Origin of the sequence: Vibrio sp. IB15 (genome assembly GCF_016406055.1) — a bacterium.
GTDB classification, from domain to species: Bacteria; Pseudomonadota; Gammaproteobacteria; order Enterobacterales; family Vibrionaceae; genus Vibrio; species Vibrio chagasii.
In genome coordinates this window covers 1-56,756 of record NZ_JAEFCE010000031.1, presented here as the reverse complement: position 1 = coordinate 56,756, position 56,756 = coordinate 1, and the positions used below count along the sequence as shown (strand labels likewise).

48 protein-coding genes and 1 pseudogene are annotated in these 56,756 nt (G+C 43.6%); 30 read left to right on the top strand and 19 right to left on the bottom strand.

Going from position 1 to position 56,756, the window contains the following annotated elements; genetic code table 11:
• Window positions 1-161 precede the first annotated feature (161 nt).
• Window positions 162-908, bottom strand: coding sequence for a TetR/AcrR family transcriptional regulator (locus JC606_RS13040; RefSeq protein ID WP_137408007.1), 747 nt, complete (start codon window positions 906-908; stop codon window positions 162-164).
• Window positions 909-1,058: 150 nt separating this feature from the next.
• Here JC606_RS13040 and JC606_RS13035 point away from each other — a divergent pair, with 150 nt between their 5' ends.
• The 3 genes and pseudogenes from JC606_RS13035 (at window position 1,059) to JC606_RS13025 (ending at window position 5,780) form a co-directional block, all read left to right on the top strand.
• A complete protein-coding gene (locus JC606_RS13035) occupies window positions 1,059-2,147 on the top strand; it encodes an efflux RND transporter periplasmic adaptor subunit (RefSeq protein ID WP_198778715.1) in 1,089 nt (362 codons plus the stop codon).
• Window positions 2,147-3,195 (top strand): annotated as a pseudogene (locus tag JC606_RS13030) (efflux RND transporter periplasmic adaptor subunit). The gene JC606_RS13035 and the pseudogene JC606_RS13030 overlap by 1 nt, the downstream one beginning before the upstream one ends.
• Window positions 3,192-5,780 carry an efflux RND transporter permease subunit gene (locus JC606_RS13025; protein ID WP_198778714.1) on the top strand — a complete coding sequence of 863 codons (2,589 nt, stop codon included), beginning with the start codon at window positions 3,192-3,194 and terminating at the stop codon, window positions 5,778-5,780. The pseudogene JC606_RS13030 and the gene JC606_RS13025 overlap by 4 nt, the downstream one beginning before the upstream one ends.
• Before the next feature lie 175 nt (window positions 5,781-5,955).
• Here JC606_RS13025 and JC606_RS13020 read toward each other — a convergent pair whose 3' ends face one another.
• Both JC606_RS13020 and JC606_RS13015 read right to left on the bottom strand, forming a co-directional pair.
• Window positions 5,956-6,693: an EAL domain-containing protein gene (locus JC606_RS13020; RefSeq protein ID WP_198778713.1), complete on the bottom strand. Its 738-nt coding sequence runs from the start codon at window positions 6,691-6,693 to the stop codon at window positions 5,956-5,958.
• Window positions 6,694-7,267: 574 nt separating this feature from the next.
• A complete protein-coding gene (locus JC606_RS13015; protein ID WP_102424105.1) occupies window positions 7,268-7,903 on the bottom strand; it encodes a hypothetical protein in 636 nt (211 codons plus the stop codon).
• Between the two features lie 285 nt (window positions 7,904-8,188).
• On the opposite strand from JC606_RS13015, the gene JC606_RS13010 reads away from it, so the two are divergent.
• The 3 genes from JC606_RS13010 (at window position 8,189) to JC606_RS13000 (ending at window position 9,693) form a co-directional block, all read left to right on the top strand.
• Entirely contained in the window at window positions 8,189-8,434 is a 246-nt protein-coding gene (locus JC606_RS13010) for a DUF2164 domain-containing protein (protein WP_032498192.1), read from the top strand.
• A 153-nt stretch (window positions 8,435-8,587) separates the two neighbouring features.
• Complete coding sequence (locus JC606_RS13005; protein WP_198778712.1) at window positions 8,588-9,127, top strand: cytochrome b; 540 nt, start codon at window positions 8,588-8,590, stop codon at window positions 9,125-9,127.
• Window positions 9,124-9,693, top strand: coding sequence for a YceI family protein (locus JC606_RS13000; RefSeq protein ID WP_198778711.1), 570 nt, complete (start codon window positions 9,124-9,126; stop codon window positions 9,691-9,693). Before JC606_RS13005 ends, JC606_RS13000 begins: the two co-directional genes overlap by 4 nt.
• A gap of 342 nt (window positions 9,694-10,035) precedes the next feature.
• Here the strand turns inward: JC606_RS13000 and focA are convergent, their stop codons facing one another.
• Complete coding sequence (gene focA / locus JC606_RS12995; protein ID WP_198778710.1) at window positions 10,036-11,487, bottom strand: formate transporter FocA; 1,452 nt, start codon at window positions 11,485-11,487, stop codon at window positions 10,036-10,038.
• Between the two features lie 273 nt (window positions 11,488-11,760).
• Between focA and JC606_RS12990 the strand changes: the two genes are divergently transcribed.
• Complete coding sequence (locus tag JC606_RS12990) at window positions 11,761-12,666, top strand: LysR substrate-binding domain-containing protein (RefSeq protein ID WP_198778709.1); 906 nt, start codon at window positions 11,761-11,763, stop codon at window positions 12,664-12,666.
• A 204-nt stretch (window positions 12,667-12,870) separates the two neighbouring features.
• Window positions 12,871-13,365: a DUF1097 domain-containing protein gene (locus JC606_RS12985; protein WP_004738068.1), complete on the top strand. Its 495-nt coding sequence runs from the start codon at window positions 12,871-12,873 to the stop codon at window positions 13,363-13,365.
• A gap of 183 nt (window positions 13,366-13,548) precedes the next feature.
• Here the strand turns inward: JC606_RS12985 and JC606_RS12980 are convergent, their stop codons facing one another.
• A complete protein-coding gene (locus tag JC606_RS12980) occupies window positions 13,549-15,243 on the bottom strand; it encodes an ATP-dependent endonuclease (protein ID WP_198778708.1) in 1,695 nt (564 codons plus the stop codon).
• 238 nt (window positions 15,244-15,481) lie between these two features.
• Here JC606_RS12980 and JC606_RS12975 point away from each other — a divergent pair, with 238 nt between their 5' ends.
• The 5 genes from JC606_RS12975 to JC606_RS12955 all read left to right on the top strand — a co-directional run bounded on the left by JC606_RS12975 (window position 15,482) and on the right by JC606_RS12955 (window position 21,690).
• Entirely contained in the window at window positions 15,482-17,221 is a 1,740-nt protein-coding gene (locus JC606_RS12975; protein ID WP_198778707.1) for a bifunctional metallophosphatase/5'-nucleotidase, read from the top strand.
• A 593-nt stretch (window positions 17,222-17,814) separates the two neighbouring features.
• A complete protein-coding gene (locus JC606_RS12970) occupies window positions 17,815-18,816 on the top strand; it encodes a TerC/Alx family metal homeostasis membrane protein (RefSeq protein ID WP_137407997.1) in 1,002 nt (333 codons plus the stop codon).
• 313 nt (window positions 18,817-19,129) lie between these two features.
• A complete protein-coding gene (locus JC606_RS12965; RefSeq protein WP_004738060.1) occupies window positions 19,130-19,318 on the top strand; it encodes a hypothetical protein in 189 nt (62 codons plus the stop codon).
• A 151-nt stretch (window positions 19,319-19,469) separates the two neighbouring features.
• Window positions 19,470-20,210: a DUF1223 domain-containing protein gene (locus JC606_RS12960; RefSeq protein ID WP_198778706.1), complete on the top strand. Its 741-nt coding sequence runs from the start codon at window positions 19,470-19,472 to the stop codon at window positions 20,208-20,210.
• A gap of 190 nt (window positions 20,211-20,400) precedes the next feature.
• The gene (locus JC606_RS12955; RefSeq protein ID WP_137407995.1) at window positions 20,401-21,690 is read left to right on the top strand and encodes a DEAD/DEAH box helicase; all 1,290 of its coding nucleotides are present in this window, start codon (window positions 20,401-20,403) and stop codon (window positions 21,688-21,690) included.
• 80 nt (window positions 21,691-21,770) lie between these two features.
• On the opposite strand, the gene JC606_RS12950 is transcribed toward JC606_RS12955, so the two are convergent.
• The 3 genes from JC606_RS12950 to JC606_RS12940 all read right to left on the bottom strand — a co-directional run bounded on the left by JC606_RS12950 (window position 21,771) and on the right by JC606_RS12940 (window position 26,267).
• Window positions 21,771-22,328: a PhnA domain-containing protein gene (locus JC606_RS12950; RefSeq protein ID WP_102423169.1), complete on the bottom strand. Its 558-nt coding sequence runs from the start codon at window positions 22,326-22,328 to the stop codon at window positions 21,771-21,773.
• A gap of 223 nt (window positions 22,329-22,551) precedes the next feature.
• A complete protein-coding gene (locus tag JC606_RS12945; RefSeq protein ID WP_198778705.1) occupies window positions 22,552-24,993 on the bottom strand; it encodes a VolA/Pla-1 family phospholipase in 2,442 nt (813 codons plus the stop codon).
• Window positions 24,994-25,007: 14 nt separating this feature from the next.
• On the bottom strand, window positions 25,008-26,267 hold the full coding sequence (locus tag JC606_RS12940; protein WP_116870668.1) for an outer membrane protein transport protein: 1,260 nt from the start codon (window positions 26,265-26,267) through the stop codon (window positions 25,008-25,010).
• Between the two features lie 358 nt (window positions 26,268-26,625).
• Between JC606_RS12940 and JC606_RS12935 the strand changes: the two genes are divergently transcribed.
• Window positions 26,626-27,708 carry a site-2 protease family protein gene (locus JC606_RS12935; protein WP_061030962.1) on the top strand — a complete coding sequence of 361 codons (1,083 nt, stop codon included), beginning with the start codon at window positions 26,626-26,628 and terminating at the stop codon, window positions 27,706-27,708.
• A gap of 126 nt (window positions 27,709-27,834) precedes the next feature.
• Here the strand turns inward: JC606_RS12935 and JC606_RS12930 are convergent, their stop codons facing one another.
• Window positions 27,835-28,623 carry a M48 family metallopeptidase gene (locus tag JC606_RS12930; RefSeq protein WP_198778704.1) on the bottom strand — a complete coding sequence of 263 codons (789 nt, stop codon included), beginning with the start codon at window positions 28,621-28,623 and terminating at the stop codon, window positions 27,835-27,837.
• A gap of 155 nt (window positions 28,624-28,778) precedes the next feature.
• Between JC606_RS12930 and JC606_RS12925 the strand changes: the two genes are divergently transcribed.
• The 5 genes from JC606_RS12925 (at window position 28,779) to JC606_RS12905 (ending at window position 32,575) form a co-directional block, all read left to right on the top strand.
• Complete coding sequence (locus tag JC606_RS12925) at window positions 28,779-29,204, top strand: hotdog fold thioesterase (protein WP_004738033.1); 426 nt, start codon at window positions 28,779-28,781, stop codon at window positions 29,202-29,204.
• Between the two features lie 76 nt (window positions 29,205-29,280).
• Window positions 29,281-29,514, top strand: coding sequence for a DUF3389 domain-containing protein (locus JC606_RS12920; protein WP_086713940.1), 234 nt, complete (start codon window positions 29,281-29,283; stop codon window positions 29,512-29,514).
• A gap of 162 nt (window positions 29,515-29,676) precedes the next feature.
• On the top strand, window positions 29,677-31,368 hold the full coding sequence (locus JC606_RS12915) for an SgrR family transcriptional regulator (RefSeq protein ID WP_004738031.1): 1,692 nt from the start codon (window positions 29,677-29,679) through the stop codon (window positions 31,366-31,368).
• A gap of 30 nt (window positions 31,369-31,398) precedes the next feature.
• A complete protein-coding gene (locus tag JC606_RS12910) occupies window positions 31,399-32,304 on the top strand; it encodes a DMT family transporter (protein ID WP_198778703.1) in 906 nt (301 codons plus the stop codon).
• 19 nt (window positions 32,305-32,323) lie between these two features.
• Entirely contained in the window at window positions 32,324-32,575 is a 252-nt protein-coding gene (locus JC606_RS12905) for a hypothetical protein (RefSeq protein ID WP_198778702.1), read from the top strand.
• Window positions 32,576-32,667: 92 nt separating this feature from the next.
• On the opposite strand, the gene JC606_RS12900 is transcribed toward JC606_RS12905, so the two are convergent.
• Complete coding sequence (locus JC606_RS12900; RefSeq protein ID WP_198778716.1) at window positions 32,668-33,273, bottom strand: DUF2238 domain-containing protein; 606 nt, start codon at window positions 33,271-33,273, stop codon at window positions 32,668-32,670.
• Window positions 33,274-33,472: 199 nt separating this feature from the next.
• On the opposite strand from JC606_RS12900, the gene JC606_RS12895 reads away from it, so the two are divergent.
• Window positions 33,473-34,312 carry an isopenicillin N synthase family dioxygenase gene (locus tag JC606_RS12895; protein ID WP_198778701.1) on the top strand — a complete coding sequence of 280 codons (840 nt, stop codon included), beginning with the start codon at window positions 33,473-33,475 and terminating at the stop codon, window positions 34,310-34,312.
• Window positions 34,313-34,475: 163 nt separating this feature from the next.
• Window positions 34,476-35,111 (top strand): DNA-J related domain-containing protein, encoded by a 636-nt coding sequence (locus JC606_RS12890; protein WP_198778700.1) that lies wholly within the window; start codon window positions 34,476-34,478, stop codon window positions 35,109-35,111.
• A gap of 79 nt (window positions 35,112-35,190) precedes the next feature.
• On the opposite strand, the gene mrdA is transcribed toward JC606_RS12890, so the two are convergent.
• The 5 genes from mrdA to JC606_RS12865 form a co-directional block, all read right to left on the bottom strand.
• Complete coding sequence (gene mrdA / locus JC606_RS12885) at window positions 35,191-37,089, bottom strand: penicillin-binding protein 2 (protein WP_198778699.1); 1,899 nt, start codon at window positions 37,087-37,089, stop codon at window positions 35,191-35,193.
• Window positions 37,090-37,359: 270 nt separating this feature from the next.
• Window positions 37,360-39,015 carry an ABC-ATPase domain-containing protein gene (locus JC606_RS12880; protein WP_137407984.1) on the bottom strand — a complete coding sequence of 552 codons (1,656 nt, stop codon included), beginning with the start codon at window positions 39,013-39,015 and terminating at the stop codon, window positions 37,360-37,362.
• A gap of 121 nt (window positions 39,016-39,136) precedes the next feature.
• On the bottom strand, window positions 39,137-41,044 hold the full coding sequence (locus tag JC606_RS12875) for a bifunctional diguanylate cyclase/phosphodiesterase (protein WP_137407983.1): 1,908 nt from the start codon (window positions 41,042-41,044) through the stop codon (window positions 39,137-39,139).
• Between the two features lie 178 nt (window positions 41,045-41,222).
• The gene (gene fabV / locus JC606_RS12870) at window positions 41,223-42,422 is read right to left on the bottom strand and encodes an enoyl-ACP reductase FabV (RefSeq protein ID WP_198778698.1); all 1,200 of its coding nucleotides are present in this window, start codon (window positions 42,420-42,422) and stop codon (window positions 41,223-41,225) included.
• Window positions 42,423-42,503: 81 nt separating this feature from the next.
• On the bottom strand, window positions 42,504-43,127 hold the full coding sequence (locus tag JC606_RS12865) for an arylesterase (RefSeq protein WP_137407981.1): 624 nt from the start codon (window positions 43,125-43,127) through the stop codon (window positions 42,504-42,506).
• Between JC606_RS12865 and JC606_RS12860 the strand changes: the two genes are divergently transcribed.
• From JC606_RS12860 to JC606_RS12850, 3 genes are all read left to right on the top strand, one after another.
• Window positions 43,126-43,800, top strand: a complete 675-nt coding sequence (locus JC606_RS12860; RefSeq protein ID WP_198778697.1) for an ABC transporter ATP-binding protein — start codon at window positions 43,126-43,128, stop codon at window positions 43,798-43,800. The two genes, JC606_RS12865 and JC606_RS12860, sit on opposite strands and share 2 nt — an antisense overlap.
• Window position 43,801: 1 nt before the next feature.
• On the top strand, window positions 43,802-46,240 hold the full coding sequence (locus JC606_RS12855) for an ABC transporter permease (RefSeq protein WP_198778696.1): 2,439 nt from the start codon (window positions 43,802-43,804) through the stop codon (window positions 46,238-46,240).
• A 532-nt stretch (window positions 46,241-46,772) separates the two neighbouring features.
• Complete coding sequence (locus JC606_RS12850) at window positions 46,773-48,227, top strand: FAD-dependent oxidoreductase (protein ID WP_137408012.1); 1,455 nt, start codon at window positions 46,773-46,775, stop codon at window positions 48,225-48,227.
• An 82-nt stretch (window positions 48,228-48,309) separates the two neighbouring features.
• Here JC606_RS12850 and JC606_RS12845 read toward each other — a convergent pair whose 3' ends face one another.
• The 3 genes from JC606_RS12845 to JC606_RS12835 all read right to left on the bottom strand — a co-directional run bounded on the left by JC606_RS12845 (window position 48,310) and on the right by JC606_RS12835 (window position 50,860).
• A complete protein-coding gene (locus JC606_RS12845) occupies window positions 48,310-49,260 on the bottom strand; it encodes a biotin-dependent carboxyltransferase family protein (RefSeq protein WP_137407979.1) in 951 nt (316 codons plus the stop codon).
• Complete coding sequence (locus JC606_RS12840) at window positions 49,253-50,014, bottom strand: 5-oxoprolinase subunit B family protein (RefSeq protein WP_137407978.1); 762 nt, start codon at window positions 50,012-50,014, stop codon at window positions 49,253-49,255. The genes JC606_RS12845 and JC606_RS12840 overlap by 8 nt, the downstream gene beginning before the upstream one ends.
• Window positions 50,015-50,116: 102 nt before the next feature.
• The gene (locus JC606_RS12835) at window positions 50,117-50,860 is read right to left on the bottom strand and encodes a 5-oxoprolinase subunit PxpA (protein WP_198778695.1); all 744 of its coding nucleotides are present in this window, start codon (window positions 50,858-50,860) and stop codon (window positions 50,117-50,119) included.
• Window positions 50,861-51,030: 170 nt separating this feature from the next.
• On the opposite strand from JC606_RS12835, the gene JC606_RS23385 reads away from it, so the two are divergent.
• From JC606_RS23385 to galE, 6 genes are all read left to right on the top strand, one after another.
• Window positions 51,031-51,654, top strand: coding sequence for a TonB-dependent receptor plug domain-containing protein (locus JC606_RS23385; protein WP_233090311.1), 624 nt, complete (start codon window positions 51,031-51,033; stop codon window positions 51,652-51,654).
• Window positions 51,655-51,720: 66 nt separating this feature from the next.
• Window positions 51,721-52,443, top strand: a complete 723-nt coding sequence (locus tag JC606_RS23380) for a TonB-dependent receptor domain-containing protein (RefSeq protein WP_233090309.1) — start codon at window positions 51,721-51,723, stop codon at window positions 52,441-52,443.
• A 92-nt stretch (window positions 52,444-52,535) separates the two neighbouring features.
• Window positions 52,536-52,823 (top strand): hypothetical protein, encoded by a 288-nt coding sequence (locus JC606_RS23375; RefSeq protein WP_233090308.1) that lies wholly within the window; start codon window positions 52,536-52,538, stop codon window positions 52,821-52,823.
• Window positions 52,813-53,289, top strand: coding sequence for a YfiR family protein (locus tag JC606_RS12825; RefSeq protein ID WP_233090306.1), 477 nt, complete (start codon window positions 52,813-52,815; stop codon window positions 53,287-53,289). The genes JC606_RS23375 and JC606_RS12825 overlap by 11 nt, the downstream gene beginning before the upstream one ends.
• 40 nt (window positions 53,290-53,329) lie before the next feature.
• A complete protein-coding gene (locus JC606_RS12820) occupies window positions 53,330-55,306 on the top strand; it encodes a diguanylate cyclase domain-containing protein (RefSeq protein ID WP_198778694.1) in 1,977 nt (658 codons plus the stop codon).
• Between the two features lie 81 nt (window positions 55,307-55,387).
• Entirely contained in the window at window positions 55,388-56,401 is a 1,014-nt protein-coding gene (galE, locus tag JC606_RS12815) for a UDP-glucose 4-epimerase GalE (RefSeq protein WP_198778693.1), read from the top strand.
• 174 nt (window positions 56,402-56,575) lie between these two features.
• On the opposite strand, the gene JC606_RS23370 is transcribed toward galE, so the two are convergent.
• The coding region (locus JC606_RS23370) for a hypothetical protein (protein ID WP_233090304.1) at window positions 56,576-56,756 on the bottom strand (181 nt) is incomplete at its 5' end.

The window sequence follows — 56,756 nt, the reverse complement described above, 5'->3', positions numbered from 1 at the left end:
ATTATCTCTCAGAAGAAGGATCGGTCAACCGATCCTTATCTGATCTACATTGCGCCGATAACCGGGCTTTCTGAACCTTTCCAATAAAAAACGCGCCGTTACATGAATGATCTAACGGCGCGTTTTTGTATCGTTCAAATTATTTTTGCCTGGAATTGATGTCAGTCGTGGTTGTGTTCTGGGTTACATTTCCACTCGCACGGCACTTCATAAATTAATTCTTCTAGAGTGCTCGGTTTAAGTACCCATTCTTCTTCAATAGCAAATTGATTAACCATTTGTTTATTGAACATCTGCCAGTGTTTCATTAGCGCTTCTTCAGCCGTTGCCTCTATATCACCTTCGTTCCAGGTACTTTCCATGAAGGGAGTTAGGCAGACTGCACCGTTCGCGAACATAATCATTTGCCATTTAATTTCATAAATATTGACGGCTTTTTCCGGATTCGCCTTGTTGTATTGGTCTGCAAGCATGTTTATCTCATACTCAAGATCGCCCACATTATCGATAAAGTAGTCAACGAGGTTGTCTTCTTGACGTACAGAATCTGAGAGAAGCTGCATTGGTCTTCGAGAATGAATCATGTTAGTAAACAGACGCATGGCAAACAAATAGATCGAAATATTCGGTGCAACACCTTTTGGTAGTTCCTGCATGATTTTACTGATGTAAGATTGAAAATACACATGTAAACAATCACTTATTGCATGCCAGATCTTTTCTTTACTACCGAAATGGTGGCGAATGAGGCTATGAGATACACCAGCTTTTTCGCTGATATTACGCAACGAAACACGTTCGTAACCAGAGTCACAGAACATCTCTGCAGCCACAGTCATTATTTGAAATCGAGTTTCTTCAGCGTCTTTTGCGCTTCTTCTACCTTGCTTCTTTTCAGTCATCTTCATTTCACACATTTATCCGATTACGACATTCTACACTGTTTTTACTGAAATAAAAAATACTGCACAGGTGGAAAGTAAAACTTGTGAATCTGCAATTTTCCAATATACTGCACACCTGTGTAGTAAATGATAATAATTAAATGGAGACGCAACATGCAATCCGAGGTGTCTATTCACGCCAAAACAAGTAAGCAGGTAGGTGCAGTGGTCGCCGCGCTGTTACTCGCAGGCTCTCTGGCCGGATGTAACAAGGTTCAGTCAGAAGAAAATGTACAGGTTATTAAGCCCGTAAAGTTATTTGAGATCCCCCAACAGACGGATGTTGATCTTGATAGCTTTATCGCAAAGGTCGACGCGACAGATCGTGCTGCGTTGTCATTCCAAGTGGGTGGCGATATCGAAGTTTTCGATGTTCGTATGGGACAAGAAGTTAAGAAAGGCCAAGTTTTAGCCGTGTTAGATGCAACGGATTACCGAATTGCGGTTGATGCTGCACAAGCGAAATTTGACCTTGCGAACAGTCAATACAAACAGGCTTCGGAGTTGTACTCGAAAAAGCTTGTGAGTACCGATTATTACGACCAAGCCCTTAACACTTTTACTGCCGCTGAAGTTGAGTTGGAGCAAGCAAAAACAAACCTTGGCTACACGAAATTAGTTGCTCCTTTCGATGGCGTAGTATCAATGGTATTTGGTAAGCAATATCAGCTAATTGCGGAGAAACAGCCAGTTCTAAACATTTTGAACAGCGGCGAAATGGATGTGACGTTCTCTATCCCAGTTTCAAAACTCGAAGACCGTTCGATTCAAGATCTAACAAGCTCAAACATGTGGGTTGTGATGGATAGCCACCGCGGCATTCGTATCCCAACTCGCTTTAAAGAAATATCAACTCAGCCCGACGAAGATACCAACAGCTACCAAGCGGTTGTGTCCATCGAAAAGCCACAAGATATCAACCTGCTTTCAGGAATGACGGCGCAAGTAGAAGTACAGAAAAACCGATCGGACTACGGTATCGGTATTGTTGATTCTGCTTGGCTCAGTAAAGAGGAAGGCCACGGTGAACTGTGGCGTTACAACCCAGATTCGCAATTGATTTCTAAGGTACAAGTCACTCTGAATAAACAAGGTAATGTGATTGATGGTTTGTCTTCAGGCGACTTAATCGTAGAAGCCGGTGTCGATGTTTTATCTGAAGGACAAAAAGTAAAAGCATGGCTACGTGAGGGGGGTATTTAATGAACCTTTCTAAATTATCAGTGGTTGTTGCATCAGCGTTGTTACTTCAAGCCTGTAATAATGAAATCCAACATCGTGAACAGCCACCTTTGTTGGTGTCAACTTTTGAAGTCGGTGCACCATTGACCGATCAGTATAGAAGCTTTAATGGTCAGGTTATGCCTGCAGAACTCACACCATTGTCATTCAAGCTTGCAGGTGAGATTCAACAAGTGACAGTAGAAGCCGGTGACGTTGTAGAAAAAGGGCAGCTGCTTGCAACGTTGGACAATGCAACCTACATCCAGGAGCTGACAGACGCTAAATCACAGTTTGAACTTGCCAGTAAGCAACTTACTCGCGGTAACGAAATGTTTAGCAGCAAGATGCTATCGCAATCTGAGCACGATCAGCTAACAGCTAACTACAAACTCGCTTCTGCGAACTTGGCATCGGCGGAGCGTAAACTCAGTTACACCAAGCTGCTCGCACCTTTTTCCGGTACCGTTTCTACCGTAGACAAACAACGTTTTGAAAACGCGACACCGGGTGAAACGTTATTAAGCTTGTACCAAAATGACAAAGTGTATGTACGTATACAGGTATCAGATTCGATCTTAGCGTCTATTAGCCCTGACATGCGTTCGAATAGCTATCGTCCGAAGGCGACATTTGGTGGGCACACTGGGGAATATCCGCTGACTTATTTGGAACATACCAGTGAACTGCACCCACAATCTCGCACTTACGAGTTTTGGATGCAGATGCAACAGCCGGAAAGTCAAATTCTGCCAGGAACAAGCGCGACAGTTAATGTCGATATGGCCAAGGCAGGTCTTAGCGATGTTCAAGGTAACCAGTTTCCAATGACAACACTCGAAGCGGGCGCAGAAGCGAACCAGTTTTACGTTTGGAAAATGGCCAAGCATTCAAGAGTGAGTTTGAAGTCGAAAAGGTTAGCGGCCACGGCGCACTCATTGCTCATGGTATCGAACAAGGTTACGTACTCGTAAATTCAAATCTAAGAAAACTCCGTGACGGAATCAAATTGTCAGGAAAAGCAGAATGAACATCGCAGAATATTCAATAAAGAACAAAGTAATTAGCTGGCTGTTTCTAGTCATTTTAGCCATTGGCGGTGTCACTTCTTTTGGTAATCTATCCCGTTTAGAAGACCCAGCTTTTACCATTAAAGATGCCATGATTATTTCAACTTACCCTGGCGCTACGTCAATGGAAGTTGAAGAGGAACTGACGTATCCACTTGAGAAAGAGATACGACAGTTGCCTTATATCGATAAGATCACATCGACCTCATCGAATGGTATGTCTCAAATTATGGTCAGCATGAAGATGGACTACGGTCCCGACGAGCTGCCCCAGATCTGGGATGAAATGCGCCGAAAGATAAACGATCTACAGCCAACTCTACCAAGTGGTGTTAATTCCGTTCAGATCATCGATGATTTTGGTGACGTATTCGGTGTGATGATCATGCTGACCGGTGATGGCTATGACTACGTTGAGCTAAAACAGTACGCCGATTACCTAACGCGTGAAATCGAACTGGTTGACGGTGTCGGTAAAGTAAGTATTGCCGGTGACCAACAGGAACAACTGTTTGTTGAGATGTCACTGGAACGCTTAGCCGCATTGAACCTAGATATGTCGACGGTTACGTCACTGTTAGCACAACAAAACAGTGTAGTATCGGCAGGTGAGGTGATGCTGAATGGTCAAAGCCTAACAATCAAGCCAAACGGCACATTGAGCACGGTTGAAGAGCTAGAAAACCTGATCATTCATGGTCGTGACACGGGCAATCTGATTCGATTGAAAGACGTTGCCGAAGTGACTCGCGGTATTCAAGAAAAACCAGGTAATGTATTAACGTATAACGGTAAGCCTGCGATTAATTTAGGTATAGCGTTTTCTTCAGGTGTAAACGTGGTTGAGATTGGTAAAGCACTCGATGCGGAACTTGATCGCCTAGAAAGCATTAAACCAGCGGGTGTAGAACTGAACTATTTCTACAACCAAGCGCAAGAAGTCGATAAATCAGTGGCTGACTTCTTAATCAGCCTAGTTGAAGCGGTAGCGATCGTTATCATTGTACTGTTGTTTGCGATGGGGTTGCGCAGTGGTTTGATCATCGGTTTAGTTCTTCTGTTGACGGTATTCGGTACTTTTATCTTGATGGACTACAACAACGTGGAATTGCACCGTATCTCACTGGGTGCACTGATAATCGCGTTGGGTATGCTGGTGGACAATGCGATTGTTGTCGTTGAAGGTATTCTGGTTGGCTTGAAGAAGGGTAAGACTAAACTTCAAGCAGCGAAGGACATCGTGTCACAAACACAATGGCCATTATTGGGCGCGACCATTATCGCTATTACAGCCTTCGCACCGATTGGTTTGTCGAAAGACGCGACAGGCGAGTTCATGGGCTCACTGTTTTGGGTGTTGTGTTTCTCATTATTCTTAAGTTGGGTTACGGCACTCACGTTGACTCCGTTCCTTGCAGAAATGATGCTGAAAGAAGAAGACAAGGTCGATGAGAACGAAGATCCATACAAAGGTATTCTGTTTGTTGTATTCGGCGCGTCTCTGAAATTCGCATTGCGCTTCCGATGGTTAACCGTAGTGAGCATGGTTGCTCTGCTGGCCGCATCAATTGTTGGTTCCGGTATGGTGAAGCAACAGTTCTTCCCACCATCAAACACACCAATGTTTTACGTCGACATGTGGATGCCAGAAGGTACCGATGTTCGTGAAACCATCAAGCAAACTGAAAAAGTTGAAAGCTACATTCGCCAACAAGACAATGTAGAGTTTGTTACGACAACGGTTGGGCAGGGCATGCAACGTTTCGCTCTGACATACCAACCAGAGAAAAGCTACGAAGCGTACGCTCAGTTACAAGTAAGAACGACTGACCGTGACACTATTGATGGTGTAGAGCTTCAATGGTCTGAACCACTGATTCAGCGTCGTGATAGAAAACGTACGCTAACGGTATTGGCTGACCATGATGTACTGGGTGATGAAACACCAGCAAGTTTGTTTGCTCGTGTGAAACCTAAGGTTGAAGCATTAGATTTGCCAGAAGGCTACAGCATAAGCTGGGGCGGTGAGTATGAAAGCTCTAAAGATGCACAAAAGTCTCTGTTTGGTTCACTGCCAATGGGCTACTTGTTGATGTTTATCATCACTATGCTTCTGTTCAATTCGGTACGTAAGCCGCTTGTGATTTGGTTTACGGTTCCACTGTCTATCATTGGCGTATCAATTGGTTTGTTAGGTACTAATATGCCATTTAGCTTCACGGCGTTCTTAGGCTTACTTAGCTTAAGCGGCATGATTCTGAAGAACGGTATCGTACTGCTTGACCAGATCAACAGTGAACTTGCGACAGGTAAAGATCCTTACTTAGCGGTTGTAGATAGTGCGATCATTCGTGTACGACCGGTGTCTATGGCAGCACTAACGACTATCTTGGGTATGATTCCCTTGGTATTCGATGCATTTTTCGGCTCGATGGCGATTACCATCATGGCAGGCTTAGGCTTTGCTACAGTACTAACGCTAATAGTAGTACCTGTGATGTTCGCTATCTTATATAGAATCAAACCGTCCACTGCGGGTTATTAGGGATTGATATAAAACAGATTCTTTTAAGCCAGCCCAGTCATTGTTGACTGGGCTTTTTTGTATCTAATTGCTTTGTGAACATGCTCAAGCCAGATCAAACCTGAGTCAAAGACGAGCATGAAGTCGTAATGGGGTTCAATTAGTATTGAGTAGAGCGAAAAAAGGAAGAGGGGAATTACATTGCAAGTTGTAAGTCGAGTTCAATCGATTGTGGCATCGCTAAGTGGTAGCCCTGGAACATATCAAATCCTAATTCCTGCATATGTTCTAGCTGTTGCTGAGTTTCAATACCTTCAATCACCGTTTTCGCGTTGATCGACTCAGCAAGAGAGATAGCAAGCTCCATATCGGACGTATCGCCCTCCTCAAACTTAAGCATGACGGAGCGGTCGACTTTAATGATGTGAGGGGCAATGTGTAACACGCGGCTTTCTGTAGATGCTTGAGTGCCGAAGTCATCGACAGCGATTTGGAAGCCGTTGTCTGCAAGGGAGGTTGCTGCCAATTTGAGCTTTTCTTCACTATCGACGCTTAGTTCAACGAGTTCCATGACGATTTGGTCACAGGATAGGTTTAATTCGTGTAGTCTTTTAGCCAATAAGCTTTCGCTTACTTTTTTTGCGGCAAAGAGTTCGCCTACATTTGGCAGAACATTCAAAAAGAGTTGAAGGTGACGGACAGTCGATTGAGCAAAGTTACGGATATGAATTGCGCGACTCAACCTTTCAACGTTTATTTTATCCGCATTAGAGGTTTCGTCTGAATGAAAGAAGTGATCAGGGCGAACACTTTCGCCATTACTATTAGAGATTCGCACCAAAGCCTCTACACCTATCTGACACATAGAACGGTCAAATATAGGTTGATAGACGCTTCTTAGAGTGAGGTCTTGATATTTAGCAATAAACTGCATATCGGCATCTACTGATATACAGCTAATAAATTCACTTCTGTCTGATAAAATCATATTCGCTAGTAAGGGGGTAATTCATTGACGGACATAAAAGTCACGGCTGTCACAATATTGACAGGTGTAAGTAAATTATCAATTAATGAAAACTTATTTGTCGGGTCAATGTATAAATATATATAATTAACGAAAAATCAGCATGATAATTGATATTAGTCATTAAAGTTACTTATCATTAACTGCAATTATTAGCTTTTATGAATTAATGAGCTGAGTAACATTGTCCATATCATGATGCACCAATTTAAGGCAATACGGGCTATACACAAGAGAAAAGTAGGGTTAAAGGACTAGATTATGGGTGAGTTTCAAAGTTGTAAAATCGAACAGCTTTGATCTTTGCATAGAAATGATATCTACTTCTCAAAATACATTCAAAACACCAAGTTGTTGTTATTTTACCTAAGTTAACTTTTGGATAAATAATGAGCGCATGAAAAATAGATTTTTGTAAAATATTGGGATGAAGGTCTAGAATTTGTATTTTAAGTACAAAGAGAAAAACTGACCGATATTTTTATTGCCACTGAAGTACCGCATAAAGCTGAAGGTACTTGCGGACTAATTGTTGATTACCAGAACGTTTTAAGGGATGGCCGAATTTTATAAAACAAGGGCTAATCCTAAAGTTATTGTTTAGGTCAGCAGCGAATTGAGAATCGCTCTCTCTAAGTGTAATACCTTGCTGGCTGTACTCGTTTATCTCATCAGGCAACTCACCCATCCACCAGTGCAGTAACTCTCCACTATTCTTGCTGCGGCTAATCCAATGGTCAGACACGATAATCAAGAGGTCATTGGGTTGAATTGCAAACCCATATTCCTGTTGCCAGTTATGAATATCTAACATCAATTTTTTACGACAGGTCTTTCCCGCGCTGACCATATGATGGCTGATCACCCAAACGGTCCCAATCTCCGACGAGATTCGAAAGTGTCGAGGGGTATCTCCGGAAGAAAGCATTTCTAAAGGGCTAATGTTACTTGCGTGATTAAAGCTTACGAAGGTGTGCTCCATTCGTCGAGCAAATGCTTTTCCGATGTGATGCTCACTGATCCCTTGGTTATGCACTGTAGGGTAGTGGTGTTCACATAGTTTTAGGCAGTCATCTTGAAATTGATTAACGCTTTTAATCACTAGATCTAATAACAATGAAGTCCCTTATACATAGTTACTATCTTATTGATGGGCAATAGTACGGTAATTGATGTGTCATTACCTATTAGCAAAGTGCGAGTTCTTGATCCCCATATCAAAATTAGCGATTACAAGGCGATTTTATGGATAGCACTGGCACTTCCAGGGTCTGTATTCTAAATTATGAGGAATTCTAATCAGTTAGAAGGATTATGGTTGGTTAACAAAGTTATCGCCAGTTAACTTAATCTTAGTCAGTTAATCACAATTGTTCTAGCTACACTTTATTTGGACATCGTCATGACCATTCAATTAGATTCAAAACAGAAGTCGGAACTTACTCAAACGCTTCAAAAGTACCTCCAAGATGAGCTCGATGTGGAGCTTGGTCAGTTCGACACTGAGTTTCTGGTCGACTTCATCAGTAAAAAGTTTGGTGCCGTTTACTACAACAAGGGGATAGAAGACGCTCAAAAGGTGATGGAACGTAAGATGTTAGACATTTCTGATGAGCTTTACGAGATTGAGCAAATCGTTGAAATTTAATATTAAGCCTAAACTTGTTCAAAAATTTTGAATAACTCGTTTAATTTGAAATGATGTTACCAATGTAAAGCTTGGTAAATACTATGTTACACAAACTGAGTGTAGGGTACGCTTTGCAAAACTACACCAATCGTTAACATTCGGAATAGATGTATGGACAACAACGTTAGAAATTACAACCCTTTAGCAAGAGCGATGCATTGGATTTCAGCGCTAACAATTTTTGGTTTATTTGGTGTTGGCCTATGGATGGTTGACCTCTCATATTACAGCGAGTGGTACAAAACTGCACCAGACTATCATCGTTCGGTAGGCATTCTTTTGGCCGCTGTAACTGTAGCTCGCTTGGTTTGGAAGTTAGTTACCGCGTCACCGAACGTAGAGGGTAAAGCCTATGAAGTTGTAGCTGCAAAAATTGCGCACGGCTTCATGTACGTTAACTTAGCGGTTTTATTTATTTCAGGTTATTTGATTTCTACATCAGATGGTCGTGGGATCAACGTTTTCAATTGGTTCACTGTTCCTAGTATGGGTGAACTTTTTGCAAACCAATCTGATCTTGCAGGAACGGTTCACTACTATGCTGCCTGGGTACTGATCATAATGGCATCAGTACACGCCTTAGCAGCGATAAAACACCACGTTATCGACAAAGACGATACGCTACGAAAAATGATAGGAGCTTCAAAATGAAAAAGTCAATTATCGCTACAGGATTAGCATTCGCTATGGCAATGCCTTTCGCTGCTAATGCTGCTGATTACGTGATTGATACAAAAGGTGCGCACGCCTCTGTAAACTTTAAAGTTAGCCACCTGGGTTACAGCTTTATCCAAGGTCGTTTTAACACATTTTCTGGAGACTTCTCGTATGACGCAAACAACGTTGAAGCATCAAAAGTAAACGTGATCGTTGATACAAGGAGCCTTGACTCTAACCACGCTGAGCGTGATAAGCACATTCGTAGCTCTGATTTCATTGATGTTGGTAAGTTCTCTGACGCGACATTTAACAGTACCAAAGTGGTCGATAAAGGTGACGGCAAACTTGAAGTAATGGGCGACCTTAAACTTCACGGTGTAACTAAGCCTATCGTTATCGAAGCTGAGTTCATTGGTGCTGGTCAAGACCCGTGGGGCGGTGAGCGTGCTGGTTTCGTTGGTACAACACGTCTAGAACTTGCTGATTTCAACATTCCAGTAATGGGCGCTTCAAGCTACGTAGACATGGATCTACACGTTGAAGGTGTCAAAAAGTAATCAAGTGATTACTGGTCGCTTGTAGGTATCGTCTTTTAATTAATATCAAATTCACTAGATACCTAAACACGACAGTTAGCAATAGAGAAAGGCGCAAAGTATTCACTTTGCGCCTTTTTATTATGGTAAATGGTAACGCGGTTAGATCTGTTTTGTGTCAAACCTTTAGTCGCGCTTTAAGCCACCATTTACTTTTAGCCAGTCAATGTTGCCATGACTGATTTTCGAGGAGAACAACTAATCCCTAATTGCTTCCCTTGTTCTAGTTAGCTAGTAAAACAGTCGTTAGCTATACGCTTCCTAGTTAAACCGTCGCATGTTAAAGCACTGTGGGTTAGCCAGTTAAGCCGTTTCTAGTTCCGCTTTTGGAACCACGTTTAGGCGGTCACCGTAGATTGGGCGAAGTGCTAGCATCACCTCAGTTCTAGTAAGAACACCTACCATCACACCGTTTTCCAACACTGGAAGCATATGTGGTTGGCTTACTTTCATCGCTTTCGCACGCTCTTCTAAAGAAAGTGAAGTCAGGCGAGTTGCGAAGCCTATGCTAGTAGTCGGATACAGTTGCTCTTTGTCAATACATAGGAACTCAGCCACATCAACTAGCTTGTCGTTTGCATCGATTGCCACAACGTCGCGGCTCATTAGGTCTACGACTTTCTGGCCTTTAGTTGGGATGTAATCTTGGCACCAAAGGTCAACCATTACGTCATGAACAGAGAAGATACCAACCAGACGACCTTCAACATCGCAAACAGGAGCGCTAACAAGTTGAGCGTCTAATAGTGAATCAATTGCCACTGATGTAGGCATTTCTACGCTTAGTGTAATTGGTTGAGTGTTCATGATTTGCTTGATAGTCGTTGCTGTGTTCATAGTAATTTCCTTAACTGACGTAATTTCTGTTGTTTGTGTAATTGCAGTAATTTTTGCTGCTTTAAGTTGTGGGCGACGGTAGATGCTCCAATTGGCTAAGCCGACCAATACCGAACCACCTACAATGTTTCCGATTGTCACAGGCACCAAGTTTGCGGTGACAAATTTCATGATGTTTAGGTCTGCGTACTGGGCTGGTGTTGCGCCAATTTGCATCCAAAAGCTTTCTGGTGCGAATGTTTGAATCGTGATGCCTAGTGGAACCATGAACATATTCGCCACGCAGTGTTCAAAGCCTGAACTAACGAACATCGCTACAGGTAATACGGTCATCATCGCTTTGGTCATGGCATTAGCAGAGCTGAACGTTAACCAAATGGCTAAACACACCAATAAGTTACAAAGCACACCCAAAGCAAAAGCTTGAACAGGGCTGTGGTGTAGCTTGTGTTGAGCAATATTCAGAGCATTTAAACCCCATTGCCCGCCATCCAACTGATAAAGACCTGCTGCGCTTACTAGAGCCAAAAGGAACATGGCGCCGATAAAGTTACCGACATAGACCTTGCCCCAAATAGACAGCATCTTAGTGAAGGTAATCTGCTTGTTAGCCCATGAGATGCTTGATAACACTGAGCTGGTAAACAGCTCGCCACCGCAAATCACAATCAGGATTAAACCCATACTGAATGCAAGACCGCCGGCTAAGCGACTCAACCCCCATCCAGCGTCTGCGCTGCCTGTGGTTACCGTGATGTAGAATAAAAAAGCAAGCCCGATGAATGCGCCAGCCATGATCGCTAAACTTAAAGTCATGCTGCTGGTTTTATTTGCTTTGCTTAATGCAAACTTTTCTGCTTCCGCCATCATTTCTGTTGGTGAGAACAGTTGATGATTTTCAGAAGTGCTGGTTGCCATATCCCCCCCTTGAACAATCCGTCATATGTAATTCCTAGTGTTAATGACTTGCTTAATCCGTAACGGTTAAGCAGTAATGTTTTGCAGGGCTCGTTGCGTCCTGCCATTCCAGATTAGGGGGGTGGTCGATAGAGGTAAAATTGATAATTTTTAAGAACCACATCAAATTTATTGATATAGCTTGGGTTACGCGTAGAATGAAATTGGTTGCTCATCGGCTTAACAAAAACAGAGCAATAGGACACAAATAATTAAAAGCATTAAGGATGAATTTTGCGTTATTCATTAAAGCAACTCGCGGTATTTGATGCAGTGGCAGATTCCGGGAGCGTTAGTATTGCAGCAGACAAGTTGGCGTTGACTCAATCTGCGACAAGTATGTCTCTAGCACAGTTGGAAAAAATGCTTGGTAGGCCTTTGTTTGAAAGGCAGGGCAAGCAAATGGCGCTTACTCACTGGGGTATGTGGCTGAGACCAAAAGCGAAGCGTTTACTGCAAGATGCTCAGCAAATTGAAATGGGATTTTACGAGCAGCACTTATTGAGTGGAGAGCTCAAATTAGGTGCGAGTCAAACGCCTGCAGAGCACCTCGTTCCAGACCTCATCAGTATTATTGATAATGACTTTCCAGAGATGCGAATCTCACTCGGCGTACAAAGTACCGATGCCGTTATCGATGGGGTGTTAGATTACAAATATGACCTCGGTGTTATCGAAGGGCGCTGCGATGACAGTCGAGTTCATCAAGAAGTGTGGTGTACCGACCATTTAACGGTTGTGGCTGCGGCTCATCATCCATTTGCGAAGCGTGAACGTGTCAGCTTGGCACAGTTAGAACAAGCAAAGTGGGTGTTGCGTGAACACGGCTCTGGTACTCGCAAAGTTTTTGATAGCTCTATTCATCATTTAATTGGTGATCTCGATGTTTGGCGAGAGTATGAACACGTTCCCGTTTTAAGAAGTCTGGTAGCAAACGGTCCATATTTAACGTGCTTACCTTATCTCGATGTCGAGCAGTTTGTTGAATCTGGTCAATTGGTTACTTTAAATGTGCCCGAGCTCGAAATGGAACGTACGCTTTCATTCATTTGGCGTGCAGACATGGCAGAAAACCCGCTTGCTGAGTGTATCAAGCGAGAGGGTAAGCGTATGATGAAAGGCAAACGGTCGGTCCTGTAATCTTGATTTGATAAAATACCAATAACTAAATATGTTGAATAAGCGATTTCGGTCTCTATATGGTGATAAATGCACATTCGCGTACATAATTAATGTGATCACGATCGTCCAAAAGAAGGCGTTCTTACCATAGTATGCTTACTTGATTTTAAGTGAGGCTAAAACCGGTTGCGTTCAATAACGTAATTAGGCTTTAGAAATAGTATGAGTACATTAGTCGCGATTTCATTAACAACAGGTATTTTGTCAGGTCTTTGGGGATGGATAGCTATCTCTTTTGGCTTATTGTCATGGGCGGGTTTCTTAGGTTGCACCAGTTACTTTGCTTCGCCAACCGGTGGTGTTAAAGGGTTAGCGGGTAGCTTATTAACCAACATGACAGGCGTATTCTGGGCAATGGTAATCATCGAAAGCTCAACCTTCGCTGGGTTAGAGATTCTTGGCTATGTAATTACTGCTATTGTAGCTTTCTTTATGTGTATTCAAGCAAAACAAGCGTGGCTAGGTTATATCCCTGGAACCTTTATTGGTTGCTGTGCGACGTTTGCTGCAGGTGGTGACTGGCAATTAGTTGTGCCTTCTTTACTACTTGGCGGCGTGTTTGGATACTTAATGAAAGCAACGGGCTTGTGGCTTCACGCAAAATCAACTCAATCTTCGGAAGTGGTTGAACAACACGCTAAGCAAGCAAAAGCCTAACGAATAGGTTAAGCAATGATGCTCTAGTTACTGTGAACTCTTGCAAGATAACCCCCAATTAATTTGTATATCAATTTATACAGGCACACCATTTGGTGTGCCTTTTTTGTTTTTGGCGGCTATGAGGACTCAATAAGCTTTTTCGCAGAAGGACTAATACCGTCTATCAGAAAAGCTAAAGGATTAGGTGTTTCCGTTTGCCATAGTGATCACTCGTTTCAACGTCCACCTCAACAGCAGTGGGATACATTCTTGGCCGCGATCTTCACAATGAGAAACAATCGCCAAAGCGAGGTCAGGTTTTGCATGTTTCTTCAATACTTTAGCCACGACTTTTTTCGGTGGAATAGGGTGGTCATAAGGGATCTTAACCATGTCCCTGAAAAAGCTTTCAAACCCATTCATATACAAATAATGTTCGATGTCTTTATCAGGTAGCTCGGTTAAGCGATGTCGCTCTTGGTCGTTACCGAGCTTAGAGTGAACGGTTGCCGCGTACTTTTTACCTGCAGCATCACCATCAGTAACCACATGCCAATCAATACCAAACTCTTGTGCGACTTTTATTAGCGCTTTTAGTCCAGACTGAGCAAACTCTATGATTTGTACACCTTCGGCTGCAAGGTTATATCCGCATTGGTTGGCCAATTCGTTAAACAGCCAAACCTCTGTTTCCCCTTCGACTAACAACCAACATCGAGCGAACAGTGCACCTGAGCGATGGAATCGAATATGAAAACCAATTCTCCTTAGTTCATCTTTACTAAAGTGATTCATGTTCAATTGATTGGCGATGGTTTTGTCTGATTGACGAACCAAACGGCGAATCGATTGCAATGGAACTGCGGCAAGTAACTCACCACTGTTGGTCGTGAGGATTTTCTGCATTGGCAACTTTTGCATCAGGCTCCAAGCTCTTGCTAAGTGAGTAGGGTGCAATCGACCTTCGGGATCTTCGAGGATCAAAAGTGGGCGTGCACAACGCCTCAATTCGTTTGGCCCTTTGGCTTGGAGATAAGCGTTTAATAAACCCATGAACAACAGGCGTGTTTGTTTATTATTAGTTTCTTCTACAAGTTGATGGATACTCTGGTCGTTAGCACCAGCAGAATAGAGCAATCCATCCCTCTGTTTTCTTGGGTTGCGGCGAGAATTACTTTTGAAAGAAAAGTAGTGTTCAACCAAGCTTTGCATGGACTGTAAGCTACTGCGCATCTCACCTTTGTTTACATGACCAGGGATAGCCATTAAACGACGGCAAGTGTTATCAATTCGTTTTTCGATTCTGGCTTGGCGCGCGTTCCCATTATTGCCATTACCATTATTGCCATTGTTTGAATTTCCGTTTCCGTTTGGCGTGACCGACTTAGCGTTGAAAGGGCGATCAAAATGCCTTGCATCGCGTAAGCGAATGACTGGATGCAAGGTCATCAATTCTTGTGCGAGCTTTTCTGAATGGTGCAGTTTGAGAGGATTACCATCTAACCCTAAGAATGCATAGTGGGTAGTGGTCTCGTATTGCTCCAACGTCGCGCTGATTCGGTAATAAATGCGATAAACACCAAATTCGTCTTGGACCCAGATGGGCTTGAGCTTGCGGTAACGGCCTGCATTCAATTCGCTCTTGTCGTTGGCTTTAAGCGACAGGACTATTTGGAGGTGTTGAGACTGCGGGTGTGAAACTGAGTAATCGACATGAAAATCGGTCATTTCAAAGTGGTATGGCACGCCGTCTGAAGGAAGAACGACGGAAAGGGCATCTAGTAATGAAGACTTACCCCAAGTATTTTCACCAATAAGCGTGGTTAGCTCGTCAAACGCCAATGACATGCGCTTGATACCTCGAAAGCCAGAAATCTCGATTCTTTCTAGTTGCATAGGCTTACTCCTAACGGAAGGCTCTGCTAATTGTCTGAAAGCTAACAGATATCTTTAATCATAATCGAAAAATAGATAATCGGTATGCTCGTCTGTCACAAAACCCACTCTTTATTTATACGCCGCAAAATGAGGTTTTTGATCTATATCGAGTATTTTTTTGCAGTGCAGTTTCATAAAATTCACGATTCTGTCATGATTCCCGACCTAGTATGAAGGGACAAAGAGAGAAGAAAATATGACTAAAAAGAATAAGCCGACAAAGATTGTGTTAGCACACATCAACGACACCCACTCATACTTTGAACCAACGTCATTACAGCTATCACTTAAAATGAACAACCACATCATTGAACCTTATGTCAGTGCCGGTGGTTTCGCTCGAATTGCAACACGCTTTAAACAGATTCAACAAGACGCTCAGCGACAAAAGGTTGGAACCCTTTTTCTTCATGCCGGGGACTGCTTTCAAGGCACTTTGTACTTCTCACTCTTCAAAGGTAAAGCCAACGCCGATCTACTCAATGCGCTGAATATAGACGCAATGACCCTTGGCAACCACGAGTTGGACATGGGTAATGAACCTGTGGCTATGTTCGCAAAGAAGATCCAATTTCCACTCCTAGCTGGTAACTGGAATTTGTCGAATGAGGATATCAATAAAACTCATACTTTAGCGGACAACGAAATTGTTAAGCCTTACTTAACTGAAACACGAAGTGCTTCTTTTATAACGAAGGTGTTCGATGGCGAAAAAGTCGCTATTTTCGGCTTAAGCATCGATAAGATGGCCAGCATTGCAAACCCTGATATCGATACACCATTTGAAAATGCCCTAGAAACAGCGAAAGCAACCATAGAGCAAATTCACAAAGCAGGTATCAATAAAATTGTATTACTCAGTCACCTTGGTTACGAAGCCGATTTAGAGCTCGCGGCAAATGTCTCTGGCATTGGAGTGATCGTTGGCGGTCATAGCCACCGCTTGCAAGGTGATTTCTCAGATATTGGCTTGGTAAAAGACGATGACTATGGCGTGAAAGTGGGTGATACCTATGTCGTGCAAGCTGGCTTCAACGCAATGAGCCTCGGCCATTGCGAAATAGAGTTTGATTCACAGGGTAAAGTGATTCAGTTCAAAGGTAAAAATGAATTACTGTTAGGGCGTAGACTATTTATAGATGCTAAGTTGAGTGAGGTTGGGCAGGACGATGCTCATGATATGGCGTGTGAGTATCTTAATAATCACCCGAACATCTCGGTATGTAAGAAAGATCCTGAGCTACAAAGCATCCTTACGTATAAGTATCAGCCTAGGGTCCGTAAACTGCAGCAACAAGTAATTGCTCATGCAGACACAAAGCTGCGCCATGTTCGAATCCCTGACGAAAACGGACCAAGCCAACTTGCACCACTCGTCGCACAATCATTCCACTATTTAATGAACAAAAAAGGTCATCAGGTAGACTTCGCCATCCATAACTCTGGTGGGGTAAGAAACTCACTTAATAGTGGTGATGTGTCCGTTGCCGATATTGCCGGAAAGCTACTACCGTTTGCCGTACCTATTGGAATGTATGAGGTAAGAGGCGAGACCATTGCCGCTATGCTAGAAGGTGCCATTAATAATGCGTTGGATAACGGCGTAGTGGGGACAGGATCTGGTAGCTTTCCTTATACCCATAACTTGAGGTTTTGTTACCACAAAGAAGCGCCAATCGGGCATCGTATCCATCACTTGGAAATTCATTCAGAAGAGTCAGGTTGGCAGCCAGTTTCCCGTGAACGTGTTTACCGAGGTACATCTTCGGCTTACACAATGAAAGGAAAAGAGGGTTACAACGCTGTACTGGGTATGATCGGTGACGGTATCGTAACGACTTACTCGATGGCCGACTGTTTTATTGCGTTCTTACAAGACAATCCAGAGTCACTAAAATATAAAGAGCCACTAAATTGCATGGAGTGTTTTAGGTAAACATTCGCAAAATGAACCATTTATAAAATTGGCACTGTTTATGCTTAGTTTCTAGGGCAAGTTCCTGTGGAGGCAAAGCATGAATAGGAAAGATTGGTTGGATGCAGCCGCTGTTGTTGGCTGGGTTTCTGTTTGGTCTGCATTGGTATATCTCGTTCCAATGGCGGGCATATAGCATACCTAGGCTCAGCATCTTAACGAGGCTCAATAACTGAACGAATGGTATTTAACGTGTTGTTAGCAGGCTTCAGAGCAAGCTATCGCCATGAGTGGTATTGTCGGAATCAATACGAGTCTCTTATTGACAGACGGGCGCAAATAAAAAAGGAGCGCTTTGCTCCTTTTTTATTAATTCCTGAAAATTTATCTAGACGAAACAAAGTTTGCGGAATATTATCCACGCGTTTGGGGAGTAGTTAGCGCAAGTTTACGTATCGTCATCTCGTTAGGCCAAGTGTCTATCCGGTGCGTAAAGGTGAAATCCCATATTTCACTTCAACGAGACCAACGCAATCACAATCAAGATCCGTCGTGGAGCTTGATATGTTTTGTTTGCGGAAGGTCTTTGAACAGTTCTTCCGCCCGGAGGAATAATGAACTCAACTCAATCTCTATTATCTACCAATAGTGAATCCTTTTTTTCATCGCCAATCATGACGACGTATGCGGGATTTTTCCTGCTGACGGTTATTCTCGTCTCTATTGATATCTATCAGACTCGCGGTGGTAACGTCACAATCAGAAAAGCGGCGATCTGGAGTGTTTTTTGGTTTTTGCTAGCATTCTTGTTTGCAGGTTCTATCTACCTGTTTTGGGATGTGTACGCACCAAATAGTGATTACACCGCGCAAAAGGCGACAGTGTCATTCATCACGGGTTATTTGCTAGAGAAATCATTGAGCGTAGACAACCTGTTTGTATTCGCGATGATCTTTGCTCAATACCAGGTTCCTGAACATCTAAGACCTCGTGCGCTTCTTTGGGGTGTTATTGGCGCATTGGTGTTACGTGCAATCATGATCGCGTTAGGCGCGCAATTACTCGCTGAATACCACTGGGTGCTTTATGTGTTTGCTGCGTTTCTGATTGGTACAGGTATCAAACTAGCATTAGACAAGGGCGAAGAGGAGAGTGTGAATACACTACCTGAAAAGCTACTTCGCAAAATTATGCCAGTGACAGAAGATTTCCATGGCCCGGCATTGATGATCAAACAAGGTGCAAAATGGGTGCTTACACCAATGATGTTGGTGATAGGTGCGATAGCGGTTATGGACGTAATGTTCGCTTTGGACTCTATCCCAGCGATCTTCGCGGTAACACAAGAACCATTCTTGGTACTTGCAGCTAACGTGTTTGCATTGCTTGGCTTACGTTCTTTGTACTTTGTACTGCAAGGAATGATGGACAAGTTCATCTACTTGAAGCCTGCACTTTCATTCATCATGGTGTTCATTGGTGTGAAAATGCTATTGGTTGATAGCGAGTGGGCTATCCCGACATACTGGTCTTTAGCGGTATTGGTTTCTACCATGACGATTGCGGTTATAGCGTCGATTTATGCAAAGAAGCCAGCTATTGGACAAGTAAATTAAAACAAATATAACTTATCGAAAACTCGATAACTAACACGTGGTCAATGAAGCAAGAAATTTATTTATGTAAATTTTATGTGACATTGACCACTTTTGTTTGTGGTCTTTTTAGACTAAATGCATGATTTAAGCATTATAATGAATTATTACTCACCGTTACTGAATGGGTATTTTGGGGGGCTTGTTAATGGTTTGTTTCATTAGAAAAACTAATCTTAAAATCTAAATTTAGTCATTTTTTAACCTGCAAAAGATCACTTATTATTCTTGTCATCAGAACGAAAAATACAAACAAATTTATAGAGAGGCAATCATGGCTCAAGCAGTACAAATGAATACTATCGCTGTTCTTAACTCTATGGATAAGAAGACCTACTCGGTTAACTTCAAAGGATTGATTGCACACATTTTTGATATTCTTTTCGTAGACAACTCTCCACGTAGTTACTACGCAAGCGACCTATCTGGTCACATGCAGCGCGATATCGGTATTAACCGTTAATCTAAGCGTAAACGCATAGAATAAAAGAAATAAAGAATTTAAAAACGCCAGCTCCTCAAGCTGGCGTTTTTGTATCTAAATAACTTGGTTTCTGAAAGAAAGAGTTATGTGCCGCGGTCTTTAGATAAGTAGCTTCTATAAGGATCACGGTATGTCACACGCCAAATACAACTCACGATTGATTAAACTCTGCTTATTTGCCTTACCGATCGGCTTTTACTCTACAGTGTCGGCAGCGCAAACTTGGAGCCACGAAGGGCAACCAGCACAGGTTATTGAACTGTTCACGTCAGAAGGTTGTTCTAGTTGTCCTCCCGCAGATGCGTATCTAAGTACATTTGAAGACGACCCAGCACTTTGGACACAAGTTATTCCTCTCGCGTATCACGTCGACTATTGGGATTACTTAGGGTGGGGAGATAAATTCGCGAGTACGGCCTTTAGTCAGAAACAACGACTATACAAAGCATACGGGGTGACAAGTGGGGTCTATACGCCGGGTTTTGTTGTTGACGGTAAGGAGTGGCGTGGCTACTTTAACTGGCTCGACCGCACATTGCCTTCACTCCCACAACAAAATAATCCCAAGCTGATGGTAAATCATAAAGGCGAGACGTTCAGCGTGACTTACGAAGGTAAAGGTGACTATGTGGCTCATATCGCTCTATTGGCCATGAATGAAGTCACGAGTGTTAAAGCTGGTGAAAACAGAGGTAAGAAGTTAGAGCATGATTTTGTCGTAGTTTACGATGGTTACCGGCGTGGTGAATCGAAATGGCAATTTAATGTGGATTTCACGCCGTTAGTCGCCAAACCCGATGCCATTGCAGTGTGGCTAACAGAGCTCAACTCGTATGCACCTGAACAAACGGTAGCAGGGTGGTTAAACTAGGTCTGCGTAAAGCAAATCTACGGCAAACAACCTATGGAGACGATAAAGTTGGTCGCGCTGTCGTTCTTCATAGAGTGTGAATTGGTTTTATTTGCCGTAACTGCTGAGAAAGAGGCGATTTAGTTACGTAATAGCGCTGAAGTACGTTAATATAGCGCGCTATTATTTTAGCTTTGAGTTCCTGCAATTAATGACTAACACCACGACACCAACCAACTTCTCTGATCTTGGCTTAATTTCTCCACTGATGGCTCGCCTGAGTGAGCTTGAATATCAACAGCCAACACCCATCCAAGCGCAAGTTATTCCTAGTGTGTTAGCAGGACGCGATTTAATTGCAGGCGCGAATACTGGCTCTGGTAAAACCGCTGCATTTGCACTTCCTCTGTTACAACAGATCCACGAAGGCGCACCTTTAGACCGTCGTTCGGGCAAAGGTAACTTCGTTTCTGGTCTTATCTTAGTTCCTACTCGTGAACTGGCGAAGCAAGTTGCTGACAGCGTTAAGTCTTACGCTGTTCACTTTAACGGCGCGATTAAGACCGTTTGTGTATTTGGTGGTGTGTCGGTGAACACGCAGATGCAAGCGTTACGCGGTGGTACGGATATCTTAGTGGCGACGCCAGGCCGTCTGCTTGACCTAATCTCAAGCAACGCCATCAAGCTTGATAAAGTGAAAACACTAGTGCTTGATGAAGCCGACCGTATGTTAAGCCTTGGTTTTACAGAAGAACTAGGCGCTGTCTTGAAGCTATTGCCAAACAAGAAGCAAACTCTGTTGTTCTCTGCAACTTTCCCGGAGCAAGTTCAAGCTCTAACTGAAGAGCTACTTAATGCCCCTCTAGAAGTTCAACTGCAAAGCGCGAACGCAAGTACACTGGTTCAGCGTGTATTCGAAGTAGAGAAAGGTCGTAAAACCGCTCTATTAGCGCATTTAATCAAGCAACACGAATGGCGCCAAGCTCTGATCTTCGTGAATGCAAAGAACAGCTGTGAACACCTAGCAGACAAGCTTTATAAGCGCGGTATTATTGCAGAAGTCTTTCACGGCGATAAAGGGCAGGGTTCTCGTACTCGTATCCTAGAAGATTTCAAATCTGGCGAGATCGACGTTTTGATCGCGACAGACATCGCAGCACGTGGTCTGGATATCGAAAAACTTCCAGTTGTTATCAACTTTGATTTACCGCGTAGCCCATCAGATTACATGCACCGTATTGGCCGAAGTGGTCGTGCCGGTGAGGTTGGCTTAGCGCTATCTCTGATCGATCACGAAGACTACCATCATTTCAAAATCATCGAGAAGAAGAACAAGATTCGTCTTGAGCGTGAGCAAATCGAAGGCTTTGAAGTCGATGTAGAAGCGGTAGCTGAACTGATTGCAGCGCTTAAACCTGTTGCGCCGCCTGCTGGCACAGGCAAGAAGAAAAAGAAGAAGAAAGCGGCACAAAACCAAGATGTGTGGCTGAAAAACAACTAAATTGAAAACATTTAGATAGTAGATACAAAAAAGGCGCTCAATCGAGCGCCTTTTATTTTTCTATCAGACTTAATCCGAGATTACTTCTTACGACAGAACTCAGCGATCACGTACATTGATTGACCGCCGTTAGTTTTACCAGAAACAAGTTTAGGGTCGTCACCAACGCTGATACCGCGGATAACAGTACCTTGTTTAATTACTTGATTAGTGCCTTTAACTGGAAGGTCTTTGATTACTGTTACGTCGTCACCTTTTTTAAGTTCAACGCCGTTGCAATCAAGAGGCTTGTCATCAGCAGACATGCCAATTTGTGCCCATACTGATGTTTCTTCTTCCATGTACATCATATCTAGCGCGTCTTGAGCCCAGCTCTCTGAGTTAAGACGAGTTAGTTGGCGCCATGCTGTTACTTGAACAGGAGCTTCTTGGCTCCACATGCTGTCTGTTAGGCAGCGCCAGTGGTTAATATCTTTTGGCTCGTCAATCTCACCAAGACATTTGTCACATACCATGATGCCGTGATCCACTGTTACGTGGCTGTGTGGCGGTACTGCGTATGCAGTAAGAGAAGAATCAGAACCACATAGTTCACATTTAGATTGGCAGCGTTCTAGCATAGTAGCTTCAGAAGACATAATGGACTCACATTTATTAGGTATTAATTTACGGGGCTATTATCCACTTTATTTACAATAAATAAAGGGGTCGTACGGTATTCTGTCTTGATTAATTTTAGCCGAGATCAACCATTTGTGTTTTAAAGTGTTATGCAAACGGTTAACTAGGGAAAGTTGGTTGGCTATAGATATAAAAATGCCAGCGGTTAGGCTGGCATTTAATTAAACAGAAAGATAAGTATTATTCTAAAACAGAGCCCGCATTAGACACAGCACTCAATTTATTGTTTACCAAGAAATCTTTGGCTTGTGCTTGCATTTCTGCATGGTGAGCAGAATCTAAAGGTAATGGCGTAGTTTCATCTTGAGGGATAACAAAAGTACTGTGAGCTGCAACGCTATTAAACTTCACAAATTCGTTCGTCCCGGTGCTGCTAGGTGCCGCACTGCTCGAATCAATAATAGTTAGGTTTAGCTTTGTTGCTAATGGCGTTGTACCAGCAAAAGGTGCATTTGAAACAGTATTTGGCACTGTTTGGTCGTCTTGTACTTGGCCCATATAAATAGGCATCTGAGTAGAAGCTGCTAGCAAGTAATCAGCATTAGTGTACGGATCGACAGTGTCTAATACAGTTTGTGCAGCATAAGCGAACTGTTGAAATGCTGCGGTCATTGTTGCTTTTTGTGCCGCAGTTGCATTACTTTCAAACGTGTTGTAACAAACTTGATCTGTTAAACCCGTACAGTTTGCGCTAGCGAAACTTGCGTATTCGGTAGAAGCACCTAAGGCCACGTTATGCTTAACTTGTGGACCAAAGAAAGGTGAACCCAACAAAAGATTAGATATTTGTCCGCCAGAGTTTTCAATAGCTGCAGCACTGAAGCTATATAAAGCATCGGCCGTCGCGCTACCTAACGTACGGTTAGATGATGCAACTGCAGTTGTTCCAACAATGCCCCCCAACGAATGACCAAGAAACTTAACTTGTGAGCCTGTCGCGATGTTAAACCCATTTAAAGGTGAACTAGCAAGTAAACCAGCTTGCCAAGACGCAGTTAAAGAAGCTCTTAAGCCCATTACGTCGAGTGCACTTTGACGAACGTTGTCGCGAGCTACCGGAAGGTTAGCAAGGTTCAAGTAAGCCAACACATTGGCATTTGCTGAACGAGTGTCGTCCAAACTACGCGTACCGTGGATCGGTAAGTCAATTGCTAGAACTGCGGTATTATCGTCCACTAAGTTATAAGCAAAGGCGTAAGCATTCTCTTTAGCCGAAGTGATACCGTGCTGATAGATGATGACATTTTTCGGTGTTGCCCCATTCTTAGTAAATAATAAAAATTCTACAGTTTCTAATGATTTAACTTGTGGAACCGGAGAGTATTTGGTGATTACTCTTTCACTATCAAGCTTCGAGCCATCAGCAAGTGTTAAATCTAAACCGATCAACTTAAGTTGCTCGGTTTGGCTGGTCGCTAATACACTTGTATCAATTCCAACAGAAACCAATTGAGCTGCCATATTGGCCTGTTCAGTACTATCGCTCAAAGCGTTTGAAACTTTAGCTAGGCTTGGCATCGCTGATTCGAATGGTTGAGTGTTCCAGTCAGCTGTTCCTTTTTCCAGATAGTAGGGTAATTGAACAAAGCCTTCACTAACATCTACATTTACTCCAGTAGAAGCATACAGTGTATTAATTGCACCTTTTGCTTTGGCGATCTCAGTGGCATCACCACCGCCGATGTACTTGTCAAAGTCAGCATCATCAGAGAGCGCCTGGGTAAAGCCTTTTGTGAGCGAAAACTGCATGGCATAAGCCGTCGATAAATCTACACCGTCGGACTTTGCACTTCCTTTCCAAACATCATTAAGCCCCGTACCGCCTAATCCTGTTGCCGTAGCACCTTTAGTAGCAAATAGCGTGTCTCCAACAGACTCAGTAGTAAACCAAGTTGAATAAATGATGTTCTCTGTATCTAGGTTAATTGCACCTGCTGCTGTCGCGCCAGCGAAGATCTTCTCAACCCCTTGAGTGACTTGTTGAGCTTGAGCAAGGCTACCTTCGGTATAAATCACTGCACTCGATTTTAGTGCAGCGTAACTTGCTGACATACCAACAGGATCACCATTCACATCCGTAAGTTCGTTTGACAGAGCCAACACATACTCACTGGAGGCATCAAGTGAATTATCAAATTTGATCGTGAACGTGTCAGTTGCAGAACTAGAATCGACCTCAAAATCAATACCTAGCGTCAATACCTTTGTAACACTTGGTGTGGTCTCTGATGTAAGTGAACCACTAAGTTTTAAAAGATAAACGCCACCAGTCGCAGCACCATCCGCTAATCCAGCACCTTCAAAATCCATGATGATCGGCATAGAGGTCGACCAACCATCCATGGTATTCATTGCAGCAATAGGGTTAGTCAATGAGTCATCACCGCTAGTCGGCAGACCCAGTGTGCCGTCTGTCGTATCCATTAACGCAAAGCTTGGAAGAGGAACTGCGACATCTGCACCTGTTAACTGAAACTTGATGCTAGTCGCTTGAGCAAGTGAATCTTGAATATATTGCTCATATTGAATTGCGGTTGATGCGCCAGAGCTTGATGAGTCGTCACCACAACCAGCAAGAAACATTGCAGAAGCAAGCAGCGAAACATTAAATAACTTTTTCATGTTTGTAATTCCGTTTAGTTGAAGGTGTAGTTCATTTGAATCGCAGATAGGTACGCAACTGCATCGCCAGAGAACTCAAGTTCTTGACCTAGTTCATTGGTTTCTTTGAAGTCACCATCTTTACTTTGTACAAGGGCAAAACCAGCATCGAAGGAAAGGTTAGGGCTGTACTGGTAAGTTAAACCGGCGCTGTACCAAAAACGGTCACTATCGGGGATACTTAATGTCGCTTCACCCGCTTGTTCGTCGTATGCAAGACCAGCTCGCAGAGTCCACGCTTGGTTCAGTTGATAAGTCGCACCTAATGAGTAACGGTTGTTATCGTCGTAGTGTTCAGTCTTTTTGAAACATTCACCATTTACACAATCTGGACTGGTTGCTTTAAGTTCTTTGAAGCTACTCCAACCCGTTTGCTGCCAACCGTAGTGAATTGCCCACTGGTCAGTCAGTTGGTGAAAAGCGGAGATTTCTATAATCGAAGGTAACGTGATCTTAAGACGACCTGTCGTAGATGTAGCACTGCCTTGTACGATGCTTCCGGTGTAATCGTTAAAGTCACCATCATCAAAATCTAGGTCGACTTCAGAACGATAGGCGATAGCGAAGCGATTGTTTTCGTTTAGCTCATATAGCGCACCAACGTTCCAACCGAATGCAAAAGTTTCCCCCGTCATGCTAATCAGCTTGGTAGAAGCAGGATCACCGGTAATGTTAGAAATTGAACCTTGGTGACGGTTCAGTTCTGCCTCAGCGTAAACAAAGTTCACGCCAGCACCAACGCTGAATTGTTGGTTAATTCGATATGCTACGTTTGGATTGATGTTAACAGAGATCAGAGAAGTATCACCGGCGAGATCACCAGCATAGATATCGTCTGGGTAGTCAGTCGCTACACCATAGTTTGAGAACATACCGATACCCCAAGCCCATTTGTCATTGATTGGACTAATGTAGTAAGCAGCTGGAACAACTTGCAGAGGCGCAACATCACTGGACTTCTGACTCTGACCGCCAGAACCTGGGACATTCTTCTGTGTGATGTCTACTTCTGGATCAACGATAGAAACCGCGCCTGAAAACTGGGCTGTATCAAATAGGGTCATTGCGGCGGGGTTTCTCGCTAATACACTCGCGTTGTCAGCTACTGCACCTTCACCTGAAAACGAGCGACCAAGGCCTGAGGCAGAATGCTCAGCAACTTGGAAACCAGCGGCAAGTGAATTACATGCAAATAGCACCGAAAGTGAAACGAGAGAGCGTTGTATTGTTTTCATCCTTGACCCTCCTAGGGCATCGAATTTCGTTATTATGGTTTGAAAACACACTGAGCATTTTTGGTGTTGAAGCTCCAATGTAAACAGCATGTTAAATTCATGTTTTATATAAAGTCAAAGAAAGAGTTGTTATTTTGTGAACTTATATTTTTGAGGGGCGTCACTTTAACATCAATATCATAAATACAATCAATGGTTTATTTGTGGTTGGAGGTGTGACCAGAGTGTTTATGCACCTTTACGGTATAAATAGTGTTCAATAGCTCACTATGTAACGATTTTGTTTCTGTTTACCGACATTCCCTAAATCGGCATAATATCGGCTCATTTTGATGGTCATTTAATTGGAATTTATAGTTTGGAATTACTCGCGATAGAGTTTCTTGGTAAACCGCTTCGTTTAGAAGGATCGATGGCAGGGTGGCAGCAGCTATTTTGGGACAACACACTAGTGTCTCAATTAGATGCGACTTCGGAAGATGGTGATGTGCGAACACACACATTTATGCTTCGTTCTGGCGAAGAAACGTTGCAGTGTCACGTGGAATCTACGGTTCAGTGGCAACCTTTTGAGATGGTTTATAAGGCGCTGGTTAACGGACAAGTCGTTACCGAAGGAAGTCGTAATACTAAAGACATCGAGCAGCAAACTCCGGTTGTCGCACCTAAACCTGAAAAGCGCTTTAGCCTGATTGGGTTAGTATCGCTTGGAATGAAAGCGCTTAAGAGCGCTAAGTTGATTAAAGTAGTGCTCGCATCTGCAAGTTTGGCGGCATATTCGTGGCTATTTTCTATTCAGTTCGCTCTCGCTTTGATCGCTTGCTTGATGTTCCATGAATATGGACATATCAGAGCCATGAAATACTTTGGTATGAAAACGAAAGGTATTTATCTTATCCCTTTCCTCGGTGGTTTAGCACTCTCTGATGAAAAGATTAATACACGATGGCAAGATGTGGTTATCTCAATCATGGGGCCTTTGTTTGGACTGATATTATCGCTTGTGTTCACCGTGTTGTATTGGGTCACAGGTGAGATGTTCTTTGCAGGTCTTGCGGTATTTAATGCCTTACTTAACTTATTCAACCTACTGCCGATTTTGCCGCTTGATGGTGGTCATGTTCTAAAAAGTATCAGCTTTTCGATGAACAGTGTGCTCGGTATCGTTCTATGTGTCGCAGCGGCTGTAGGCGGCGTTATTCTAAGTTATCAGTTGAATCTAACACTGTTTGGCTTCTTATTGATTATGGGTAGCGTTGAAATACTGTTTGAATGGAGAGGGCGCCACCATAGCCATTTATTACCACTAGATAGATATGGCCAAGTAGTTTCTTTCCTTTGGTATGTAGGTCTAGTGTCTAGTTTGATCGGCGTTATTTGGTATTTTGCTTCTACAGGCGACCAGCTACTAAGCCTACCGTTACAGATCCTTGGTACTTAATACTCTTGCGATAGAGTCAATGTCAGAGCAAGAATCTCACTAAACGAAAAACGCCCTATCCAAATGGTTAGGACGTTTTTTATGGAGTCATCACCGCGTCGTGTTGGAAAGCGCTCCGGACTTACATTATGCCTTACAGTTTGGTCTTGCTACATTCGATTGAGGTAGCGTTGTTATTTTTGACTGTAAGTCTTTAATACGAGTACTGTGCGAAGGGTGAGTAGAAAGAAGCTCTGGTGGTTGGCTTCCACCTGACGCTTTCGCCATGTTCTGCCACAAATCGACGCTCTGTTTAGGGTCAAAACCAGCTTGCGCCATGTATTCTAGGCCAACAATATCGGCTTCAGACTCTTGAGTTCGCCCATAAGGCAGAATCACACCATATTGAACCCCCAAGCCTAATGCGGCCATGGTCATCCCTTGATATCGCTTGTATTCAGATGAACCCAAAGCAACACTCGTAATCGATAAACCTGTATTAGCGATCTGTGATTGGGACAAACGTTCGTTGCTGTGATCAGCTAAAACGTGCGCGACTTCGTGTCCGATGACGGTAGCCAATTGGTCTTGGTTCACTGCAACCTTAAGTAACCCGGTATAAACACCAATTTTACCACCAGGTAAGGCAAACGCGTTTACTTGGTCACTATCAAAAACAACGCCTTCCCATTCACTAAAACCGTGCTTAGGAATGTGTTGAGTAATACTGTTCGCTACACACTGTACATAGGCGTTTGTTTTTGCATCTGTACTAATAGGTTGCTCTTTCTTCATCTGTTCGAAAGATTGCGCGCCAAGTTGAGACATATCTTTGTCTGAAAACAGCAGCAATTGATTTCTTCCTGTTGGAGAAGCGCTACATGCGGTTAAGCCTGCGAGAGTGAGAAGCGAGGCAAACTTCATCCATGACGTCATACAATATCCTCTGTGTATTCGGTTTTTATGCATGTTAACATCAACTTGCGTAATGGCTAATAGCTATAAGATAACTTATTAGATGTAAGACACGAACAGACACCATTAGCGAAATCTGCTCAAGCGATAACGATATCAATAATTAAGGACCCCGCATGACCATTTGGAAAAAGCCTGTTGACCTAGATACCTTCAACGCAACCTCAAAGAATACCTTAATTGAGCACCTCAACATTGTTTATACCGAGGTAAACGACAATTCATTAGTGGCGACGATGCCAGTTTGTCACTTCACTCACCAACCACTTGGTATGCTTCATGGTGGCGCTTCCGTTGTGCTTGCAGAAACGTTAGGCTCATTAGCAGCAAATTTCTGCGTGCCAGAAGGCTACTACTGTGTCGGACTCGATATCAACGCGAATCATGTAAGGTCGATGCGTGAAGGGCATGTAATCGGTACCGCTGAGCCTATTCACCTTGGTGTATCGACACAAGTATGGCAGATAAACATCACTGACGAGCGTCAACGCTTAGTTTGCACAAGTCGTCTCACCATTGCAGTAAAAAAGCACAAGCGATAAATCACTAAACTGTTAGACCCATTATGGCTAACGGTTTTCACTCCATTACCCACCATAACCCTAGTTTGAGAAATCCATGGTCATAACCTTTAAAAGTGGAAAAGTCATTGCAACAGCACATGAGCTTGTGGTGCGTTTAGATGGTGAACATAGAGTCACCCTACAAGCACAGGTTGATGCTATTCAACTGATCGGAAAAGGGGCAAATGTCATCTCCGCAAACGGCTCTGAATGTAAGTGGTCAATTAAACTCGATGATGAGCAACAACTTCGCGACATTGCTAATGAAATTGGCTGTGATGTCATGTAACTCTATAGCGCCTAAGCACTTTTGGTGATTGTCGCCGCTCTATATTTGAGTAGGGCTGCCTAAATTCGATAATTCTGTGTAAAAACATTATCAGTTAGATTGATTTTCGCTAATAAAATGAGGAAACTGAATTCAATATCCCTTGATTAAGTTTTCCTCTTTATGAGTAGCCCAAGACTTCGCGTTCAATTCGAAACCCTATTTGAATACTTCGATGGTAAAGACTCTGATGTTCAGCTTGATGACATAACAGATGTGCTCTGTTGTACCCGTCGAAATGCTAGAATGGTTCTCAACAAACTCGAAGAAGAGGGCTGGGTAGAGTGGCTACCTGCAGCTGGTCGAGGTAAGTTATCCCAACTCATCTTCAAGCAGAACCGTTGTGACGTTAGCGAAAACTTGGCTAGGCGCTACTTAGAAGAAGGTAAGATTGGACAGGCATTGTCTGTTCTTGATCAAAATGCCGCGAAGCTAACTCAAGTCATCCAAAACTACTTGGGCGTGCAGTACCAAGAGGGTGAACAGGTTATCCGTTTGCCTTACTATCGTCCGCTCTCCATGCTTAACCCGACCAAGTCGATGCGTCGTTCAGAGCAACACATAGCCTGCCAAGTGTTTAGTGGTTTGACTCGCTTGGATGAAAACGACCAGTTACAGCCTGATCTTGCGCATTCTTGGCAAAAAATCAGTGATTATCAATGGCGGTTTTTCTTAAGGCCAGGGGTTCGCTTCCATAACGGCGAACCACTTATGACAAATCACGTCGTTGATACACTGCTAGCACTCGAGCCACTTAATATGTTCTCCCATATTAAAGATGTTTCCTCACCGGCCAATTGCGTCGTTGATGTCTTTCTAACGCGCCCGGATAAATACTTCCCACTCGCGCTTACAGAATCCGTCGCAAAAGTGACGTTGCCGATGATTTTACGTGGAGAGGACTACGATATTCGTCCAATTGGTACTGGTCCATATCGCATTGAAAAGAATGACGAAAAACAACTCGTATTAACCGCTTTCAATGGCTACTTTGGCTTTAGGCCGCTGATTGATCGTGTCGAGGTGTGGGTCGTGGACGAAGCCTATTCATCGATGGTTTATCCGAGCCTTTCCAAGCCGGTTATCGCTGATCGCGGTGATAGTGATGAGGTAGAACTAGACCCGGGATGTACCTATCTACTACTCAATAGAAAGAAAGGTATAGCGAAGGACCCAGCATGGGCTGAGTTTTTGTCTAATGCTCTAAATGCTGCCGATCTTTTTGTGCATATCCCCAAAGAGACGGTTATTGATTTGGGCGTATTGCATGCTTACGGCATCAAACCAGGTTGGTACGATATCAAGTTAAAAGTCCCAGTATGTCCACCAGCCGATACTAAGCCTTCGATTAAATTAGCATATCAATGCCAACACCCTATGTTTCCTACGCTTGCCAAGGCCATTGTTACGGTACTCAAGCAATATAACGTCGATGTGGAGCTTTTCGGCTATGAAACCGATCCACCACATGCGGATGACGTGGATATTTGGATTAACCCTATGGGAATTGCAAATAACAGAGACGATGCGTTGGCATGCTGGCTTATGGATTACAGTTTTCTTGATGAATCGAGCCCGGCAGAAGACTTTGATCAATGGTGTCATATGATTGATCGTTGGCGCTCAGGTGAATTTGAACAATTCCCGGCAAGGCAGCTTGGTAAACAACTGGTACAAAGCAACCAGTTGATACCTATGTTCCACTGTTGGTTAGGAGTAAATAAAGACCAGTGCGGTACCTTACAAAACGCGAAGTGTAATGCGCTTGGTTGGTTCGATTTTAGCCAAGTTTGGGTTAAACCTGACGTTGACTAATAAGCGAATAGCTTCAGCAAGGGAATAATAATGCAAACCGTCTTAGTGACATTAATTACGCTGGTGGCCTTTGCGGCAAATTCCGTGCTTTGTCGATGGGCATTGATGGATCAAACCATCGATCCTTTGAGTTTTTCTGTTATACGCATTTTATCTGGCGCATTTACTCTATTGATTTTGCTAGGTATAGCGTCCCAGAATAGCAATAACACAACTGAATCTAGTCCTATATCGCTGTTTTCTAAGCTCAAATCTCAATTCAGTCTAGTCTCCATATTGTCATTGCTTGTTTACATGTTCGGTTTCTCTTTTGCTTACTTAGAGCTGGGAGCAGGGCTTGGCGCGTTAGTTCTGTTTGTTGCGGTGCAATTTACCATGATCGCGGCTCATCTCATCTCAGGCAATAAGATGTCCTTAATTGAGTGGGCTGGCTGTTTGCTCTCTGTTTCAGGGCTTGTTTATTTGCTAATGCCGACCAGTTCAACAATTACACCTGATTTAGTTTCAATCTCTCTAATGTCATTGGCGGGTATCGGGTGGGGTATTTATACCTTGGCTGGCAAGCGATCTTCAAATGCCCTGATGCCAACAACGGCTAACTTTGGGTTCTGTTCTTTGATTGTCTTGGTGTTCATATCACCGTGGCTCGTAGCACCAAGTAAAGCTCTTGATATTTCGATGTCTGAACAAGGGATCATTTATGCCGTGTTGTCTGGCTCTGTCGCTTCAGGTGTGGGTTACAGTTTATGGTACTACGTAGTGAAGAAGCTCAATACTGTTGTGGCATCAATCGCAAAGCTTTCGGTTCCGGTTATTGCAACACTCGGTGGCGTACTGTTGCTCTCGGAGCCTCTCACCATGCAATTCGTTATTTCATCAACCACCATATTAGTCGGCATAAGCTTAGTGCTTGTAGCGCCTAAACTTAAACAATAAGAATCAGCACGTTACCTTTATGGCGAAACCAAACAAGAAGCAACCCACGAAAACCGTTCAAATATTTTGCTCGAAGTGCAAAACACAGTTATTCAAATATCGAAAAGGCGGTAAGGGTGCGCTCGTAAAATGTTTTAAGGAAAGGATTGTCGAAGACTTTACGACAGAGCCCTGCATTTGCCCTGAATGTGGAATTGAGTTTGCTCGAGATACCTTAGTACGAGGTACACCCGCATTTAAGTTCGTGGGTGGTAAGGTCACGATGAAATAGCCTTGAAGCTAAAACACAAAAAATGCCACAACGTAAAGCACGTGTGGCATTTGAAATTGTATCTTTAATAACTGAGTTAACGCAGTGCTTGGCTACACTTTAGTGCGCCCTTGAACCTTGAGAAGCAGCAGTGAGACGATCGCTCCAGTCGTATCACATAGCATGTCTTTTTGCGCATCCCAAATATCACCTTGTGATCCAAGGAAAGCGATACCTTCATCACCACCTGCGATTTCTGCATACCACCACTCAATAATTTCATAACCTGCCGCAACACTCATGATGGCAAACAGTGCAAAGAAGCACGCAATCACGGGCTGAGCCAGCTTCTTACGAATAAGATACTCAGCGAGCGGGTAGGCATAAAGTCCAATAGAGAAGTGTGCGACTCTATCAAAATTGTTGCGCTCAGAGCCAATTAACTGATTAAACCAATCGAACGGTACTTCTGCAAAAGTGTACTTAGCGCCAATCGTGTGCAGTGCCAACCAAATGAACATCAGAACATAAGCCGTTTTTGAAAACGTTAATTTTGTCGATAACCACCAAATACCGACAAGAATCAATAGGGCGGGTACGATTTCTGCGATCCAAACTGCTCTTGAAGACGGCGCAAACGCTGAGAATAGAAAAACAACGAGATACAACGCAGTAAGCGAGAGTAGAGGTCTATTTTGAGCAAGTGGCGTAATTGTCATCATCAGATCCTATATAAGTTTTATGTATAGTTACACAATAATGAACACTGTTCAATTGAGTTTTAATTACCAAAATTGTTGAAAAGTGGCGTTATCGCCCAGTATCTAGACAAACGGTTGCGAGAGTTTCACTAAAGTTTGATTTACAACAAAGCGAACCATAAAATCCCCGTATCACTACATAACAAGAAAGAAAGTCATGAAACTGGAAACTGTCGATTATCTTGCTGACGACGCAGCAGAACAATTTGTTCGCTCTTTACGTGAAACTGGATTTGGCGTACTGAAAAACCACCCAATCCCGAAAGAGCTTGTTGAGTCAATTTACGAGAACTGGTACCAATTCTTTATCTCTGAGGAGAAAGAGAACTTCCACTTCAATGTTGAAACACAAGATGGATATTTTCCACCTTCAGTATCTGAAGTTGCAAAGGGCCACACGGTAAAAGACATTAAAGAGTACTTCCACGTGTACCCTTGGGGTCAAATTCCTGAGCAGCTTAAAGAGCAGATTCTAGATTACTACCAACGCGCTAATGCTTTTGCTCAAGAGCTATTAGGTTGGGTTGAAGCTCACGCACCTCAAGAAGTACAAGGAAAGTTCTCTATCGCTCTATCAGAAATGATCAACGGCAGCGAACAAACTCTACTTCGCGTACTTCACTACCCACCGATGCAAGGTGATGAAGAACCAGGAGCTATCCGTGCTGCAGCACACGAAGACATTAACCTTCTTACTGTGCTACCTGCAGCGAACGAGCCAGGCCTCCAAGTTAAATCTAAAAACAACGAGTGGCTTGATGTGCCTTGTGACTTCGGCAACATGATCATCAACATCGGTGATATGCTTCAAGAAGCGTCTGGTGGCTACTTCCCATCAACGACTCACCGTGTAATTAACCCAACTGGCGCACGCCAAGAAAAATCACGCATCTCACTGCCTCTTTTCTTGCACCCTAAACCAGAGGTGGTTCTATCTGAAAAGTACACAGCAAATGAGTACCTAATGGAGCGCTTAAGAGAATTAGGCGTTATCTAATTAGTCAGACTTCATACTCTAAAGGCCAGCATCATGCTGGCCTTTTTGTTGTTTGAACAATTAACTAATTGAAATTTATTTAGTTTGAAACTCGACAAACCACGACAGATCGCTTTCAATTAATAATACACACAAATGCATATGGTAACGGGCCCAATTAATCATGTTAGACAACCCAGAATCATCGAGCCACCAAGACGTGAGTCGTCATTTTTATGCTCATATGGAAAACCCGTTACTCTGGCCAATAATGGAAGTGCTCAAACAAAAGCCAAGTGGGTGGAAAGTGCATACCTTGGCCACGCACCTTAATGAACTCGGTTTCGTTCCAGTATTAGACCAAACCCCAGAGAAGGAGTTATTCAAGAAGAACTTCTTAATCATGAATGCGCTATACCAACTGCAAGAGACACTCTACCCAGATAATTGGCTTCAAGTTCAGGCGATGGACATAGAGCTAATGTGTGGCCGGTATCATGGAAGTACACACGCTATTGACCACCAAGACCCGTTGCGTGAGTACTATATCGACTGGTCAAACTATGAGGCCGAAGAGGGTGAAGTTAGAAGGCTATTGAATGAGTTTTGGACTCGATATAAAAAGTATGTCGGTGGTGTCGAAACAGACATGGATCGAAGTCGAGCATTGAGTCTGTTTGAATTACCGCTCGACGCTTCCCCAGAGGAAATTCGTAAACAATGGAGAAGGCTAGCGCTTCGCTGGCACCCAGATAGAGATAAAGGTAACACGGCTCAGTTTCAAAGATTGTGCGAAGCGTGGCACGTCTTGCGAAGCTAAATTGTCCCGCTGGATGTATTGTGGTTTATGAACAACAAAGCCCCACTTGTCTAAAGTGGGGCTTCTTACGCTTTGTCAGTTATGAGTGATCTTTATTCACACCGCTTTTGTGTTCGAATGCATAATCAAGCACTTTGCGGATGTAAGGTGCAGCGACCTTAGAACCACCATTTCCATGTTCAATAACAACAGTGGCAACGTAATTCGGATGTTCATAAGGCGCAAAGGCAGTGTAGAGCGCGTGGTCGAGTAGATGCCTTTCGAGCTCTTTAGAGTTGTACACCTGATCTTTTGCTAAGCCAAATACTTGAGAGGTACCAGATTTACCACCACTTGTGTACTTGGTTCCTTTAAACGCTCTTCTACCGCTACCACGACTACCATGGTTCACTAATCGCATCGCATTGATCGACACATCCCAGATCTTGTCTGGCACTTCATCAATAGATGGCATTTGCTTTGGTTCTACTAGCTGTTGCGTCTCAAAGTCTTCACCATGATCGAGTATTGCTCGCAGTATATGGGGAGGCATGACCTTACCGTGATTGACTAACACAGAGGTTGCTTTCGCAAGTTGCAGCGGGGTTGAAGTCCAGTACCCTTGTCCAATACCGATCGGTACTGTGTCACCTTGATACCAAGGAGTTCGGTAGCGCATCATCTTCCAATCTCGAGTCGGCATATTGGCGTTACTTTCTTCGTATATGTCGATGCCTGATGGCTTACCAAAACCAAAACGGTTCATCCATGTACTGATCCGATCGATACCTAAGTCAAATGCCACTTGATAGAAAAATGAATCCACCGACTCTTCGATTGCTTGTGTTACGTCAACCGGACCATGGCCCCAACGCTTCCAGTCACGCCACGCTTTGGAGTTAGACTTAGAACCGGGGATACGCCAAACACCGTGGTCATTACGAATGGTATTTTCTGAAATTACATGCTCTTCCAAGCCTGCAACAGCCATGAACGGCTTAACAGTAGAAGCAGGGGGATAAACACCTAACGTCGCTCTGTTTACCAATGGATGAGCAGGGTCATTAAGAAGTGTTTGATAATTCTTGCTAGAAATGCCATCAACGAATAGGTTAGGGTCGTAACTCGGGCTTGATGCCATAGCCAAAACACTGTTGTCTTTCGGGTCTAGGACAACAGCACTGCCAGTGCGATGATCAAGTTGTTCGAACACATACTTTTGCAGTTCAAGATCAATGTTGAGTACGATGTCTTTACCAGCAACAGGCGGAACGTACTTTATCGTTCTGACGATGCGGCCTCGGCTATTTACCTCAACCTCTTGATAGCCTTTTTGTCCATGAAGTATGTCTTCATAGTATCGCTCAACGCCGAGCTTACCAATGATAGTCGTCGCTTGATAATTCGCTTCTTTACCTTGTTCTTCCAGTTTTCTTAAATCGTTGTCATTGATGTGTGCAACGTAGCCTAATACATGGGTCAGTACTTCACCGTTAGGGTAGAAACGCTTTAAGCTGGTATCGATTGTCAGTCCTGGAAACAAGTATTGGTGAACCGAGAATTTTGCGATCTCTTTTTCCGTCAGGTTCTCTAACAGGGTAACGGGCTTAAAGCGGCGGGTATTGCGGTAACGCTTTTTAAAACGCGTAATTTGTTCTTTATTCAGCGGGATGTACTCGTTGAGTTTGCTGAGCATCTCATCCACATCTTTTGTTTGCTCTGGGATCATGGTGAGAGAAAAGACCAGTTTGTTTTCAGCCAGCAACACACCATTTCTGTCGTAAATTAACCCTCGCGTAGGGGCAATCGGGAGCACTTTAATTCGGTTCCCGTCGGCGCGGGTTTGGTAGCTATCAAAGTTTTGAACTTGAAGTCGGTATAGGTTACCGACTAAGACGAGAGTGAAAAGCAGAATACCTATGAATGCGACAATAACACGGTTTCTAAACAGGTTTACTTCACTTTTATGATCACGCATTTTTACGCGTTTGTGGTACATCAAATCTTAGCCTGTTACATTTAGTTACACTTGTTTAGGCGGACTTTACCATAGCTTCGTAAAAATAATGTCATGTTTTATGAGCTTCTCAAAGATAACCAGAGTTATATAAATTATGGGAAAGGAAGTGAAGGGCGATAACCAGCTTATTTATCGTGCACAAAGTTCGTTACTTAACATTTGTGGTTTGATAGAACGCTTTCTAGGACGAGTAGAAATAAAAACGGCCCCATTTGTGGGGCCGAAAAGTTGTGTTTAGTTGAGTAAAACTTAGTTCGAAGGCTTGAACTGAGATTTGCGCATGCGGTTAAGAGCAGCCATAACATCCAACGTTCTTGGTTTCGCTAGGTCACCGTAGTTAGGCATATTTTGGTGCCAATCGTTATCTAGAATCGCGTTAAACTCTTTTGCTGGATTATTTGACCAACCAGGCGTTTGTGCAAACTGGAACCAAGCCCAACCAATCGCGTTGACTTCAGAAGTTGACTCTAGCTGCTCAAGAGCAGAAAGGTCGGCAAACTCTTTACCAAAACGCAGAGATTCCTTACCTTTAGCACTCACGCGGAACTTTCCATCAGTAAGAATGTTCATTAGTGAAGCACGGTTCAGTGAGCGAGGAACAAACATCTCCAACGGTGTTTCGCACTCGTTAGTACGTTGGGTAGGGTGCTGAGCAATAACATCTTTTGCTTTATCTGTCACATCTACCGCTTGGTAGTCGTGCATTTGGATCACGGTGTCTGCTACATCTAGGTAATCACCCGAGCCACCCATAACGACGATAGTAGAGATTTCCATTTCATCACGTAGCTGGCCAATACGGTCAACAAGCGGAGTAATGGGCTCGTCACCTTTTGAAACCAATGCCTGCATACGCTCATCACGGATCATGAAGTTAGTCGCTGACGTATCTTCGTCAATCAATAGGGTTTGAACACCGGCTTCAATCGACTCTTGTAGCCAAGCCGCTTGAGAAGTAGAGCCCGAAGCATCTTGAGTACTGAAATCAGAGGTATCTTTCTTCATTGGAAGATGATTGATGTAGTTTGACAGATTTAAGCTGTGCACACATCGGCCATCTTCAGCGCGAATCTTCATTGTATCAATGGCAGTCACGATGCCTTCACGGCCATCACCAGGAATATGATTGTAGATAGAGCGTTCAACCGCATTCAATAGTGTCGATTTACCGTGGAAACCACCACCAACGATTAATGTAATCCCTTTAGGAATACCCAAGCCTGTTACATCACCTTGGTTTGGCGTGTTTAACGTAACGCTCAGTGACTCTGGCGCTGTAAATGGAACCGCATCTTTCATTGGAAGATCACAGTTACCCGCGATACGTGGTAATACACTGCCATTTGCCACAAATGCCGATAGGTTGTGCTCATCTAGCTGTGCACGCAGCGCTTCTTGGTCTTCGATTGTTTCACAGTGCTTGATCATTGCGTCTATGTTTAGCTCACGCTCAAGCGTTGCGCGACGGATAAACTTCGGCAAGTAGAATGTGATGATGTTGTTTGCTTTCTTCGCAAGAATGCTACGACCATCAGCAGGCAGGTTAATACGGAAACGAATTTCGATACCGTGCTCAGTAAACACGACTGCAGTGTTGTCGAGTACTGTTTGACCCGTTAATGCGATAGAAACGGTCGCTTCTTGTTTTGCGAACTCAGCAAAGCTGCGAGCAATAAAATCACGAGCTGCTACTTGGTATTCGTAAGATTTTTCTTTCAGCCAATCTAACCCGGTCAACGACCACGCGCGTGTTGCACGAAAACGAGAGGCTGACGCGTACGGGTCACCTTGAATGTGGTCGATGTGTAATTCAAAATCAGCAAAGTCGTATTGACCTTTAATTTGTTGATATGCACGGTAGTTTTGTTTTTCGAGCTTTTTAAGCTTTGCAGTCAACTGATCCATAACGAGGAATGCCTATATAAAGGGGAAAGATAAAAACAGAAAGGCGGCGATTATAAAAATCACCACCTATAGAGTAAAGAGAAACTAGGTTTAAATCCAAAACTAACGGCTATTTTTCACTTTAAGCGTAACGAGTTGTCCCTAAATAGTTTTGATTGACTAAGCTATGCTCGAATTCTTGGCATGGCATTGGTCTGCCATAAAGGTAACCCTGGCCAACGTCACAGCCCTCATCAATAATAAACTGCTCCTGAACTTCTGATTCAATCCCTTCAATCATCACTTTCAGATCCAACTTTTTCGCGATCTGGACGATGGAACGGACAATCTCAGAGTCTTCACTCGAGTCGAGCATCTGGTCGATGAAACTCTTATCAATCTTGATTGCATCAAATGGGAACTTCTTAAGATAACTGAATGACGCGTAGCCGGTTCCAAAGTCATCCAGTGACAATGTCACGCCTATGTCATGCAATGTTTCAAGCGTGTTCTTTGCCACCACTTCATCAGCAATGAGTCCGCTTTCTGTCACTTCGAGCTCTAAGAAATGAGGTTCAAGGTGATAGGTTTCCAGTAAATGGACGACTTGCTCGGCAAAGTGCGCGTTCTTGAGCTGCACCGCGGACACATTAACCGCCATCTTAAAATCTTCAACGTATTCAGACCATTCTTTGGCTTTTTCAATCGCATTACGCAGTACGAAGCTTCCGACTTCGAAAATCAATCCGTTCTGCTCGGCCATGTGAATCAAGGTTTCATTGGATATGTCTCCCAAAACGGGGTGACGCCAGCGGAGCAATGCTTCAGCACCGACCCAACGATGGGTTAGCGGGCATACTTTGGGTTGGAAGTAGAGCATTAAGTCATCGTTACGTACCGCTTGCAGCAAGTAACCTTCGATCTTGTTGATATGACTTTGCTCTTCAGTGTGAGATTGGGAGTAATAAGCAAACTTTTGCCCGGAATCCTTGCAGGCCAGCATAGCCTCTGACGATTTCTGCAGAATACTCTCAGCATCGTCTTCGTTATTAGTAGTAGCAATTCCGATAAATGCGTGCAGGTGAACCTTATCATTTTCGATAGCAAATTCAGAGTGACCGACTTTTACTAGAGTTTGGCAAAGCTCTTCGAGGCGATGATGCAAATCTTTAACACTGAACGCTAACACAAGATCCACAGAAGTAGGGCGCGCGGTTAACACCTCGATATCGGCAATGCTATCGATACGTTTTCGGTATTCAACTAATACTTGGTCCAGTGCTGTATAGCCGTATCGAGCTTGTATACGTCTGCCGTTGGTAAAACCGATGTGAATGACAGCAAATGAGCAATCCGTCAGCCTTCGTTGAGAAGAGAGCTTGTGGTTTAAACGCGACTCAAATGCACTACGATTTAAAAAGCCAGTTCCTAGATCATGATTCTTTTGGAAATTGATTTTTTGTTCAGCGGCTTTTCGCTTATCAATTTCTTGATTCAAGGAGTAATTCAAACTGGCGAGATCTTTGGTTCGTGTATACACCCGGTTTTTGAGGTCACGATTCATTTGAGTCAGTTTGGCGTGCTGAAAGAGGGTTTTAAGCTGGGACTCTATTGAGGTCCGAAAGCTTTCCAGAAGTTTAATGTAAGTCGGTGTGTAGTGATTTTCTTTAGAGTCCAAGATACAAATGGTGCCGAAAAGCTCACCATTCGGCCAAAGCAGAGGGATACCACAATAGGATATCAACCCTAGCTTGATGTCAGGATTGTTTTCCCATGCCGGGTCAGCGAGAGCATTGGGGACAAGAAGTTGCCGCTGAGACTCCATAACGGTTTCACAATACAGCCCGTTGCCTAATGTTTCAGAATCGCCCTTATTGTATGGGTTGTTCTCGCTACGACTAGTGGAAAAGACTTCGATGTAATTGGAATGAACACGCATAATAAGTGCTGCTGGCACTTGCGTTATTTGAGCCAACAGATCAACGATGTTCTGCCAACCGTGCTCCATATCGTCTGGAATATCTAAATCGAGAGTTTTTATTTTCTTCATATGACTCCGAGTCAATTATGCTAAATGCATCAACACATCCTGTGTTAATTATGATGAACCAAATAAACTGTGAATCTTAAGTTAATTAAGTATAAGAAATGTTGCACAAAAAAACCTCGGCAATTTTACAGAGGTTTTCAAATGTGAATACGGGTCTCAGTAATGAGATAAATTTCGACTAGGGCTTTAATTTTATAAAGTCTTCGCTATTCAATTTCTTACTGTAGTCTACCGATGGTTGTGCAAAACCGTTTAGTTGCAAGAATTCATCTTTAAATCCTTGGTAATCACCCAGAGTTTGGAAGTTATTTTCATCCATCTTGTTGAGCAACTTTGTCACATGGGCTTGTGTCTCTGGGTCTAGTTCCCAGTCGTCCATTCGTATCAACCGTTCGCCATCAAGTGGTACTTTAGATTGACCGTACAGCTTAGTGCTAAACAGGCGCTGCATTTGTTCGATACACCCTTCATGCGTCTGTTTCTCTTTCATCACTTTGTACAACGCAAGCAAGTAGGGGCTTAAGCCCGGGATGAATACGCTTGCTTTGGTAACCAACGCCTTACACACAGTCGCATAAGCGTTGCCTTCAAAGTTAGCTAATTCAAGGTTAAGCGCATGACTGGTTTGATGAAGATCGATTTTTGCACGACCTAGTGTACCATCGAGATAGATAGGGTGTGTGACTTCAGGGCCAACATAAGAGAAAGCGATAGTCTTACAGCCGGGAGCGATAGATTCGGCATTGATGAGTTCGTCGATCCAACTTTCCCAATCTTCGCCCCCCATCACTTTGAGTGTGCTTTTTGCTTCCTCTTCAGTGGCAGCTTCAAGCGTGTTGGTCACCCAATTATCGTGCTCAAGAGAAATGGTTGCGCCAGTTACGCTTTCACCAATAGGTTTAGTCGCAGAACGCCAGAATTCATCAGAATTGGGCTTGGGACGTACACCCGCAGCCAGACTGTAGATCACGAGATCGACTTCACCTTCGAAATAAGTTTCGATGGCTTCAACAACTTGTGCGCGGGTTTCTTGGGAAAAGGCATCGCCTACGATGTTAATAGCGGTGCGCTGCTCACGTTCCGCTTCTTTTTTGAAGTAGATGTTGTTGTACCAGCCGGCACTACCAAGAGATTTTTCGTTTGGGCCACGTTCGAATGAAACGCCAATGGTGGCGGCTTGAGCACCGCCAAAGGTAAGGGCGATACGAGCGGCAAGGCCAAAGCCTGAAGAAGCGCCGATGATCAATACTCGTTTAGGGCCATCTTTGATTTGCGGCGCACTCTTAACGAATCTAATTTGTTGCTTTACGGCTTCTTGACAGCCAAGAGGGTGAGCGCTTTTTGCTACCACACCCTTGATAATAGGTTCGATCAGCATAAATAACCTTACAGTTAACGGTGATATGCACTCAGGCTAACGTAAAGCTGTGTAAAATTTATTGAGCTAGACCATTAAAACCTAAAGATACTGATATAATTCTTCGGCGACAAATTCAGCAATCCAAGGTTGAGCTTCTGGTTTAGGATGCAAACCATCGTTCATCATCCACTCCGGTTTTAGGATGATGTGCTCTAGGAAAAATGGAAGCAGGGGTACATTTTGTTGATCAGCCAACGCTGCAAACACGTATTCAAACTGCTGGTTGTAACGCTTGCCATAATTAGGTGGGATTTTAATTTGCATCATAATTGGTCTCGCACCCGCCGCTTTTATCTGCTCGATGATTTGATCTAAGTTTGAAGACATCAGCTTCGGTGGGAAGCCACGAAGACCATCGTTGGCTCCAAGCTCAATAAGGACGGTGTCTGGAGCGTGTTCCTCTAGTAGCTGGGGTAAACGAGCTAAACCGTTACCTGTTGTGTCGCCAGAGATACTGCCGTTGACCACGGTAACCGCTTTATCATGTTTCGCTAACGCATCTGGTAACAAACTTGGCCAACTCTGTTTGATATCCATGTTGTAACCAGCACTCAAGCTGTCACCAAGTATCAGTAACTTCGAATCTTGAGCTGACGCAGACCCTTGAGCCAAAGAAGTAGTAGAAAAGAATATAAATAATAAAAAGGAAATTAGTCGAGTCATGCATACATCCATCATTAAAGCAGAAGCTGTTTCCAAGACAGTGTCTACTAATCAAGAACATTTAACAATCCTAGAGCACGTCGATATTGATATTCGTGAAGGTGAAACAGTCGCGATTGTCGGTACATCTGGGGCAGGTAAATCGACCTTGATGACACTGCTGGCTGGCCTTGATGTCCCTACCAAAGGCGAAATCCATTTATTGGGACAACCACTTTCACAGCTAGATGATGAAGCCAGGGCGAAAATCCGAAGTGAATCGGTAGGATTTGTTTTTCAAAGTTTCTTATTGATTCCGAGCTTATCAGCGCTGCAAAACGTGACACTACCATGCTTACTAAAAGGCGAAGATGAAGACATTGAACGCGCAACTGCGTTACTTGAGTCGGTTGGCTTAAAAAACAGGCTCGATCATCTACCATCTCAGCTATCAGGTGGAGAACAGCAGCGTGTAGCTTTGGCACGTGCGTTCATGATCAAGCCCAAAATCCTATTTGCTGACGAACCAACTGGTAACCTGGACCAACAAACCGCGGCCAAAATCGTCGAGCTACTGTTCGAACTGAACTCTTCTCACGGCACCACACTAGTACTGGTGACACACGATCCTAAGCTAGCACAACGATGTCAACGAACGCTTAAGATGCATGTCGGACAGATAGAGGAAGTCTAAATTGAATTCATCAAACGGACTTAACAAGCGCCTGTTTTCATGGAGCATTGAAGAGATTCGACATGGTCAACTATGGCCGGTATCGATCGCTTTAACACTGATCATTGCCTGTGTTTTCGCATTATCAGCATTGGCTGAGCGCATGGAACAGGTCATCGTAAAACAGGGGAAAGATGCACTGACTGCTGACAGCGTGTTCATCTCAGCAAACCCAATCCCGCAAGCATTATTAGATGTCACTCAAGTTGAGCCGTTAGAAAGCTCTCAATTAACCCGCTTTTCAACTATGGCATTTAGCGATAACTCGATGCAGTTGGTGACAGTTAAAGCGGTGGAGAGCAACTATCCATTGCGTGGTGAAATGTTACTAGAAGGTGCAGACAATGCATCGAGCAATCACGTTGAACCCGGTGAGTTGTGGCTGGACGAACGTATTTTCGCGCAGTTGGAAGTTGAAATAGGTGACAACGTCACTATTGGAGATGCCGACTTAACCATAACAGGACGAATCACCCAAGAGCCAGGGTTAAGCTTCAACCCATTCCAACAGATGCCTGCGGTACTGATTCATAATAATGACATCGACGCGACAGGGGCTATTCAACCGGGAAGCCGTGTAAGTTTCAGACTGTTCTTAAACGGTGATGATGCAAAACTTAAAGCAGCTCAAGACAGTATCGAATTAACGCCAAGCGATCGTTGGCGTACGCAAGATTCAGCAAGCCGCACTAATGATATGTTTGAAAGCACCACCCAATACTTATCACTAACGGTCGCTATTGTCGTGATTATGGCTGCGACTACCTTGGTATTGACGTGCCAACATTATGTAGCTAGCCGCCGCAAGACCATCGCCATGCTGAAGAGTTTGGGCGCAAGCAAACCATGGATCATTAAGTGGCTATCAGTACAAGTTTCACTACTGGTCGCTATTGGTGCCGTCCTAGGTATCGCGATTGGGATCGGACTAGAGTTTCTTCTTCGTATTCCGCTTGGTGGCTTATTGCCTTCTCCGCTTCCTAGCTATGGTATCGAGCCTGCTATTCTTGCAATCTTATCCAGTGTTTTAATTGGTGTGCCTGCACTTGGCATTCCGTTGATTGGGTTGGTAAATACCTCTGCGATTAGCGTGATTCAATCAAGCCATAAGACACGCGATAGCTATAAGAAATTCGCTTTGCTGTTGGTGCCTATCATCCCAATGATGTTGATGTATGGTGACAATTTATTGGTGTGGATTGTTTTAGCCGGTATTGCGTGCCTATTTTTGGTTCTGGCCCTAGTTAGTACGTTTGTACTGCGCCTGTTTGGCAAGCTTCCGACATCGACATCAATGCGCTTAGCTTTAAGTCGAATTAATCGTACGCCGCTTGCAACGGGCATACAATTTGGCTCGTTAGCGCTTTCGTTGATGTTGCTGTCGATTATCTGGTTGGTGAGAAGCGATCTGTTGTCAGACTGGCAACAAACCCTGCCTGAGAATGCACCCAATGCATTTGCACTGAATATCGCCAGTTATGAGAAAGACAGCTATTTGGAAACCATTGATGCTAACGGAGTCGAGCGTACTCAAGCTTTCCCGATCATTCGTGGGCGACTAACAACAATCAATGGTGTCGTAGCATCTGAATATAGCGAGACATCTGAACGAACTGATGCGCTAAGCCGTGAAATCAACTTCACGTGGGGCGACTCACTACCAGAGTATAATGAAGTGCTTGATGGCACTTGGACGAAAGAGCAGGGCGTGTCTGTTGAATCTGATGTAGCAGAACAACTAGGTTTGGAAATTGGAGACGAGCTCGCTTTCACCATCAATAGTCAAAAGGTATCAGCGAAGGTTAACAGTATCCGTAAAGTAGAATGGCGTGAAATGAAGCCAAATTTCTACTTCATCTTTACTCCAGACGTCTTGAGCTCCATTCCTTCGACTTGGTTAGTGAGCTTTAGAGTCGAAGATCAGCACAACCAAATGCTCAACGAGCTCTCACGGAATCATCCAACCGTGAGTTTGATGGATATCCGTGTAATGGGCAGCAAGATCCAAGAGCTGCTTAAACAGATTGTTTGGTCGATTACCGTGTTGGCAGCACTTGGCGTCGTTGCAGGATTATTGCTTATTTTTACGCTCTTACGTCTTAGCTTATCTCAAAGGCAACAAGAGATACGTTTGTACCGTACGTTAGGGGCAAGCAAGAAAAGGATCCTTAACACTATCTGGTGTGAATATGGGCTAATGGCACTGGTAGCAGGCTCAATTGCTGCGCTAGGTTCTGAAATGAGCGTGGCAGGTGTGATGAGTTTCGGCTTTGAACTCTCGCCTTCGCTTCATCCGATGTTGTGGGTTGTTTTACCTGTGCTGACCTTTATCACACTGGCCGCTGTTGTGAACAGCTTAATTAAGCGTCTATTGGCTCCTGTAAACAAGGATTTTGGATAGTTGAGATAGAAAACCTTAAATAGATTGTTGAAACGGTCTGATTGTGAATTTTTATACTAAGGCGAAAGCTATTTATAGAATTCACGGTTAGGCCGTTTTTTATTTGACCAACGGCTAGCACAACTTAGGCATTTAGCACTTTAAAATTGACATTTTTTAGCATTATTTGAAACGTATTGTGTATTTTTGTCGATTAAATGAACAGTGGTTAGTCCCTGTAAACAAAGGGTTTGCGCAACTTAGCATGAACGTTATCAACAGTTATCCACAAAAACGGTGGATAACTTTAGGGATAAGTTAACATGTTTGTTTTAAGAGTACTGAGGCAGCCTTTGTGTGGCGTCACTTAGGACAAATTTGACTGTTAGAATAACCTCGAAAACAGTATTGGGAGTTATTGAGTCAAGAGATTATTTAAGTTTTTTACGTAAGTTCAACGAACCACCAAGCTAAGACCTTGATAAAAATGTGTTTTAATTCATCGTCGAACAAAAGTAGAATAGTGGCAGTTAATCTTATTCTACAGAACACGATGAACCACAACAAAACGGATACAAATCAAGCTTCTATTGCCATTGTCGGCGGTGGTATAGCCGGAACAACAAGCGCTATTCACTTCAGTGAGTTGGGTTTTAAGGTCACTATATTGGAAAAAGGGCCAAGTTTGGTTAATGGTCCACCGATTTGCCACCTACATGCTGGCGGCAATTTGTATCGAGATATTTCTGTAGAGCAGTGTCTCCAATTGCTCACACAATCAATTGACACCGTCCGTTTGTTCCCTCACACGATCAATATTCGTCCAACTGTCATAGCCGTTCCACACAGCGATGGTGGGGAGCCATTGGACTTGCTTCCTCGTCTCAAGATAATAAAAGACGCTTATGCTGAACTCGTTAAGCAAGACAAAAACAATCAAGTACTTGGGGACCCTGAAGAGTACTACAAGCTTTATGACAAAGATGAGTTATTGGCACTAGCTAAACTAACGCAGCCACTGAAGCCAACAACGCTTGATGAGTGGTGTATTCCTTTCGCCAAACATACTGATTTAGAAACGCTTAAATATCCCGTTGCTATGGTTCAAGAGTATGGTTGGAGTGTATTCCGACTGTCTGCGACGGCTCAACTCTCGTTAGAACAACAGCCAAATTGTACAGTGTTGACCAACAGCCGCTTACAATCGGTTCAATCTACGGGACAAGGTTGGTCATTAACCTACACGGACATTGATAACAAAAGCCGCACACTAACCACCGATTATTTGATTAATGCCAGCGGCTTTGAAACCGGCATCGTAGATGACTTTGTAGGTTCGAAACAGCAGCGACTTGTTGAGTTTAAAGCCGCTTATGTGACGAAGTGGCCATATTCCCAAGAATGTAAGGAAGAGTGGCCTGAGGTTATCTTTCATGGCCCACGAGGCACACCACAAGGTATGGCTCAATTAACACCATACGCCGATGGAGTATTCCAGCTTCATGGTATGACGGAAGGGATCACTCTGTTTGAAGGCGGCTTGGTTTCATCTTCTACAGGCTCTTCACAGCCTCAGCTGCCTTCTAAGCTACTGAAGAAAATCGTATCTGGTTGGAGTGAAGAACAGCTAGAGCTAAGAACACGTGCGGCGATTACCCATATGTCTCAGTTCATACCAAGCTTTAGCTCTGCACAAGTTGGTGGTAAGCCTCTATTTGGAGCGCAGCAAATTCCGGGGACCGACCCAAGCCTACGCGCTTCAGATGTCTCTTTCTGCGGCGAGCGTTATGCAAGGCTTGAGGTAGTAAAGGCGTCTTCAACATTAGAAGCAGCGCAAAAGGTGGCTCAACACTGGTTCGATATTCCCGAGTCTGACTCGATTGAAGATACACACTCAGTGACAATGTCACTTAATTTAAACGATATTGAAAATAAAGCGATAGGGTTGACCCAAGAGCGTGGATACCCAAATGCGCTGGCGAAAGTTTCAGGCCAAGGCCACCACTAAAACGAAGAATCGGCTTACTTAGGTAAGCCGATTTTTTATCCTTTGACAATCACCACTGTGAACGGTGGCTGAAAGCTCATTATCAATAACCGAAGAATCGTGCCCACTGACACCACACATCTTGCAACCCCAAGCGATCCCCCTTACTAAATGAAATCTGATGCCCAGGCTTTGCTTGCGCTAAACGCGGCAAGTCAATTCTTGCAACACACCCGATCTTTGGATAACCGCCAATTATCTGCCTATCATTAAGCAGAACAATAGGTTGCCCATCTTGTGGTACCTGGATCGCACCCAGCGCAATGCCTTCGGATAACAGTGAGATATCTGGAGAGTGAACCGATTCACCACTAAGACGATAACCCATGCGATTCGAGTTTTGGTCCACAGTATAAAGAGAGCTATAAAATGTCTCTTTAGCTAATTCAGAAAATTGTTCGCTCTGATAGCCTTCAATCACTCTCAAATTGACCGGTAGGTTGTAATCTGGTGTGTATCGAAAAGTTACACAGAGAGGTCTAAAGTGCTTTGCAAGAGGGTGCTTAGTGAAGCCTAATTGGTACCCAGATTGGCACGCTTCACCGTCTTGAGTTAATCCACCGATTTTTTCACGAGTTACCGTTGCACAACTGTTGAGTACGACGGGAACATCAAAGCCCCCTTTAATTGCGAGATAAGCTCTTAATCCATTCTTTGGTAAGCCAAACGAAAGCATTTGCCCTTTAAACGCTTGAAATGTACTCCAGTTGGCCAGCGGTTTTCCATCCAAAGTCGCCTGTAGATCTCCACCGCAAATCGCCATCTCGCAATCGTCATTAACCTTTAGCGTGCATTGGCCAAGAGTGATTTCTAAGGCTGCACGATTAACAGGATTTGCTAATAAATGATTAGCCCAACTGTAGGAATAATCATCTACGGGTCCACCTTGTGTTAAACCTAGATGAGAAACGCCAAAACGTCCGAAATCTTGAATCAAACTTAAAGGTCCCGGTTTAATAACGGTGAGTGTCGCCTTATTGATTGATTTAGCCATTGCCGACATCTCCTCCAAGTTCAATGAATTCTTGCCTTGAAATTGCTTTAAAACGAACAGAATCACCTACATTGAGTAACGAGAGTTGTCCTTGTGGATTACGTGAACCATGCTGTTGGCTACCGTCGAGCTGGCTATGATCAAACAATGACAAAGGGCAGTTGCCAATAATGTTCCAGCCACCTGGTGAGTCAGATGGGTAAACCGCAGTTTTTGAGTCTGCTATCCCGATACTGCCTTTGGGCACACATAGCCGTGGAGTGGAATGACGAGGTAATACCAACGGCTCAACAACATCTGACATGAATGCAAATCCAGGAATGAATCCGATAGCGCTAACACTGTAGATCTGAGAGGTATGATATTGAATGATATCGTCCAGCGATAAGCCTTTCGCTTGGTACTTATCTAAATCAAGGGCAGTGTCAGTAGAGTAGTAAGCAGGGAGTTCGATTGCATTACGCGTATTACTTGTTATCGAAAGCGTAGTAACTGCCTCTTTCAGCATCGAATTGAGTTGAGCAATGAGGTGTTGCTCGGAGATTCGATAGGGTAAGTAATCGATCAGTAACGTGTTATAGGCTGGCGTGACATTCATCAATACTGTGGCTAAGCTCTGGCGAATAGCATCTGAAAAGTGGGCCATGTATTGAGCGCTAACCACGCTTGAACGATTTACTGAAGGCAGTAACGTAACAAGTACGCTGCACTCAGCGACGGGCGTGATATTAAATTCTATCTGATTATTCGTCATTTCCTTTCCATACGTTCTATTTCAACGTCCGTGTTTAGCGAGGCATGAGAATGTCGACTTGTCTCAGTCAAAGAGCAAGAGCACACTCACGCCATACTGATACTAATTAAATGCGTTAAGGTCTTGGCGAATTTTTCTAATTAATGCGATGGATTGGGGGTTATCACCATGGACGCAAATCGTATCGGCTTCAATAGGTAGTCTTTCACCTTCGATAGTCGTTACCGAGCCGTAATTGACGATTTGCATCACTTGGTTATAGATATCGTCTTGATTCACGTACACCGAACCTTTTTGTGTTCGTGGTGCGAGGTGGCCGTTATTTAGGTATGCACGATCTGCAAACGCTTCGAATAAAAGGGGGAGATCGTGGTCGTCGGCAATATCTAGATATTGTTGGTTGTCAGAGGAAGAGAGGATCATCAGTGGGATATTAAATTCAGCTACCGCTTGCGCCACCGCATTAAAAATATCGGTGCTCGACATCATATCGTTATAAAGCGCACCATGAGGCTTTACGTAACCAACGTTAGTATGGTGATAACGGCACAGGGCTTGTAATGCGCCCATTTGATAACAAACGAGCTCACTGATCTGCTCCATAGTATGTGGGATAGATCTACGACCGAATCCGACAAGATCTTGATAACCCGGATGAGCACCAATTTGAGTATGGTAGTGCTGAGCAAGCTTTATCGTTTTCGACATGACGTGTGGATCGGACGCATGAAAGCCACAGGCAATGTTGGCCATATCTACCCATTCCATGACCGATTCATCATCGCCCATCTTCCAATTGCCGAAACTTTCTCCCATGTCGCAATTAAGCAATATCTTCGTTGTCACTTGCCGTCATTCCTTTAGGTTTAGATATCTAACGACACTCGTACAAATGACGAAATGAAACAGTGACCTGATTCAAATTTTTGCTACTTTGCATTTATTGGTACGATATTTCATATATGGTTCATCCATCAACAAAGAAGAACCATTTTATCTTTATATTAGGTGAACGCATGATTTCCCGCCCAATTAGCTTAGGACTAGCATTAACCACATCGGCCTGTGTGGTGGCTCAGGGGAACTCTTTAGATCAACTCATGTCGATGAGCCTTGAAGAATTGTCGATGTTAGACGTTGAGATGGAAACGGCATCAAAAGTGACTCAAAAGCTCACGGATATTCCGTCGTCCGTGTATGTGCTTTCGAATGAGCGTATTCAACGTAGCGGTGCTAAGACCATTGCGGAAGCGTTGAAGCTCGTGCCGGGTCTAAAAGTCACTAAGTTCAACGAAACTTCATGGTTTGTATCTGCTCGTGGCTTTCATGATGGCTTATACAACAAAATGCTGGTAATGATGGATGGACGAAGTTTATTTAGCCCAGTGTATGGCGGTACGTATTGGAGCGACGTTGACTATGTTCTTGCCGACATTGAACGAATTGAAGTATTAAAAGGGCCTGGAGGAACAATTTGGGGTGGTAATGCGGCTAATGGCGTCGTTAACATTATCACGAAATCAGCCAGTGAAACCCAAGGTACTTATATCTCAGGTCTTACCTCGAATACTGACAATTATGAGCTCAGTGTCAGGCAAGGGCTTAGCTTTAACGCTAGTGTCAATGCGAAAGCCTTCTAAAAATACCGAGAAGAGCCAACGTATCGTTCTAATGAATCCGAGAAATGGAAAGCGCAGTCCGCTGGTATGGTGTTTCAACCAAGCGACAGTGATCAACAATGGTCACTAAGAATCGGCGCTGAAAAGAGCTTTTCCGAATCAGAGTTGTATTCCGTCCAATACGATAGATCTGGTACGCTCGTTGATTACCAAGCTAATGATTTTGATAATGAAAGCCACTCTTTTTATCTGCAATTTAACGACTCTCGAAGCATAAGCGATACCTCGACCTTCTCATATTCGTTGTGGGGGGAATACAATGAAGATAACGCACCGGATGCACCTGGGAGCTATACCACGGTCGATTTTGATTCGACACTTATCAAGCAACTGTCGGCGACTCATCAAATCACTGTTGGTGGTGGGTTGCAATACCTGTATCTAGATTTTTCGTCGAGTCAGGTTAACGAGGTTGATTGGTACAATCCTGATTACTGCGGGCGTGCCTATGACGTAGAGAGCGCCAACGATTACATCGCCAATGCATTTATACAATCACAGGTACAATGGACTGAAGCACTGTCCGTTACCCTTGGTGCAAAGTTAGAGCATTTCACTCAAAATGACTCAACAGAGGTTTCACCTCAAGTGCGTGGGTTATACAAGTTGAATCTTAGCCATTCACTTTGGGCAGGGGTAAGTAAAGCGGTAGTCGCACCATCTTATATGGACAGCAATTCAGCCTATTACTTTAACAGCTACTATCCAGAGACCTCAGCAGCTATTTCGGATATGCCTATTCGACACTAGAAGGTAAGCGTAAAGGCGATGATCCGAACTCAAGCGCTCAAACCAGTGTCTATTACGATATCGACAATCAACATTTAGCCACAGTACAACTCATGTGGAGCATTACCGACAGTTGGCAATTTGATGTTATTGGTCAATACATCAACGTGAACTACCCAAATTACTGGGTTGCGGAAGATGGCACTCAATACTCATGGCAATCTTACCCACATGAACTCGTCTTTGATGCACGTCTAGCATGGAAAAAATCTCATGCCGCGCCATTAGTTGAAGTAGTGATTGAAAACATTGGAAAAGGCAGTGGCTACCAGGCTGAGCTCACTTCACCAAAGAGTGTTAATGAAGAGTCTGTTTATGTAAGGGTTTCTCATGAATTTTAGACGCTCAGCCAAGCGAGTCGTTTCGTGTATCGCTCTTGCATTTCCCTTATTCACCGCTCTCAATATAGGGGCTGCAGGTTTCCAGCCCTATGAAGTGAAAGCGGTCTACCTCTTCAGAATTGCCAACTTTATTCAGTGGAATGATGAAAACTTGATGGATACGGTTCACTTCTCTGTACTTGGGAACCAAAAAATAAACGATGCGCTTGTTTCCATTACTAACCAAAAGACGCTCCGTTCACTGCCAATCCAAGTCCACCAAACGCTAACGCCACAGTGCAATATCACTTATTTGTCTGATGTGAATGGTCAGCTAAATAAACAGACTTACTCACCGAATATGGTCACTATTAGCGACGACGACGATTTTACCCAAAGGGGCGGCGTGATCGAGCTTATGCACGTTGACAACAAACTTAAGCCTAAAATCAATCTCACCAATGCTAAAAAGGTAATTACATCATAGGCTCAAACCTCCTTCGTATATCTGTAGTGGAGGGTAAATAATGCTGTCTTTCATCAATAATATCTCGATAAAAAACAAGCTTATCTTACCGATCATTCTGTTTGTATCGGTTGCCTTTGTGACTATTCAATCAATAAGTTACATTGTCACGTTCGAGCGAGAGAAACAGAACCTGATACAACGTGTTAAAGTGCTTGCTCAAGGGGTTGCGTACAACCTGCAAGCTGCAATATTGTTCGAAGACAAAGCGTCAGCTAACGAAATCTTATCCGCATTTGTCGCAGACGAAGATATCGTTCGAGTAAAGCTATTCGACACTCAAGAACAGCTCTTTGCCAGTTATCAAATAGGTGACTCAAATATTCCTAGGCCCACCAGCGAAGAGCGTGAAGATATCGCATCTCAACAATTTGCGATTTCAAAGCAGTACATCTATTTATTGGTTCCTGTGGTTCTCGACAACGAAATCATCGCGAATCTACGTGTCACCATTTCAAAGAAAACATTTGAGAAGATCTTAACCAATATTATTAAGGTCGCTGGGATCTATTTCGTACTGCTGGTTATTTTGGGCGCTGTGCTCGTTAAATTAATTCAACGCTTTATCATCGACCCAATGTTTGAACTCAACGAAGCAATGCAAGCGTTTGTGGAAAGGCGTGCTGAGCAGCCAAGATTATTGGTTACTTCGAACAATGATGAAATAGGTGAGTTGGTTCGTGCATTTAACACCATGCTACAACGATTAAAGCAGCGCGACAGCCAGGTTCATTTTACGCTTGATAAATTACAAGAAGAGAAAGCATTTGCGAATGAAGTGATCGAAACGGTGCAACACTCTTTGCTGGTGGTCGATAGCAAAGGGGCGATCGTACATGCCAACATGGCAACACGCGATATCTTCAAGTGCAGCGAAGCATTTCTCGAAAGCCTATCCATACAAGAGCTTATTCAAACCAAGCAACAGGGGTTCTTAAAAGGGCTTATCGATTCCAATATTGAGCTGAATGACGAGTTAATTGAAGCAACTGATCTATTTCATAATAAACAATGGCTACAGATCAGCAGCCGATCTTTATCAAAGAATGGCAACACCTTGTTCGCGATCCAAGATGTGACCGACATCGAAACAGCGATGAGTCGCCAACGTATCGCAGCCGGTGTATTTGAAAACAGTAAAGATGGACTCATCGTAGTTAATTCATCCAATATAATTACCATGGTTAACCCCGCCGTCACTCAGATGCTTGGTTATCACTCGGATCTGCTGGTGGGTAAAACTCCGTTCGAAGTTTTTTCTTGGCAACAACTCTCGTCGTTGATGCCAACTATTCGCACCTCACTAGAGAATTATGGTCAATGGCAGGGAGAGGTATCGGAGAAAAACGTTTCAGGCACCTTAGTTCCGATGTTCATAAAGGTTAACCGAGTCACGTCAGACAACAACAGAGGCGCGTTCGATATGGTGTTAACACTATCTGACTTATCCAATGTCAAAGAGATGGAAAGGCTTGAGCATTTACCTCATCACGATGCATTGACAGGCCTGGCGAACAGAGCGCAACTGTATAAATTTCTTGATGATGCTATCTCATCGAACCAGTATTCAAACAAGCATTTTGCGGTCATATATTTGGATTTAGATGGATTTAAACACGTAAATGATACCTATGGGCATGACGCGGGTGACGAAATCCTTAAAGAAGTCTCAAATAGGCTGTTATCTCAAGTAAGAGCCGGCGATCTTGTTGCTCGTTTGTCGGGTAACGAATTTGTTCTTATTATTAAACAAACCGACAAGATCTTGCTTGGTAAATTGGCCGAGCGCTTGTTGCGGCTTATTGAGCAGCAAGTGAGTTATAAACAGCGCGAACTGCACGTAGGCGCGAGTATTGGTATTCATTTAGTCGAAGGTTCTGAAATTAATATCGACGTAATCTTACAAATGGCTGATGAAGCCATGTATCACGCGAAACACCAAGGGAAAGGGCAATTTGTGTTCTCAAGTGACGTTTGATTGCTCTGTGGGGTATGACCTCGCACTAAGTTGTTGTATCATAAGCGATAGATTGAGTATTCATAATTAAAAGGTCTAAACATGAATGTTTTAGTAACCGGTGGCATGGGCTATATCGGCAGTCATACAAGTATCCAAATGATCAACGCAGGTATGACACCTGTACTTTTTGATAACTTGTACAACAGTAAGCCAAGCGTTCTAGAGCGTATTGAAAAAGTGTCTGGCGTTCGCCCTATATTCGTTGAAGGTGACATTCGTAATAAAGCACTGTTAACTGAAACATTGAAGCAACACGACATCGAAGCCGTTATTCACTTTGCAGGCTTAAAAGCTGTGGGTGAATCAGTTGAGAAGCCTCTTGAATACTATGACAACAATGTAAACGGCACTTTGGTTCTCGTTGATGCAATGCGCGAAGCGAATGTTAAAACGTTAGTATTCAGCTCATCAGCAACAGTATATGGTGACCCTGCAAGTGTGCCTATCACTGAAGATTTCCCGACTAGCGCAACCAACCCTTATGGTCGCAGTAAATTAATGGTCGAAGAGTGTCTCACCGATTTCCAAAAAGCGAATCCAGATTGGAGCATCACGCTACTTCGTTACTTTAACCCAGTAGGTTCACACCCAAGTGGCGAATTAGGTGAAGATCCACAAGGCATTCCAAACAACTTAATGCCGTTTGTTTCTCAAGTTGCCGTTGGCCGACGCGAGTTCTTGTCTGTATTTGGCAGCGACTATCCAACGAAAGATGGTACCGGTGTTCGTGATTACATCCACGTTATGGATCTGTCTGACGGCCACATCGCGGCACTTGAGAAAGTAGGGTGCAAAGATGGTCTTCACATCTACAACCTTGGTACAGGTAACGGTTCTAGTGTTTTAGACATGGTTAAGGCGTTTGAACAAGCAAGTGGTAAGGAAATCCCTTATAAACTTGTTGAGCGACGCGCTGGTGACATCGCAGAATGCTGGGCAGATCCGGCTAAAGCTCAGAAAGAGCTTGGTTGGAACGCAACACGTACACTTACAGAAATGACCGAAGATACATGGCGCTGGCAGTCCACAAACCCGAATGGTTTCCCTGGCTAATCTAGTTGTTTCATAAATGGTTAACTTATAAAAAGATGCTCTAGGGCATCTTTTTTGATCTAAATCGAATAAAAAGTAAATTAGTGGTTAAAAAGTATCATTCTGTATTCATTGTGTTACTATGCTCGCGAATTATATGTTTAATGTTAATTTTCTTTGGAGTTAATCATGGAACTAGGTCTGATCATCACTTTCATCGTTGCTGCAGCAGTAATGGTTAAGAAAGAAATGGCAGAGAAGTAATTTCACTTTATTCCTTTTTGATACAATTTTTAGTGAAATTGAAAAAGCCAGCTTATAGCCTGTCTCTTGATCACAAGTTGAGCTGATCAAGAGACTTAGCCAACTCATATCC

Coding starts and splice junctions, on each gene's coding strand:
- galE (WP_198778693.1), top strand. CDS start 55,388: ATGAATGTTTTAGTAACCGGTGGCATGGGCTATATCGGCAGTCATACA.
- JC606_RS12960 (WP_198778706.1), top strand. CDS start 19,470: ATGTCACACGCCAAATACAACTCACGATTGATTAAACTCTGCTTATTT.
- JC606_RS12945 (WP_198778705.1), bottom strand. CDS start 24,993: ATGAAAAAGTTATTTAATGTTTCGCTGCTTGCTTCTGCAATGTTTCTT.
- JC606_RS13000 (WP_198778711.1), top strand. CDS start 9,124: ATGAAAAAGTCAATTATCGCTACAGGATTAGCATTCGCTATGGCAATG.
- JC606_RS12850 (WP_137408012.1), top strand. CDS start 46,773: ATGAACCACAACAAAACGGATACAAATCAAGCTTCTATTGCCATTGTC.
- JC606_RS12875 (WP_137407983.1), bottom strand. CDS start 41,044: ATGAAGAAAATAAAAACTCTCGATTTAGATATTCCAGACGATATGGAG.
- JC606_RS12905 (WP_198778702.1), top strand. CDS start 32,324: ATGGCGAAACCAAACAAGAAGCAACCCACGAAAACCGTTCAAATATTT.
- JC606_RS12895 (WP_198778701.1), top strand. CDS start 33,473: ATGAAACTGGAAACTGTCGATTATCTTGCTGACGACGCAGCAGAACAA.
- mrdA (WP_198778699.1), bottom strand. CDS start 37,089: ATGTACCACAAACGCGTAAAAATGCGTGATCATAAAAGTGAAGTAAAC.
- JC606_RS12840 (WP_137407978.1), bottom strand. CDS start 50,014: ATGACGAATAATCAGATAGAATTTAATATCACGCCCGTCGCTGAGTGC.
- JC606_RS12825 (WP_233090306.1), top strand. CDS start 52,813: ATGAATTTTAGACGCTCAGCCAAGCGAGTCGTTTCGTGTATCGCTCTT.
- JC606_RS12900 (WP_198778716.1), bottom strand. CDS start 33,273: ATGACAATTACGCCACTTGCTCAAAATAGACCTCTACTCTCGCTTACT.
- JC606_RS13005 (WP_198778712.1), top strand. CDS start 8,588: ATGGACAACAACGTTAGAAATTACAACCCTTTAGCAAGAGCGATGCAT.
- fabV (WP_198778698.1), bottom strand. CDS start 42,422: ATGCTGATCGAACCTATTATCAAGGGTGTGGTAGCAAAAAGCGCTCAC.
- focA (WP_198778710.1), bottom strand. CDS start 11,487: ATGGCAACCAGCACTTCTGAAAATCATCAACTGTTCTCACCAACAGAA.
- JC606_RS12865 (WP_137407981.1), bottom strand. CDS start 43,127: ATGACTCGACTAATTTCCTTTTTATTATTTATATTCTTTTCTACTACT.
- JC606_RS12845 (WP_137407979.1), bottom strand. CDS start 49,260: ATGGCTAAATCAATCAATAAGGCGACACTCACCGTTATTAAACCGGGA.
- JC606_RS13010 (WP_032498192.1), top strand. CDS start 8,189: ATGACCATTCAATTAGATTCAAAACAGAAGTCGGAACTTACTCAAACG.
- JC606_RS12920 (WP_086713940.1), top strand. CDS start 29,281: ATGGTCATAACCTTTAAAAGTGGAAAAGTCATTGCAACAGCACATGAG.
- JC606_RS12980 (WP_198778708.1), bottom strand. CDS start 15,243: ATGCAACTAGAAAGAATCGAGATTTCTGGCTTTCGAGGTATCAAGCGC.
- JC606_RS12965 (WP_004738060.1), top strand. CDS start 19,130: ATGGCTCAAGCAGTACAAATGAATACTATCGCTGTTCTTAACTCTATG.
- JC606_RS23375 (WP_233090308.1), top strand. CDS start 52,536: ATGTGGAGCATTACCGACAGTTGGCAATTTGATGTTATTGGTCAATAC.
- JC606_RS12950 (WP_102423169.1), bottom strand. CDS start 22,328: ATGTCTTCTGAAGCTACTATGCTAGAACGCTGCCAATCTAAATGTGAA.
- JC606_RS12860 (WP_198778697.1), top strand. CDS start 43,126: ATGCATACATCCATCATTAAAGCAGAAGCTGTTTCCAAGACAGTGTCT.
- JC606_RS12915 (WP_004738031.1), top strand. CDS start 29,677: ATGAGTAGCCCAAGACTTCGCGTTCAATTCGAAACCCTATTTGAATAC.
- JC606_RS12970 (WP_137407997.1), top strand. CDS start 17,815: ATGAACTCAACTCAATCTCTATTATCTACCAATAGTGAATCCTTTTTT.
- JC606_RS12820 (WP_198778694.1), top strand. CDS start 53,330: ATGCTGTCTTTCATCAATAATATCTCGATAAAAAACAAGCTTATCTTA.
- JC606_RS13035 (WP_198778715.1), top strand. CDS start 1,059: ATGCAATCCGAGGTGTCTATTCACGCCAAAACAAGTAAGCAGGTAGGT.
- JC606_RS12940 (WP_116870668.1), bottom strand. CDS start 26,267: ATGAAAACAATACAACGCTCTCTCGTTTCACTTTCGGTGCTATTTGCA.
- JC606_RS13020 (WP_198778713.1), bottom strand. CDS start 6,693: ATGCAGTTTATTGCTAAATATCAAGACCTCACTCTAAGAAGCGTCTAT.
- JC606_RS13040 (WP_137408007.1), bottom strand. CDS start 908: ATGAAGATGACTGAAAAGAAGCAAGGTAGAAGAAGCGCAAAAGACGCT.
- JC606_RS12955 (WP_137407995.1), top strand. CDS start 20,401: ATGACTAACACCACGACACCAACCAACTTCTCTGATCTTGGCTTAATT.
- JC606_RS12975 (WP_198778707.1), top strand. CDS start 15,482: ATGACTAAAAAGAATAAGCCGACAAAGATTGTGTTAGCACACATCAAC.
- JC606_RS12985 (WP_004738068.1), top strand. CDS start 12,871: ATGAGTACATTAGTCGCGATTTCATTAACAACAGGTATTTTGTCAGGT.
- JC606_RS12890 (WP_198778700.1), top strand. CDS start 34,476: ATGTTAGACAACCCAGAATCATCGAGCCACCAAGACGTGAGTCGTCAT.
- JC606_RS12880 (WP_137407984.1), bottom strand. CDS start 39,015: ATGGATCAGTTGACTGCAAAGCTTAAAAAGCTCGAAAAACAAAACTAC.
- JC606_RS13025 (WP_198778714.1), top strand. CDS start 3,192: ATGAACATCGCAGAATATTCAATAAAGAACAAAGTAATTAGCTGGCTG.
- JC606_RS23385 (WP_233090311.1), top strand. CDS start 51,031: ATGATTTCCCGCCCAATTAGCTTAGGACTAGCATTAACCACATCGGCC.
- JC606_RS12910 (WP_198778703.1), top strand. CDS start 31,399: ATGCAAACCGTCTTAGTGACATTAATTACGCTGGTGGCCTTTGCGGCA.
- JC606_RS12925 (WP_004738033.1), top strand. CDS start 28,779: ATGACCATTTGGAAAAAGCCTGTTGACCTAGATACCTTCAACGCAACC.
- JC606_RS23380 (WP_233090309.1), top strand. CDS start 51,721: ATGGTGTTTCAACCAAGCGACAGTGATCAACAATGGTCACTAAGAATC.
- JC606_RS12930 (WP_198778704.1), bottom strand. CDS start 28,623: ATGACGTCATGGATGAAGTTTGCCTCGCTTCTCACTCTCGCAGGCTTA.